This is a genomic window from Erythrobacter insulae, assembly GCF_007004095.1.
In the GTDB taxonomy this organism is placed as follows: Bacteria; Pseudomonadota; Alphaproteobacteria; order Sphingomonadales; family Sphingomonadaceae; genus Erythrobacter; species Erythrobacter insulae.
Genome location: NZ_VHJK01000001.1, coordinates 1362659 through 1420329, shown reverse-complemented (window position 1 = coordinate 1420329; position 57671 = coordinate 1362659). Strand labels below are relative to the sequence as shown.

49 protein-coding genes (2 of these 49 running past the window's edge) are annotated in these 57671 nt (G+C 56.2%); 24 read left to right on the top strand and 25 right to left on the bottom strand.

Going from position 1 to position 57671, the window contains the following annotated elements:
* Positions 1-2199, top strand: the 3' portion of a protein-coding gene (locus tag FGU71_RS06790) for a chemotaxis protein CheB (protein WP_185960222.1). 1830 nt of this gene lie to the left of the window's left edge; the window shows 2199 of its 4029 coding nt (coding positions 1831-4029); the start codon falls outside the window, past its left edge; the stop codon is at positions 2197-2199.
* Positions 2200-2372: 173 nt separating this feature from the next.
* Positions 2373-3362, top strand: a complete 990-nt coding sequence (locus tag FGU71_RS06785) for a complex I NDUFA9 subunit family protein (protein WP_407644398.1) — start codon at positions 2373-2375, stop codon at positions 3360-3362.
* 18 nt (positions 3363-3380) lie between these two features.
* On the opposite strand, the gene FGU71_RS06780 is transcribed toward FGU71_RS06785, so the two are convergent.
* Positions 3381-4262: a dienelactone hydrolase family protein gene (locus FGU71_RS06780; RefSeq protein WP_142787870.1), complete on the bottom strand. Its 882-nt coding sequence runs from the start codon at positions 4260-4262 to the stop codon at positions 3381-3383.
* 191 nt (positions 4263-4453) lie between these two features.
* A complete protein-coding gene (locus tag FGU71_RS14095; RefSeq protein WP_185960221.1) occupies positions 4454-4624 on the bottom strand; it encodes a hypothetical protein in 171 nt (56 codons plus the stop codon).
* Positions 4625-4802: 178 nt separating this feature from the next.
* On the opposite strand from FGU71_RS14095, the gene FGU71_RS06775 reads away from it, so the two are divergent.
* Positions 4803-6968, top strand: a complete 2166-nt coding sequence (locus FGU71_RS06775; RefSeq protein ID WP_142787869.1) for a PQQ-dependent dehydrogenase, methanol/ethanol family — start codon at positions 4803-4805, stop codon at positions 6966-6968.
* 13 nt (positions 6969-6981) lie between these two features.
* Here FGU71_RS06775 and purU read toward each other — a convergent pair whose 3' ends face one another.
* The 6 genes from purU to FGU71_RS06745 all read right to left on the bottom strand — a co-directional run bounded on the left by purU (position 6982) and on the right by FGU71_RS06745 (position 13446).
* Positions 6982-7845: a formyltetrahydrofolate deformylase gene (gene purU / locus FGU71_RS06770; protein WP_142787868.1), complete on the bottom strand. Its 864-nt coding sequence runs from the start codon at positions 7843-7845 to the stop codon at positions 6982-6984.
* Position 7846: 1 nt separating this feature from the next.
* Entirely contained in the window at positions 7847-8857 is a 1011-nt protein-coding gene (locus FGU71_RS06765; RefSeq protein WP_142787867.1) for an NAD(P)H-dependent flavin oxidoreductase, read from the bottom strand.
* A gap of 35 nt (positions 8858-8892) precedes the next feature.
* A complete protein-coding gene (gene purT / locus FGU71_RS06760) occupies positions 8893-10071 on the bottom strand; it encodes a formate-dependent phosphoribosylglycinamide formyltransferase (RefSeq protein WP_142787866.1) in 1179 nt (392 codons plus the stop codon).
* A gap of 11 nt (positions 10072-10082) precedes the next feature.
* Positions 10083-11072 (bottom strand): sensor domain-containing diguanylate cyclase, encoded by a 990-nt coding sequence (locus FGU71_RS06755; protein WP_142787865.1) that lies wholly within the window; start codon positions 11070-11072, stop codon positions 10083-10085.
* Positions 11073-11310: 238 nt separating this feature from the next.
* Positions 11311-12006 carry a helix-turn-helix domain-containing protein gene (locus tag FGU71_RS06750; RefSeq protein WP_142787864.1) on the bottom strand — a complete coding sequence of 232 codons (696 nt, stop codon included), beginning with the start codon at positions 12004-12006 and terminating at the stop codon, positions 11311-11313.
* A gap of 168 nt (positions 12007-12174) precedes the next feature.
* Positions 12175-13446 carry an aspartate kinase gene (locus FGU71_RS06745; RefSeq protein WP_142789017.1) on the bottom strand — a complete coding sequence of 424 codons (1272 nt, stop codon included), beginning with the start codon at positions 13444-13446 and terminating at the stop codon, positions 12175-12177.
* A 77-nt stretch (positions 13447-13523) separates the two neighbouring features.
* Between FGU71_RS06745 and ubiG the strand changes: the two genes are divergently transcribed.
* Entirely contained in the window at positions 13524-14276 is a 753-nt protein-coding gene (gene ubiG / locus FGU71_RS06740; RefSeq protein WP_142787863.1) for a bifunctional 2-polyprenyl-6-hydroxyphenol methylase/3-demethylubiquinol 3-O-methyltransferase UbiG, read from the top strand.
* A gap of 3 nt (positions 14277-14279) precedes the next feature.
* Here ubiG and FGU71_RS06735 read toward each other — a convergent pair whose 3' ends face one another.
* The 4 genes from FGU71_RS06735 to FGU71_RS06720 form a co-directional block, all read right to left on the bottom strand.
* Positions 14280-15317, bottom strand: a complete 1038-nt coding sequence (locus FGU71_RS06735; protein ID WP_142787862.1) for a glycerophosphodiester phosphodiesterase family protein — start codon at positions 15315-15317, stop codon at positions 14280-14282.
* Complete coding sequence (locus tag FGU71_RS06730; RefSeq protein ID WP_142787861.1) at positions 15296-15643, bottom strand: arsenate reductase; 348 nt, start codon at positions 15641-15643, stop codon at positions 15296-15298. The genes FGU71_RS06735 and FGU71_RS06730 overlap by 22 nt, the downstream gene beginning before the upstream one ends.
* A 20-nt stretch (positions 15644-15663) precedes the next feature.
* Entirely contained in the window at positions 15664-16137 is a 474-nt protein-coding gene (gene ruvC / locus FGU71_RS06725; RefSeq protein ID WP_142787860.1) for a crossover junction endodeoxyribonuclease RuvC, read from the bottom strand.
* Positions 16138-16222: 85 nt separating this feature from the next.
* Entirely contained in the window at positions 16223-16969 is a 747-nt protein-coding gene (locus FGU71_RS06720; protein WP_142787859.1) for a YebC/PmpR family DNA-binding transcriptional regulator, read from the bottom strand.
* A 64-nt stretch (positions 16970-17033) separates the two neighbouring features.
* On the opposite strand from FGU71_RS06720, the gene FGU71_RS06715 reads away from it, so the two are divergent.
* The gene (locus FGU71_RS06715) at positions 17034-17837 is read left to right on the top strand and encodes a CPBP family glutamic-type intramembrane protease (protein WP_142787858.1); all 804 of its coding nucleotides are present in this window, start codon (positions 17034-17036) and stop codon (positions 17835-17837) included.
* Here the strand turns inward: FGU71_RS06715 and FGU71_RS06710 are convergent, their stop codons facing one another.
* The 3 genes from FGU71_RS06710 to FGU71_RS06700 all read right to left on the bottom strand — a co-directional run bounded on the left by FGU71_RS06710 (position 17838) and on the right by FGU71_RS06700 (position 18924).
* Positions 17838-18185 carry a heavy metal-binding domain-containing protein gene (locus FGU71_RS06710; RefSeq protein ID WP_142787857.1) on the bottom strand — a complete coding sequence of 116 codons (348 nt, stop codon included), beginning with the start codon at positions 18183-18185 and terminating at the stop codon, positions 17838-17840.
* Positions 18186-18257: 72 nt separating this feature from the next.
* Positions 18258-18494, bottom strand: coding sequence for a DUF2312 domain-containing protein (locus tag FGU71_RS06705; protein ID WP_142787856.1), 237 nt, complete (start codon positions 18492-18494; stop codon positions 18258-18260).
* A 94-nt stretch (positions 18495-18588) separates the two neighbouring features.
* Complete coding sequence (locus FGU71_RS06700; protein WP_142787855.1) at positions 18589-18924, bottom strand: DUF1244 domain-containing protein; 336 nt, start codon at positions 18922-18924, stop codon at positions 18589-18591.
* 65 nt (positions 18925-18989) lie between these two features.
* Here FGU71_RS06700 and pyk point away from each other — a divergent pair, with 65 nt between their 5' ends.
* Entirely contained in the window at positions 18990-20471 is a 1482-nt protein-coding gene (gene pyk, locus FGU71_RS06695) for a pyruvate kinase (protein WP_142787854.1), read from the top strand.
* 22 nt (positions 20472-20493) lie between these two features.
* Here pyk and FGU71_RS06690 read toward each other — a convergent pair whose 3' ends face one another.
* From FGU71_RS06690 to rpoB, 5 genes are all read right to left on the bottom strand, one after another.
* Positions 20494-20874 carry a nuclear transport factor 2 family protein gene (locus FGU71_RS06690; protein WP_142787853.1) on the bottom strand — a complete coding sequence of 127 codons (381 nt, stop codon included), beginning with the start codon at positions 20872-20874 and terminating at the stop codon, positions 20494-20496.
* Positions 20871-22196, bottom strand: a complete 1326-nt coding sequence (gltX, locus tag FGU71_RS06685; RefSeq protein WP_142787852.1) for a glutamate--tRNA ligase — start codon at positions 22194-22196, stop codon at positions 20871-20873. The genes FGU71_RS06690 and gltX overlap by 4 nt, the downstream gene beginning before the upstream one ends.
* A 57-nt stretch (positions 22197-22253) precedes the next feature.
* Positions 22254-22775 carry a hypothetical protein gene (locus FGU71_RS06680; RefSeq protein ID WP_142787851.1) on the bottom strand — a complete coding sequence of 174 codons (522 nt, stop codon included), beginning with the start codon at positions 22773-22775 and terminating at the stop codon, positions 22254-22256.
* Positions 22776-23021: 246 nt separating this feature from the next.
* The gene (gene rpoC, locus FGU71_RS06675) at positions 23022-27311 is read right to left on the bottom strand and encodes a DNA-directed RNA polymerase subunit beta' (RefSeq protein WP_142787850.1); all 4290 of its coding nucleotides are present in this window, start codon (positions 27309-27311) and stop codon (positions 23022-23024) included.
* A gap of 82 nt (positions 27312-27393) precedes the next feature.
* A complete protein-coding gene (gene rpoB / locus FGU71_RS06670) occupies positions 27394-31596 on the bottom strand; it encodes a DNA-directed RNA polymerase subunit beta (protein ID WP_142787849.1) in 4203 nt (1400 codons plus the stop codon).
* A gap of 437 nt (positions 31597-32033) precedes the next feature.
* Between rpoB and FGU71_RS14090 the strand changes: the two genes are divergently transcribed.
* The 10 genes from FGU71_RS14090 to FGU71_RS06625 all read left to right on the top strand — a co-directional run bounded on the left by FGU71_RS14090 (position 32034) and on the right by FGU71_RS06625 (position 41606).
* Positions 32034-32174: a hypothetical protein gene (locus FGU71_RS14090; RefSeq protein WP_185960220.1), complete on the top strand. Its 141-nt coding sequence runs from the start codon at positions 32034-32036 to the stop codon at positions 32172-32174.
* Positions 32175-32199: 25 nt separating this feature from the next.
* A complete protein-coding gene (locus FGU71_RS06665; RefSeq protein ID WP_185960219.1) occupies positions 32200-32745 on the top strand; it encodes a DUF2975 domain-containing protein in 546 nt (181 codons plus the stop codon).
* Positions 32745-32975 (top strand): helix-turn-helix domain-containing protein, encoded by a 231-nt coding sequence (locus FGU71_RS06660; protein ID WP_142787847.1) that lies wholly within the window; start codon positions 32745-32747, stop codon positions 32973-32975. Before FGU71_RS06665 ends, FGU71_RS06660 begins: the two co-directional genes overlap by 1 nt.
* Positions 32976-33269: 294 nt before the next feature.
* Complete coding sequence (gene rplJ, locus FGU71_RS06655) at positions 33270-33785, top strand: 50S ribosomal protein L10 (RefSeq protein ID WP_142787846.1); 516 nt, start codon at positions 33270-33272, stop codon at positions 33783-33785.
* Positions 33786-33875: 90 nt separating this feature from the next.
* Positions 33876-34250 (top strand): 50S ribosomal protein L7/L12, encoded by a 375-nt coding sequence (rplL, locus tag FGU71_RS06650; protein ID WP_142787845.1) that lies wholly within the window; start codon positions 33876-33878, stop codon positions 34248-34250.
* 213 nt (positions 34251-34463) lie between these two features.
* On the top strand, positions 34464-35870 hold the full coding sequence (locus FGU71_RS06645; RefSeq protein ID WP_142787844.1) for an MATE family efflux transporter: 1407 nt from the start codon (positions 34464-34466) through the stop codon (positions 35868-35870).
* 140 nt (positions 35871-36010) lie between these two features.
* A complete protein-coding gene (gene groES, locus FGU71_RS06640) occupies positions 36011-36298 on the top strand; it encodes a co-chaperone GroES (protein ID WP_142787843.1) in 288 nt (95 codons plus the stop codon).
* 51 nt (positions 36299-36349) lie between these two features.
* Positions 36350-38005, top strand: coding sequence for a chaperonin GroEL (gene groL / locus FGU71_RS06635; protein ID WP_142787842.1), 1656 nt, complete (start codon positions 36350-36352; stop codon positions 38003-38005).
* 267 nt (positions 38006-38272) lie between these two features.
* Positions 38273-39628 carry an FAD-binding protein gene (locus tag FGU71_RS06630; protein WP_185960218.1) on the top strand — a complete coding sequence of 452 codons (1356 nt, stop codon included), beginning with the start codon at positions 38273-38275 and terminating at the stop codon, positions 39626-39628.
* 136 nt (positions 39629-39764) lie between these two features.
* The gene (locus tag FGU71_RS06625; RefSeq protein ID WP_142787840.1) at positions 39765-41606 is read left to right on the top strand and encodes a DUF885 domain-containing protein; all 1842 of its coding nucleotides are present in this window, start codon (positions 39765-39767) and stop codon (positions 41604-41606) included.
* 83 nt (positions 41607-41689) lie between these two features.
* Here the strand turns inward: FGU71_RS06625 and FGU71_RS06620 are convergent, their stop codons facing one another.
* A complete protein-coding gene (locus FGU71_RS06620; protein ID WP_142787839.1) occupies positions 41690-43996 on the bottom strand; it encodes a DUF305 domain-containing protein in 2307 nt (768 codons plus the stop codon).
* A gap of 274 nt (positions 43997-44270) precedes the next feature.
* Here FGU71_RS06620 and FGU71_RS06615 point away from each other — a divergent pair, with 274 nt between their 5' ends.
* Positions 44271-45347 carry a serine hydrolase gene (locus FGU71_RS06615; protein WP_142787838.1) on the top strand — a complete coding sequence of 359 codons (1077 nt, stop codon included), beginning with the start codon at positions 44271-44273 and terminating at the stop codon, positions 45345-45347.
* 120 nt (positions 45348-45467) lie between these two features.
* Here FGU71_RS06615 and FGU71_RS06610 read toward each other — a convergent pair whose 3' ends face one another.
* Positions 45468-45704: a hypothetical protein gene (locus tag FGU71_RS06610; RefSeq protein ID WP_185960217.1), complete on the bottom strand. Its 237-nt coding sequence runs from the start codon at positions 45702-45704 to the stop codon at positions 45468-45470.
* Positions 45705-45990: 286 nt separating this feature from the next.
* On the opposite strand from FGU71_RS06610, the gene polA reads away from it, so the two are divergent.
* Together polA and FGU71_RS06600 are read left to right on the top strand one after the other, a co-directional pair.
* A complete protein-coding gene (gene polA / locus FGU71_RS06605; protein WP_142787836.1) occupies positions 45991-48825 on the top strand; it encodes a DNA polymerase I in 2835 nt (944 codons plus the stop codon).
* A gap of 67 nt (positions 48826-48892) precedes the next feature.
* The gene (locus FGU71_RS06600; RefSeq protein ID WP_142787835.1) at positions 48893-49993 is read left to right on the top strand and encodes a mechanosensitive ion channel family protein; all 1101 of its coding nucleotides are present in this window, start codon (positions 48893-48895) and stop codon (positions 49991-49993) included.
* 7 nt (positions 49994-50000) lie between these two features.
* Here FGU71_RS06600 and FGU71_RS06595 read toward each other — a convergent pair whose 3' ends face one another.
* Complete coding sequence (locus FGU71_RS06595) at positions 50001-52307, bottom strand: CDC48 family AAA ATPase (RefSeq protein WP_142787834.1); 2307 nt, start codon at positions 52305-52307, stop codon at positions 50001-50003.
* Between FGU71_RS06595 and FGU71_RS06590 the strand changes: the two genes are divergently transcribed.
* The 5 genes from FGU71_RS06590 (at position 52282) to FGU71_RS06570 (ending at position 56344) form a co-directional block, all read left to right on the top strand.
* On the top strand, positions 52282-52722 hold the full coding sequence (locus FGU71_RS06590; protein WP_142787832.1) for a hypothetical protein: 441 nt from the start codon (positions 52282-52284) through the stop codon (positions 52720-52722). The two genes, FGU71_RS06595 and FGU71_RS06590, sit on opposite strands and share 26 nt — an antisense overlap.
* Before the next feature lie 110 nt (positions 52723-52832).
* A complete protein-coding gene (locus FGU71_RS06585; protein ID WP_142787830.1) occupies positions 52833-53555 on the top strand; it encodes a CoA transferase subunit A in 723 nt (240 codons plus the stop codon).
* Positions 53556-53575: 20 nt separating this feature from the next.
* Positions 53576-54511 (top strand): HAD family hydrolase, encoded by a 936-nt coding sequence (locus FGU71_RS06580; RefSeq protein WP_142787828.1) that lies wholly within the window; start codon positions 53576-53578, stop codon positions 54509-54511.
* The gene (locus tag FGU71_RS06575) at positions 54511-55176 is read left to right on the top strand and encodes a CoA transferase subunit B (RefSeq protein ID WP_142787826.1); all 666 of its coding nucleotides are present in this window, start codon (positions 54511-54513) and stop codon (positions 55174-55176) included. Before FGU71_RS06580 ends, FGU71_RS06575 begins: the two co-directional genes overlap by 1 nt.
* A gap of 4 nt (positions 55177-55180) precedes the next feature.
* Entirely contained in the window at positions 55181-56344 is a 1164-nt protein-coding gene (locus FGU71_RS06570; protein WP_142787824.1) for a CaiB/BaiF CoA transferase family protein, read from the top strand.
* On the opposite strand, the gene FGU71_RS06565 is transcribed toward FGU71_RS06570, so the two are convergent.
* Positions 56341-57543, bottom strand: a complete 1203-nt coding sequence (locus tag FGU71_RS06565; protein WP_142787823.1) for a DUF418 domain-containing protein — start codon at positions 57541-57543, stop codon at positions 56341-56343. The two genes, FGU71_RS06570 and FGU71_RS06565, sit on opposite strands and share 4 nt — an antisense overlap.
* A gap of 20 nt (positions 57544-57563) precedes the next feature.
* Positions 57564-57671 carry the 3' portion of a methionine adenosyltransferase gene (gene metK, locus FGU71_RS06560; RefSeq protein ID WP_142787821.1) on the bottom strand. 1140 nt of this gene lie beyond the right edge of the window, so 108 of the gene's 1248 nt are visible here — the last part of the coding sequence; the start codon falls outside the window, past its right edge; the stop codon is at positions 57564-57566.

Here is a 57671-nt window from a genome sequence, read left to right as displayed (position 1 = left end):
CGGCTTTTCCTGGTGACATTTGAGAAGGTTCCAACACAAAAATCACCGGCCGGAACGCCGATCCCATCATCACCAATCGATCAATCGGCGGTTAGCGATCTGGAAACGAAGCTGCGCGATGCACAGGAAGACCTCCAGATCAGCCTGGAAGAACTGGAATCCACCAACGAGGAATTGCAGGCGTCCAATCAGGAAATGATGTCCCTTAACGAGGAATTGCAGTCCTCAAACGAGGAGCTCGAGACTTCCAAGGAAGAGCTGCAGGCGATGAATGAGGAGCTGTCGACGGTCAACAACCAGCTCAAAAACAAAGTCGAAGAATTGGCGGACGTGAACGACGATCTGACCAATTTCGTATCAAGCACGGGGATTGCGACGCTCTTGCTCGACACCAAGCATCAGGTTGGACGCTTCACGCCTTCAATAAAGCGTCTGTTTAATTTGATCGACGCCGATATCGGCCGCCCAATTGTCGATATCAGGCAAAAGTTCGAAGACGCAAATTTCCTTGCCGATGTGGATGCGGTGTCACGCGCATCCAGCCCGGTAGAGCGGGAAATCATCGGTCAGGACGGGGCGCTGTACCTGATGCGGATCGCGCCGTATCGGGCGGCTGAAATGCGTTCGGGCGGGGTCATTGTTACTTTCGTCGATATCAGCCGAAGGGTCGAGAATGAGCGGCGATTGCAGGCAAGCGAAGCGCGCTTCAGAAGCCTCTTCGAGAATGCGCCCGACCCTTTGCTACTGGTAGATCAGAAAGGCGACATCGCGCTTACGAATTCGCAAGCACAGCAGTTCTTCGGATACGACCGTCAGGCACTGCTTACCAAACGCATAGAAGACCTCATGCCAAAGCGTTTTCGCAAGCGTCATGTCTCGCATCGCAGCAGCTATATGGAGAATATGAGCGTTCGGCCGATGGGTTCGGATCTGGAGCTTTGGGCATTGCTTGCGAGCGGCGAAGAAGTGCCGATTGAGGTCGGCCTGAGCCCGGTCGAAACCGAAAGCGGAGCGATGGTCTGCGTGGCCATCCGCGATGTTCGGGAACATCAAAAGGCAGTGCGCGACGTACGCGATGCCAAGGCGGAAACCGAAGCAGCCCTGGCAGCAAAATCGCGGTTTCTTGCCACCGCCAGCCATGACCTGCGTCAACCACTCCAGTCTCTCGCTATGCTCACCGAAGCTTTAAGATCAAAGGTCGGTGATCCCGACATTTTGGACATCGTCGACGAGCAGCGCGTGTCTCTTGCCAATCTGCGCGATCTGCTGAATTCGCTGCTCGATATTTCAAAGCTGGAAGCCGATGCGGTGACAGTCGAGCTGGAGGACATCGATCTGGACGCCGCTGTAGCCAAGGTGTGCGCAAGCCTCGAGCCAGAGGCGGAAAAGAAGGGTATCAAGCTTTCCCGCAAGATCGATGCCCGGATCGTTCATTCGGACATTCATCTGGTGCAACAGATCCTTCAGAATCTGATCGGCAATGCAATCAAGTTCACCGACAAGGGCCGCGTCGATGTTGTTTCGCAGATTGTCAGCCACGAAGTCTTGATCGAAGTCCGGGATGAAGGGCCCGGTATTCCAGCCGATCAATTGTCGCATATCTTCGACGAATTCTACCAGGTTGGAAGAGACCCGCAGCAAGCCGGAGTCGGGCTCGGACTTGGCTTGGCGATTGCGAATCAGGCCGCTCGAATGATCGGCAGCCAGATTGATGTGCAATCGGAATTTGGCAAAGGCTCAACGTTCTCGTTCACATTGCCATTGAGCAATGTGCTGTTGCCCAAAAACGAGCTGTTGGAAGACGAACGACCTGCGCCATTGACCAGCGATTGCGCAATCCTGTTGGTGGATGATGATCCGTCCGTTCTCAAATCCACAAAATTCCGGCTGGCGGCACGCCCCAATCTAAAAGTTTTCGCCGCGAGCTCTCCCAAAGAGGTCGATGGTCTTCTTGCGGAGATGGAGCCCGATGCATTCGATATCATCGTCACAGATTACCACCTCGGCACGGCACGCAACGGGCTGGACATCATTGAAAATGCGCGAAAACATGCAGGGCAAAAGATTCCAGCCATACTCATATCGGGTGATACCGGGCTGGACCCGGCAAAGATGAAAAATCGCGCCATCAGCGTCATTTTCAAACCCGCTGGCGGCAACGAGCTAATTGACACGATCACACGCCTGCTGTCGCGCTGATCAACGCCGCGATAGGCCCGCTAAGACGCGCCAAACACAAAACCAAGATCAGCCCCAGCAGCGGGCTGCGCGCCTGCCTGTCAACGTCGTTCGTATAGGGCGATACGCATTTCAAGGCCGGGAACGCTTGCCCAATGAACCGCATTGAAGCAATGGCACTCTAATTCGAACCCATGAGCGCACGGGACCATACGATCATGACCAAAACTTCGCCTCTCTCTGACAAGCTCGTCACCGTTTTTGGTGGAAGCGGCTATATTGGCAATTATGTCGCTCAAAGCCTGCTGGAACGCGGGGCCCGGTTGCGCATTGCAAGCCGCAGCCCTGAAAAGGCGCATGCGCTTCAGCCTCTGGCTAACCTTGGACAATTGCAGTTTGCGCGTTGCGATATCACGAATGATGATAGCGTGGCTGCGGCGTTGCAGGGTGCAGATTATGTCGTGAACCTCGTGGGCGCCTTTTCGGGCGACCTCGAAGAGCTGATGGGGGAGGCGCCCGGCACCATGGCGCGGCTCGCCAAATCTTCAGGTGTCAAAGGCTTTGTGCACGTGAGCGCCATCGGGCCTGATGCAGGGTCCAGCGCGGCCTATGCCCGCGGCAAGGCCAAGGGCGAGACAAACGTCTTGGCCGCCTTTCCCAATGCAACAATCATGCGCCCATCCATCGTGTTCGGTAAAGACGACAATTTCCTCAACATGTTCGGACAGATGATCGAAATGATGCCGGTCTTGCCGGTATTCGGTCCTGATGCGAAATTGCAGCTCGTGTTTGCAGATGACATAGCCGAAGCGATTGCTGTCGCGCTCGAAGATCCTGCAACGCATGGCGGCCATATCTACGAACTCGGTGGGCCTGAGCAGCTCTCGATGATGGAGATCAACGAACGCATCGCCGAAGCGCAAGGCCGCAGCCGTCGCTTCATAGCGATGCCCGACGGTGTATCATCACTATTTGCCAGTCTTCCGGGAACTCCGATGAGCAAGGATCAATGGACCTTGCTGAAACCCGGCAGCACCGTTTCTGGCGAGCACCGCACCTTTGCCGAGCTTGGGATAGAGCCCCGCCCGCTCGGATTGTTCCTCGACAAATGGATGACCCGCTATCGCAAGTTTGGCCGGTTTGGCCGCAGCAATGAGCGGGCCAAAGAGCGCGCCGCCGATTAATCGATCAGGCTGGCCTGCTTACAGGTTTTCCGAATAGAGCGTGAGCAGATCAGCATAGGCTTTTTCCGCCGCTGGCTCGGCATAGGCCGGGCTGTCAGGTACGGTCCAACCATGATCGCCGGCGTACACATCAACCTTTGTCGAGCGTCCCGCCGTTTCGGCAGCCTCTGCAAAGGTGGTTTTGACGTCCGGCGCTTCGGCGTCGTCGTCCTGCGCGACCGCGATCAGGAAGCTGGCCTGCGCATCGCCAAGCAGATTGTGCGGGCTCATGGGATCATTTTCCCGCACCAAGCCTCCGCCATGGAAGCTGGCCGCCGCTTTGATGCGATCGGGCACTGCGGCGGCGCTCCACACCGTGAACGGTCCGCCCATGCAATATCCCTGTGTGCCAACACCGCGTGACGTATCGATTTGAGGCTGTGCATCGAGCCAGGCGACAATGGATTTCGCATCGCGCTGGATCGCTTCGGCGGTTAGTTTTTCACGCCATGGGCCGACTTTGGCGAAACCATCGGCCTCGATAAATGCGGCGAAATCCTTGAACTGTTCGCCTGAAACATCGCGGTAATAAGGGTTGACGATCAGAACGGCGTAACCTTCACTGGCCAATCGCATCGCCATTTCCATCTTTGACTGACGGACCCCGGCAATATCCGGCCACAGGATTACGCCGGGATATTGTTCGCCTTTCTCGGGATAAACAAGAAACCCGTCCAACGTGCCATCTTCTGTGTCGAAGGAAACGGCATCGCTCAGCATGGAAAAGCTGCCAGGCAATTCTTCTCCGTCACCGGAGGTAGGGGCGCAGGCAACCACCGCCGCTGCCCCGGCCAGAGCGCCAAACTGTCGGCGACTGATTGTTTCTTTGGCCCAGTTCTTGAGTTTTGCTTCATCGCACATGTCTTGGCTCTCCGTGACCGAAATTGTTGGCCAACGCTAACAATTCAGCGGCCGCATGAACAGCGCGAATGCAAACAGGAGCGCCTCGTTCGCAATTGGAGGGGAGTGACCAATCGCAAAACGAGGCGCAGCTTTCACCGATCAAGAATGGGCCGGGGCAATGCCAGACACCGCCTGCCTGCCGCGATCAATCAGTCTTGGATTACGGGATAATATTGCGGATTGAACAGCTGGTCGATGATCGAACCGGGAACGCCGATGGGATCTTCTGCTGGCGCCGGCAGCGGGGTTGGCTGAGTTGGAGTTGAAATCCATACACCACCGGCAACGGCTTCAATTTCACTGTCAAAAAGTACGGTCATTGTCATGCTCCTAGTCTGTTTCAAGAGCTTGAAATTGCCGCGCTGGATGATCCCCCACAATCGCACGCATTGCCTAGCTCGCTGCGCCTAGTTCACATGTCAGAAGGCTGTCGGTGTCCAGCCGCTGGACAACCCGCTTCACACATTGCAGAGTGCGCACAAGAGGGAGAGATATACTATGCCGATACGGAACTGGGCGCTGCCTGTGCTGGCGCTGGGCGCGTTAACTGTGACCGCTTGCAACGAAATGTTCGAAGCGGAAAACGGCAACGGCATCACCAGCGCAATGTTGATCGGTGCCGATAGCGACACGGCCAACTGGATCACGCATGGCCGGACCTATTCCGAACAACGTTTCTCCCCTTTGGATCAGATCAACGCCGAGAATGTCGGCGAACTGGGTCTGGCGTGGTTTGCCGATATGGACACTGCGCGCGGTCAGGAAGCCACTCCGCTGGTGATGGATGGCAAGCTGTATCTCACGACCGCCTGGAGCAAGGTGAAGGCGTTTGATGCGGCAACCGGTGCACCGCTGTGGGACTATGATCCCGAAGTGCCCGGTGAAACCGCCGTAAAAGCCTGCTGTGACACGGTGAATCGGGGGCTGGCAGCTTATGGTGACAGCTTGTTCCTCGGCACGCTGGACGGGCGTCTGGTGGCGCTTGACCGCGACACTGGCACCGTAAAGTGGGAAACCGTCACCGTCGATCAAACGCAAAGCTACACCGTTACCGGTGCGCCTCGCGTAATCGATGGCAAGGTCATTATCGGTAATGGCGGCGCTGAATTCGGCGTACGCGGATACATCGCGGCCTATGATGTGAACGATGGCAGCGAACTGTGGCGTTTCTACACAGTGCCTGATGGCAATGAAGGCGGCGAGAGCCCGCAATATCTGCAAGACGCGGCTGAAACGTGGAATACCGAAGTGCTGGCTGGCAATGACGCGATTGGCGGCGGCGGCACCGTGTGGGATTCGATGGCCTATGACCCCGATCTCAACCTGCTCTACATCGGGGTTGGCAATGGCTCTCCGTGGAACCGCGCATATCGCTCACCGGGCGAAGACGGCACGGGCGAAGGCGATAACCTTTATTTGTCCAGCATTGTCGCAATCCGGCCCGATACCGGCGAGTATGTGTGGCATTATCAGACCACTCCGGGTGAGACATGGGATTTCACGGCGACACAGCACATCATGCTTGCCGATATGGAGATCGAGGGCAAGGAACGTCAGGTGCTGATGCAAGCGCCAAAGAACGGATTCTTTTATGTAATCGACCGTGCGACCGGCGAATTCATCAGCGGTGATCCATACGTCGCTGTGAACTGGGCGACGGGCATTGACGATAATGGCCGTCCGATCGAAAATCCCGAAACCCGGATCGACAAGACAGGCCAGCCAGCGATGGTCACTCCGGGCGCGCTTGGCGGCCATAACTGGCATCCGATGGCATACCATCCGGGCGAAAATCTGGTCTATATCCCTGCATTCGAAGCGGCGATGATCTATGCCCCGGAGGCCGATTGGAAGCCGGATCGTGCGCGCGGTTTCAATGTTGGATTCAATCTCGGTGCGGGCGATTTGCCGCCCGACCTTGGTATCCGCCGTCAGGTTGGCGACACGCTGCGCGGGATGCTGGTGGCATGGGACCCGGTGGCGCAAGAACCGCGCTGGACCGTCGAACATCCCGGCCCTTGGAATGGCGGATTGCTGGCGACCGGCGGCAACCTTGTTTTCCAGGGAACCGCAGGTAGCGAATTTAACGCCTATGCTGCGAATTCTGGCGAAAAACTGTGGAGCTTCTCTGCTCAAACCGGAGTTGTTGCGCCTCCGATCACATATACCGTTGCGGGCGAGCAATATGTAGCAGTTCTGGCCGGCTGGGGCGGCGCCTATGCGCTGAGCGTTGACGGAGCGCTCATCGCGGACAAGGCTCCGGTGCGCAATGTCTCACGGCTGATGGTGTTCAAATTGGGCGCAGAGGGCGAATTGCCAGCCGAAATGGCGTTGGCCAGTTTGCCGCTTGATCCCCCGCCAAGCCGGGCAAATGCGGAAACCATTGCGCTCGGGTCGGAAAAATATGCGCGCTATTGTGCGGTATGCCATGCTCCCGCGGCGGTCGGTTCAACGGTGCTGCCAGATCTGCGCCGCGCAGGGTCGCTGGGCAATGCCGGCGCGTGGGAGTCCGTAGTGCATGGCGGATTGCTTAAAGATAACGGCATGGCCTCGTTCGCGGATTCGCTGAGCAAGGAAGAGATCGAGGCAATCCGCGAATATGTGATCTTCCGCGCCAATCAGGACAAAGGTATGGAAGGGTCAGGACAAGTCGCGCGGCGATAACGGCGCAGTTTGTCTACCCGCGGAAGACCACAGTCCTGTTGCCGTTCATCAGCACACGATCCGCGGTGAAAAGCCGCACAGCTTCTGCCAGAACACGGCGTTCGATATCGCGGCCTTTGCGGACCAGATCTGCCGCACTGTCCGCATGGGTGATCCGCTCAACATCCTGATGGATGATTGGCCCTTCATCCAGATCAGCGGTCACGAAATGGGCAGTTGCACCGATAATTTTCACCCCGCGCTCATGCGCCTGATGATATGGCCGGGCGCCTTTGAAACCGGGTAAAAAGCTGTGGTGGATGTTAATACAGCGGCATCCGAAATGGGCCGATTGCTCATCGGAAAATATCTGCATGTACCGCGCCAGCACGACCAGCTCTGCACCGGTATCGTGCGCAACTTGGCGGACCTGGCGTTCCTGATCGGCCTTGGACTCTTTTGTGACCGGCAGATAGTGAAACGGAATATCGCCCAGATCGGCATCAGTGGTCGTTTCAAGCGGGTGGTTTGAGATAATCGCGACCGGATCAATATTAATTTCGCCAGTCCGCCAGCGATACAGCAAATCGACGAGACAATGATCGAACTTGCTGACCATGATCATAACCCTGCGCGGCCGATCCTGAGCAGCGATTTTCCAGTCCATGCTGAATTCGCCGGCTAACTTTTTAAAGTCAGACCTCAGGCTGTCGGTACGGGTTCCGGTCGGGTCGAAAGCCACCCGCATAAAGAAACGATCACGATCCTTGTCGCTCCGATCGTTAAACTGCTGCGCATCGAGGATGTTGCATCCGCGCTCGAACAGAAAGCCTGTTACGCGGGCTGTGATACCCGGACGGTCCTCGCAGCTGAGTGTAAGGATCAAGGTATCGGCCATATTACCGCCCGGAAAGCGCCGCTTCGCATTGCTGCATAAGTTCGGTGATGATGGCTGCGGCGGGTTCTTCGGCTTTCACCATGCCCACGCTTTGACCTGCCATCAGCGATCCGTTTTCGACATCGCCATCGATGACCGCGCGGCGCAGGGCACCGGCCCAGTAATGTTCGATCTGCAATTGCGCTTCGCCCATATCGACTTCTTCGCGGTTGAGCAGTTGGGCGACTTCGAGCTGTTTTGCAGTGAATTCCTCGGTCCCTTTGTTTTTAAGGGCGCGCACAGGGATCACGGGCAAACGCGGATCGACCTGAACGCTGGCTTCGGCATCGCGCGCCTTTGCGCGGAAAAACGCTTTCTTGAAATTCGGGTGCGCAATGCTTTCACTGGCACAGGCGAAACGCGTGCCAAGCTGTACGCCGCACGCGCCCATTTCCAGATAGCTGGCAATGGCTTCTCCGCGTCCGATACCGCCGGCAACGAACACGACGTGATCTTCCGCCAGTTCGGGCAAAAATTCCTGGGCCAAAACGCTCGTGGAAACAGGGCCAATATGGCCGCCCGCTTCCATACCTTCAATCACCAGCGCATCGCCGCCAGAACGCAGCAGCTTCTTCGCCAGGGCCAGCGTCGGTGCGAACACGATAACCTTGGCACCGAACGCCTTGATGGCCTCTACGCTGCCTTTAGGCGGAATACCGCCAGCAAGCACAATATGCGTGACGCCATGTTTGTTGCACACCTCGATCAGCTCGAAAAGGTTCGGGTGCATTGTGATCAGGTTCACCCCGAACGGCTTGTCCGTCAGTGTTTTGGTCGCGGTGATTTCTGCGTCGAGCAGATCAGGCGTCATCGCGCCGCAGGCGATTACACCAAACCCGCCGGCATTAGAGATGGCCGAAACAAGATTGCGTTCGGACACCCAGCTCATCGCGCCGCACAGGATTGCCGTCTCACAGCCAAGAAAATCGATGCCGCGCTGCATCAGCGCTTTGCTTTTGGAAAATTCAGTCATGGCGCGCGATTAGGCTGACCGGGACAAAAAGACAATCAATCGTGATAGATGATCGTGATGGCATCGGCTGCCTGCTTCGCCAGCAGGCGAGCATCGTCGGTATCATCGCTCATCGACAGGGCCACTCCCATCCGGCGATACGGGCGCGTTGTTGGCTTGCCGAAAATCCGCACATCGACATTCGGGCCGATCCCCAGCGCATCTGGCACCCCTTCAAATCCAAAGTCGCTGCTGTCTCGGTCTGCAAGAATAACGGCTGATGCCGATGGGATCGCCGCCTCGTCTCCAAACAGGGGAAGACCCAGGACAGCGCGCGCATGCAAATCGAATTCGGAAAGGTCTTGGGAAATCAAGGTGACCATGCCGGTGTCATGCGGCCGCGGTGACAATTCCGAAAAGATAACCTCTTGGCCTTTCACAAAGAACTCGACGCCAAACAGTCCCCAGCCGCGCCCCGCGCCTTGCAACGCTTCCACCACCGTGGTTGCCATTTCGCGGGCCTTGCTCAGCGCCGTATCGCTCATCGCGGCAGGCTGCCAGCTTTCCTGATAATCGCCGCGCTCTTGCCGATGTCCGATCGGAGGGCAGAATAAAATCCCGTGCCTATGCCGGACTGTCAGCAGGGTAATCTCGTAATCAAAGGCGATGAATTCCTCGACAATGACGCGCGCCCTGTCGCCGCGCATATTCGCCACAGCATATTCCCATGCCTGCTCCAGATCATCGGCGCTTTCGACTTTGCTTTGCCCTTTTCCCGATGACGACATTACCGGTTTGATCACGCAGGGAAAGCCAGTGAAGTCAGAGCCTGCCCGTACCTCCTCTAGGCTTTCAGCATAGCGATAGCGCGAAGTAACCAAGCCCAGTTCCTGAGCGGCAAGATCGCGGATAGAATCGCGATTCATGGTCAACTGCGTCGCACGTGCAGACGGCACCACGTTGAACCCTTCGCGTTCCAGATCGGCGAGCACCTCGGTGCGGATCGCCTCTACTTCTGGAACGATATAATCAGGCCGGTGCTTTTCAACTGCCGCACGCAGAGCGTCACCATCAAGCATCGAGAACACTTCGCGCGCATCGGCCAATTGCATGGCAGGAGCATCATCATAGGCATCACATGCGATCACCCGCGCGCCCAATCGCTTTACCGAGATTACAAATTCGCGCCCCAGCTCGCCGGAGCCCAACAGAAGGATTGTCGCTGTATGTGCCATAATCGCGCGGCCTAGCGCGACCGGGCAGGATCTCCAACTGCGGTTTTGATTGCAGCGCGATCATTCACAACTTCAAAGGAGTTGCTGCGCCCGGAATATCCGCATTCACCGACCTGCTTTCCGCCGCCAGCACGGGCCATGACAAGCGCCAGCTCTGCCTGTCGCAAAGTCCAATCGACGGTGCATTCCACGCGCGCCAGTCCTGCACTGGCTGTCAATTTCGGCGACCGCGAAGACGATGGCAAAGCAAGCTGGGAAAACGTGCTGAGCACATCCCCTGCCCAAACCCGTGTCGATGCGAGTGTCATGTCCGGCACGATCACCGCCAGGCGTTCATTATCGATCTGTGCCACTTCGTGGCCCGGTAGCGCCATTGTCTCCAGAAATTTGGCAAAACCCCACATGATTTCATCAGCCGTGCGTTGGCCAAATTGCATGAACAAAGAGCGCATGCCGTCAATCGCGAAGACCGCTATGGTTTCGGTTCCGCCGGCTGCCAATCGGCGCCGCAGGCTCTGGCAAAAGGCATGTCGGTTGGATAGGCCGGTCAATGGATCGGTGATCGCCCGGTTGTGCAGCTCCCCTTCGAGCGCGCGTTTTTGGTGCACCGAGCGGATCAGGGCCAGCGCGCCTTGCGGCTGACCGTCATCGTCATCAATCCGGCGCAGGCTGAGTGCATACCATCGGCGGCAATCCACAGCACCAAAAGTCTCAAGCACATCTGACGCGACAACCGGGAATTCAAACCATCCCCCGGTCGCCTCTCCTGCCAGACCTTTCTCGACAAACGCATTGAGCGCCGCGCTGTGTTCGCCCTCCGCCAAATCGGAGATATGCGGCAATAGCAGCATGGTCGATAGATCGTGCCCCAGTTGGGTTACGTTTTGCGAAGCGAAAACTATGAAGCCGTGCGCATCAAGCCTGACGACAATATCGCCCGACGCCTCTTCAACAAGACCATGCAAAACACGGCCTTCTACATCACTTAATCCCAATTTCATGCCGAATTGCCCCCGGCGTTAGCGACCAAACCCCGTTTTTTCCGTTGTCTAGATATGAAAAATTTAACTAACAAAACATCAAATATTAAATGTTAAAACCCAAAAATCCCCAAATTATTCGGCTTTTGTTAGTTTATGAAATTTATCTGACTAAAAAACGAATCAACATTGATCTTTGTTTACCATATTTTGCGATTCCTTCACAAAGCCTATACGTAAATTCATCTAAACTTACCCGTTAGACTTCAATCATAATACGAATGCTTCTGGGGTCCGTTCCGTAAGCAGTAGCAATACGTAAACGGGCATCTTCAACCACGCTGCGGCCTTTATCCTCGTTCCGGCTTTCCGACAGTTCATCGACCGTCACGCCCAGAGCGGCTGCGATTGCTGCAATCCGTTCGGGCAGAGGTCTCGCCTTGCCTTTCTCCCACGCCCAGACAGTCGGCTTACTGACTTCAAGCGACGCCGCGACATCGGCAAGCGTCAGCCCCCGTTCGCGGCGCAAACGATTAAGCCGAGCGCCAAACGGTTCGGCCAGCGTGGCTGAAAACGCCGGCTTTTGCGCCGGATCATTGTAATCCATCAGGCTTTGCAATTGTGCCGCGGCCAAGGCGCCGTTTGGCAATGCCGCTGTGAAGGCGCAGCCATACAATTGCTCGCTCTGCCAGACGATCGCAGCCTCAACCGCACCGATATCGGGCAGTTCCACCGCCAAAACTTCGCCGGTATCCAGCGGCACGTCCGTTTCCAGCAGCAAGCCCACGGCTGAAAGGTTGTGCAAAGTGACGTTTGCTTCATGCCCGCCGGGCAGAACACCACTGGTTTCAAGTTGAAGCGCGCGGCGCGGATCACGGCGATCATCGAACACGGCGGCGACAGGATCAAGATGCGCTTTAAGAACCAATGTATGCAACTCCCAAAAAGAGCGCATAAAGTCGGGTTAGCAGTCTTAAACAGATCCTACCAAACAAGGTTAAGAGCGACCAAATGCGTGCCGCCAAACGACGAGTTGCCCGGCGTTAACCGATCAAGCTGACATAGGCGTCGCTGCAAGGCTTTGGCGGTTTTGCTTTATCGGGCCGATTCGTAGTGGCCGCAATCAGTCGTCTGCATCCAGCCCATAGGCGGTGTGTAACACGCGCACGGCCAATTCGGTCTCGTCTTCGTCGATCAGGACGCTGACCTTGATTTCAGATGTTGAAATCGCCTGAATGTTGATCCCCCGATCAGACAGTGCGCGGAACATTGTGCTCGCGACACCGGCATGGCTTTTCATACCTACACCGACCACACTGATTTTTGCGATATGACTGTCTGTGATGATGCGATTGAACCCGATCAGGTCCGCCTTGTCTTCCAGCATGGCCTGAGCCCGCGCCAGATCCGCCTGTGGCACCGTAAAGGTGACGTCAGTCTCGCCTTTGTCGCGGCCCACGTTCTGAATGATCATATCGACATTGATGCTGGCCCCGGCGAGCGGTTCAAAAATATGCGCAACCGCGCCTGGTTTATCAGGCACGCGGGTCAGGATAATTTTCGCTTCGTTCTTGTCGTGCGCGATGCCTGTTACAAGCTGACGTTCCATCAGGCCCTTCTCCACCAATTCGTCCATTTCTGCGTCCGAGACGATCATCGTCCCGGGCAATTCATCCGCCGATACAGCATCATCGCCGACAAAGCTGGAGAGCACTTGCAAGCGCACTCCCGCCTTCATTGCGAGGCCGACAGAGCGGGTTTGCAGCACTTTTGCGCCGACGCTCGCAAGCTCCAGCATTTCTTCGTAAGTGACCGCTTTCAATTTTCGGGCTTTTGCTACGATCCGGGGATCCGTGGTGTAGACACCATCGACATCGGTATAGATGTCGCAGCGATCCGCCCCAACCGCTGCGGCAACGGCAACGGCAGACGTGTCGGAGCCGCCGCGGCCCAGCGTTGAAATCCGCCCTTCTTCGCTGATCCCCTGGAAACCGGGCACAACTGCGATTTCTCCGGCTTCCATGCTGGCGATCATATCAGGCGCGTCGATCGTCTCAATGCGCGCTTTGGAATGTGCGCCCACGGTTCTGACCGGGATTTGCCATCCTAACCAGCTGCGCGCCTTGCACCCGAGCGATTGCAACGTCAGCGCAAGCAGCCCGCTGGTCACCTGTTCGCCGCTGGCAACCACCACATCATATTCCGCCGGATCATAAAGCGCATTGGCTTCGCGGCAGAAATTAACCAGCCGATCCGTCTCACCCGCCATCGCGCTTACGACGACGGCGACTTCACTGGAGACGCCATCGGCATTTTCTGCCGTTTGCGCGCGAACGATATTGGCCACGCGCCGGATACGTTCCGACCCGGCCATCGACGTGCCGCCAAATTTCATCACAATTCGTTGTTTGCTTTTGGCCAAAGCCCAAGCTCCCGCTGGTTAGTGCGCTCGCGCGCTGTTAAGGAGCATCAATGGGAAACGCAAACGTATCAAATGTTACTATCCGTCCGGAAGAGGCGGAATTCTTCTCCGGCCTCGCGCGGGATTGGTGGAATCCTAAGGGAAAAATGGCCTCGCTGCATCAGGTCAACCCTGTGCGGATGCAGTTTATTCGCAGTGCAATTGACGCTCATTGGGGTGCCGATGAAGGAATCGATTCGCGCAGCCTCAAACCACTTGCCGGAAAATCCGCGCTCGATATTGGCTGCGGCGCGGGGCTGGTGTGCGAACCTTTATCGCGTCTTGGCGCAGAAGTGACCGGGGTCGATGCCTCGGCCGAGAATGTTTCTGTCGCAGCCACCCATGCAGAGGCGAGCGGTCTGGATATCCGGTATATGGCCGGGGAGGTCGCAAGCCTCGACATTGGACAGTTTGATCTGGTCACGTGTCTTGAGGTTATCGAGCATGTCGCGGACAAGCGTGCTTTCCTAAAGGACGTTGCGGCGCGAATTGCCCCCGGCGGCCTGCTGATCATGTCGACACCCAATCGCACCGCTGCATCGCGCATCCTGCTGGTCGGTGCAGCAGAAGCGATTGGATACGTACCCAAAGGCACGCACCATTGGAGCGATTTCATCACGCCAGACGAATTCGCAGATCTGCTTTCCGAAGTCGGGCTTGAAATCACACAGCAGCGCGGAATTGCCTATGGAATCGGTAAAGGGCTGCACCTGTCGGATAATGACGCGCTCAATTACATCCTGAGCGCGCGGCTTAAGAGTTAAATATCACTCAGCCTTCAATTCGATAAATTCACGGACATTGTCGGTGAAGAACCCGTCTGCGCCGCTAGCCAGCGCCTTGGCCCACAGCAATTTGTATTGTCCATCCGCCGACGGTCCCCCTTCGGCCTGAAGCGCGGCAGGCAAAAATCCGTTTTCTTTGCGTAACGTCCAGAGATGGACTTTCAGCCCAAGCGCATGAGCATCCGCGACAAGAGTGGTTTGCTCCATCGTCACCGGATCAATTACATAACCAAGCCACGGGCCGATGCCGTCTGCATATTCGGCAATTTCGGTCAAACCAGTCGGCGTCACCATTTCGGCATAGCGCATATCCAGTTCATCAGCGGGGCCGCCATCTGGATGGATCAGCTGCACCAGCTTGTAATCGCTGCGCTGATTAAGCCGTTGCAACACACCCACTTCAAAACTTTGTATGTACATTGGATCGTCCGGTTCGATATTCAGATCGCGCAAGGCACGCAGCACCAGATCGACAATATCTATTCCGGCATCTTCCAATAGAAAGGTCGGGTGTTTCAGCTCCGGATAGAGGCCAATCCGGCGGCCGGTTTCGGCCTCTTTCGCGCGGATCAGCTGCACAATCTCCGCCAGCGTGGGCACTTGATAAAGCCCGTTATAGCGGGTGTTATCAGGCCGGGAGCTGGGCACGCGCTCCTTTGCTCGCAACGTGCGCAGCTCTGCCAAGGTGAAATCTTCGGCAAACCAGCCTGCAACGCGCTGGCCATCGATCATCTTGTCGCGGCGGCGATCTTCAAATTCTTCGCGCGATGCGATGTCGGTTGTACCGGACAATTCATTTTCATGCCGCGAAACCAGCTCCAGATCCTTGGTCACAACAAGATCAGGCTCGATATAATCGGCGCCAAGCTCGATCGATAGCTCATAGGCCGCAAGCGTATGTTCGGGCCGTTCCCCGCTCGCACCGCGGTGCGCGATTACCAGAGGATCATTCTGAGCCATGACAGATACCGGAAATGCGAGGGCGAGCGCACAGGCGCTCAGGATAATACTGCGGACCATTCATCTTCCTTGAAACCGACCAGAATGCCATTCGGATGCTCGACCACTGGACGCTTGATCATTGAAGGGTGCTGAACCAGCAAGCTTACGGCTTTGTGACTATCCGCCGCATCCGCCTTTTCAGAATCGGACAGTTTGCGAAATGTGGTGCCGCGTTTGTTGAGCACGACATCGACGCCTTTATCCGCGATCCATTCCTTCACCTTGGCCGGATCGGGGCTTTCTTTCTTGTAGTCGTGAAAGGCGTAATCCCTGCCTTGCGCATCCAGCCATTTGCGCGCTTTTTTGACAGTGTCGCAATTGGGAATTCCATAGAGATGGATCATGCAAGGACTCTTTTCGTTTTTCAAAACTGTTTGCTTAGATGCGCATCTGCGATGGCCACGGCAAGCGCATCTGCGGCATCGGCGCCAGCGATATCGGCACCCGGCAACAACACTTTAAGCATTGCCTGAACCTGCGCCTTGTCTGCCCCGCCGGTACCGACAACGGCCTTTTTGACGAGACGTGCAGCGTGCTCGCTCACGATCAATCCTTTGGCCCCGCATCCGGCCAGCACTGCCCCGCGCGCTTGCGCGAGTTTAAGCGTCGACTGCGGGTTCTTGTTAACGAACACCTCTTCGCAAGCCGCACGGTCTGGCGCATGTGCGGTGATTACCGCGCTTACCGCCTCATGCAGCTGGTGCAGGCGTTCAACCATCGGCGCCTTGGCGACGGTTTTGATCTGACCATTGGCAATATGTGCGATGCGCGATCCTTCGGATCGAATTACGCCCCAGCCGGTGCAGCTTAACGATGGATCAAGGCCAAGGATAATCACAGACCGATCCTAAATCCCAGTCGCCAGACAGCAGCGGTCAGAAACGCCAGGCCGAGAGCAGCCGCGAACAGCCACTCACGCCAGCTCACGCGTCCAGCTTGTCCATCACTTCATCGCTGATTTCGTAATTGCCCCACACGGTTTGAACATCATCATCATCATCAAGAACATCGATCAGCTTAAGCAGGGTGCCAGCGCCTTTCTCATCCATGTCGACGGTGATGTTGGGCTTCCAAGCAAGCTTCACATTCGATGCTTCACCCAGAGATTTCTCAAGATCGCTTGCGACCTGATGCAGATCATCGGCAGCGGTCCAGATCGTGTGACCATCTTCCGAGCTTTCGATATCTTCTGCGCCTGCTTCCATTGCCGCTTCGAGCACAGTGTCTTCGTCGCCCGCATCCGCAGGATATTCGATCAGGCCAAGCCGTTCAAAGCCGTGCTGCACAGACCCTTCGGTACCCAGATTGCCGCCATGTTTGCTGAATGCCGTGCGAACAGCGGTGGCGGTGCGGTTGCGGTTGTCGGTCAGCGTTTCCACGATGATCGCGCTGCCGCCGGGACCATAGCCTTCGTAGCGAACTTCTTCATAATTCTCGTCATCACCGGCGGTCGCTTTATCAATCGCGCGCTGGATGTTGTCCTTCGGCATCGATTGCGCTTTTGCGGTGTTCACCGCCAGTCGCAGACGCGGATTCATATCCGGATCAGGCGTACCCATTTTCGCCGCCACGGTGATTTCGCGCGACAGTTTCGAAAACAGGTTCGAACGCTTTTTGTCCTGCGCACCTTTGCGGTGCATGATGTTTTTGAATTTGGAATGGCCTGCCATGGGAACTCTTTGTAAGCCGTTATGGAATATAGCGGAGCTGAAAATATAGGGGTTCATTAGCCGCATGACAGGTGAAATCACAAGTCCAACTTCGGGCTCTGCATCAGGATCAGGCGTCAATGCCCCGATTGCGCAGCTGAGCACGGTTACCCTACGCGCCGAATGGCGCGCCTTTGCCGAGTTTTTAAAGCGCCCCGTACTGCCAGAGGCGCGCGCCCCTATGCGAGCTGGCGGTGTAGCAGTTGCCCGGCTGCTGGGCCTGGACCTGATCTTTCTGTTCGTATTTCTCGGCGGATTATTGACCCTCGTCGCAGTCGGGGTTGAGCTTCCCGAAAACCTTAACGCCACGCTTGAGCTTAACCTGAGCACGGTCTTTCTCATCGTCATCGGCGCGCCGCTGATCGAAGAGCTGGTTTTCCGCAGCTGGCTATCGGGCAGGCCGCGCTATCTGATTGTTATCCCGATCATGCTGATCGCAGGCGTAATCGCCGCTTTTCTGGGCGTATCGCGCACCGGCGAAGCGGCCGAGATTGGCGTAGGCCTTGCGATACTTGGCGGACTGGCCGTGTCACTGATTGCCATGATCGCGGTTTGGAAAAGCGGCCCGGCGGCCTGGTTCAAAACAATCTTTCCCGGCGCATTCTGGCTTAGCAGTGCCGCCTTCGCGCTGGTGCATTTTGCAAATTACACAGAAGGATCATTCTTTGTCCTGCTGCCGCTCGTGCTGCCGCAATTCGTGCTAGGGTCGATCGCGGCCTATTTGCGCGTGCATTATGGGTTATGGACGGCGATTGCCATTCATGCCCTGCATAATGGCATTGCCATCGGCCTCGCCTCGCTCGCAATGGCTAGCGAGGCCGGAGCATGATCAGACCCTGACAGCTGTCCCGCTGGCCGACACCATCAGCATCGAACCGTTCGCGCCGATCACCTCGTAATCAAGATCAATGGCAACGACCGCATTGCCGCCGCGGCTCGCCGCCTCGGCCTGCAATTCCTCGATCGCCTGATTGCGGGCATCAGCCAGAATGCGTTCGTAGCTACCAGAGCGTCCGCCCACGATATCACGCACACTGGCGAAAAGATCACGGAACACATTGGCGCCAACGATCACTTCGCCCGTGATAACGCCGAGATATTCCTGGATCGGGCGCCCCTCAAGCGTGGGGGTGGTGCTGACGATAACGCTGCGCGCGTCTTTCCATGGTCCTGCCATTGATAATTCCTCTCTAGATTGCTGTCTTATCATCATAAGACACAAAGAGGATGAATCAACGGATGCGCGCGCTTAACCCATGCCGAGAGCGGCTTTATAGGTTTCAAGAATGATCTCTTGCTCGCTGCGATCATCCGGCTTCATTTTGCGCAGACGCACGATCTGGCGCATGATTTTCGCATCATAACCAACGGCTTTCGCCTCGGCATACACATCGCGAATATCGTCTGCGATACCCTTTTTCTCTTCTTCAAGGCGTTCGATGCGCTCGATCAAAAGGCGCAGGCGATCATCGGTGGCTTCAGCCATTTCGTCAGGTCTCCGGTGGATTGAGAATCAGTCGATGCACCGGATACGCGCAGCCTCGCAGCCGCGAAAGGGTGCAATCTCAAAAAGGGGCAAATTAAAGCAGGTCAGCTTTGTTTTTCGCCAAACTCGCTTCCATTGCTGCGATTTGTTCATCGGTAGCCGGTTTCTGACGGGTCGATTTCCATTCTTCAGCGGACATGCCGTGAATCACTTCGCGCGCTGCCGACTTGTCGCCTTCAAAACCGGCATCGCGGATCCAGTCCGCCAGACAATTGCGGCAAAACCCCGCAAGACCCATCAGCTGGATGTTCTGGGCATCGTGACGGTGGCGCAAATGGCGCACCGTGCGGCGAAAAGCCGCCGCAGCGACCGCATCATCGAGCATATCGAGGGGATCGGTTGAATTCGTATCCGCAGAATGATTTTGCATGTGACTATTCCTTGAGTTGCAATACTTCCATGCCATAGCAGTCCTTCACAATGGATAGGGAATTGATGGCAAAACGCGATCACACTCGGATCGACCCGCGCGGTCGCAAGGTCAAGATTCTGGCGACGATTGGCCCAGCCAGCCGTTCGCCCGAAATGCTGCGAAGGCTTTTCAAGGCGGGGGCAGACGCGTTCCGCGTTAATATGAGCCACGGTGACCACGCCGATCATGCGCAGGCAATCACGGCGATACGTGCGCTGGAAAAAGAGTTTCACCGACCAATCGCGATCCTCGCCGATCTACAGGGTCCAAAATTGCGCGTCGGCACTTTCCAAGGCGGCAAGGCTATTATCAAACATTCGGCGCATTTCACGCTAGACCGTGATCCAGCGCCCGGCGATGATAACCGCGTCTGCCTGCCCCACCCTGAATTATTCGGCATCATGGAACGCGGACAGCGCCTGTTGATCAATGATGGCAAAATTCGGCTGCGGGTAAAGGAAGCGGATGAGAACCGCATCTTCTGCACCGCCGAGGTTGGCGGGGTCATTTCGGATCGCAAAGGGGTGAACGTGCCCGATGCCGAAGTGCCGATCCCCGCGCTGACCGAAAAAGACCGCCGAGATCTGGCCTTTGCGGTCGAGCACGGGGCCGACTGGATCGCTCTTTCGTTTGTCCAACGCCCCGATGATATGGCCGAAGCCCGTAAATTGGTAACCGCACACGGGGGCAAATCGGTCGCATTGTGCGCAAAAATTGAAAAGCCAATGGCAGTCAATCGGCTCGCGGATATTATTGATTTGTCCGACGGGATCATGGTTGCACGCGGCGATCTGGGTGTCGAGTTGGAACCGCAAGAGGTTCCGCCTTTGCAGAAGAAGATCGTCAATGCATCGCGCCGCGCTGGCAAACCGGTAATTGTCGCAACGCAAATGCTGGAATCGATGATTGAAAGCCCGATCCCGACCCGCGCCGAAGTGTCCGACGTTGCCAATGCCGTCTATGACGGCGCCGATGCTGTCATGCTTTCCGCAGAGAGCGCAGCGGGCGAATGGCCTGAGGAATCGGTGGCCATGATGCACAGCATCGCGCGTCAGGTCGAAAGTGATGAGGATTACCTGAAACGGGTACGGTTCCTTGAGACGCCGCCCGATGCGACAACATCCGATGCACTGGCGCATAGCTGTATGACGATTGCCGACACCGTTTCGATCAGCGCCATCACCGTTTTCACAGATTCAGGCTCCACTGCGCGCCGCGTTGCCCGCGAACGGCCCGATACGCCGGTGCTGGTGCTTACTCCATCCATTCGCACTGCAAGGCGGGTCGCGCTGCTTTGGGGGACACACGCCGTCACAACAAAGGACATCGGCAGCTTTGAAGAGATGATCGCCAAGGGCAAACGCATGGCTCTGCGGCATGGTTTTGGTAAAGCGGGATCAAAGCAGATTGTGCTCGCTGGCGTACCCTTTGGAACACCGGGTTCAACCAACCTACTGCATGTCGTAACCCTGACCGGGGCGGAACTGGACAAGCACGAAGAATAAAGGGAGAGGGTCGGTGCCTGGATCAGGCCCGGCCCAGCGCCTTTCCCAAGGCAGCGGCTGCTGCTGTATCGAAGTATTCGCGCAGTGCCGAGATTTTACCGTGCTGCACATCGGCGACGATACACACCAGCAGATCAAGCTCGCTACCATCGCCAAACGTCGCCCGAACGCGGTGTTCTTCAACAAAGCCCGTTTCTGTCGCGGAGCAGACGATATCCTCATAGCGGAAATCAGGGGCCGCATTTTTGACTGCGACTGCAAAGTGTAAAATGGTTTCCAGACCCATGGCCGGACCGCCATTCTGGCTGCCCGTCATATCCGGCGAACAGACCGCGCGGGCAGCATCGGCATCGCCTGCGGCGAAAGCTGTGAAGAGCTGCCGGGCTAAACCGGTATTGCTCATGATGCGGCGCGGTCCAGCCGCGCTTTGGCCTCGGCTTCACCAATTAATGGCAGCAATTCGCCCATGTCAGGACCGTGATTCATACCCGTAAGAGCCTGGCGCAGCGGCAAGAACAATGCCTTGCCTTTCCGGCCAGTGCTTTCTTTCAACGCTGAAGTCAGGCCGGACCATGGATCATCACTCCATGAAAGCGCCTGCACTGCTTCTGCCAGATAGGCTTTATCTTCCGCTTCGAATTCCGGTTGCTCAATCGGGCCTGTAACCAGCCGCCACCATTCGGATACTTCATCGACAATTGCGATGTTTGGCTGCACCGCATGCCAACCGGCTTCGTCCATGCCTTCGGGCAGGCGATGTTTGACCGCATCGTAGGGCAAACCGTGGACAATCGCCGTGTTGATCCGGTCCAAATCGGCGTCGTCAAACTTGGCCGGAGCACGCCCGAACGTTGTCAGATCAAAGGTGTCGAGCAACACATCGCGGTCGGTGATCGGTTCGACAGGCAGTGATGTGCCAAGCCGCGACAGCAAGGCCAGAATGGCTTCGGGTTCGATCCCCTTTTCACGGAACGTGTCGCAGCCCAAAGACCCCAGGCGCTTCGACAGCTTACCCTCTTTGCCGACCAGCAAGGCTTCATGGGCAAATGCGGGAACCGCCGCACCCATGGCGGTGAACATTTGAATCTGAACAGCCGTGTTGGATACGTGATCTTCGCCGCGCAAAACCTGTGTGATGCCCATGTCGATATCATCGACGGTGCTCGGCAGCATATACAACCACGACCCATCGGCGCGCCGGATCACCGGATCAGAAAGCAGCTTTGGATCGAATTTGGCGATGCCGCGCACGCCGTCTTCCCATTGGATCGGCTCATCATGATCGAGCTTAAAACGCCAGTGCGGCTGAACACCGTCTGCCTCTTTCTGGGCGCGTTCGGTATCGCTGAGTTCCAGCGCGCCGCGATCATAAATCGGCGGGAGACCCCGGCCCAGCAACACTTTGCGCTTCAGCTCAAGTTCTTGCTGGGTTTCATAGGCCGGATAAATACGGCCCGCTTCGCGCAATGAATTGAAAGCCGCCTCGTACCGGTCGAGGCGTTCCGATTGGCGCTCTTCACGGTCAGCCTCGATGCCAAGCCATTCAAGGTCCGCGCGGATTGCCTCGACATATTCCTCCTTGCTTCGTGCAGCATCAGTGTCGTCGATGCGCAAGATAAACTGACCGCCCGCTTTTTGAGCGAGCATCCAGTTGTGAAGTGCGGTGCGGATATTGCCGACATGCAGCCGGCCCGTGGGTGACGGGGCAAAACGGGTTATGGTCATGCGCGCCGATATACGCCGATTGGCGCGCAGTTAAAGCATTCCGTGCGTCTGACGCGCCTATTTCGGCTTAATCACGAAATTGTGTTCGATATACAGGAACACCTCGGTCTGGCTCGCTTGTTTGAAATAGAGCTCTGAATCGAGACCGCGGATTTCGATCCCGTAATCGCTACCGAACATGGCCGCATAACGCTTTGATTCGTCGGCAATCGCTTTCACCACGGCACCTCGATATTGATCAGGATTATCGATCGCGAGATCGGTCGGGCCGCTTTCGATGTATGATCGACCGGTCGCAGGCACAGATTTCTGGAACGCCGTGATTGCTTCATCGACCTGATCCACACTTGTGAATTTACCACCCACCGGAAGCCGTGCGTAAATCTTCACTCTGGTCGTATCTGGACGGTTTCCCCTGCCAAATGTCAGATCGTCCATGGCCGCGAGCGTTAGCGGCGCAAGCTTGTAATCACCTGCCACCAAAGCAATTGCCTGGGATTGAGCCCGCGCGATCGCAGCCTGCAGCATCGCGGTGACTTCTGCCGAACGAACGGATGCATCGCGCGAGTCAGAATTCACATATATGGGTTTGACGAAGTAATCCGCGAACCGGTAACAACCACCGTCTCCTGCGCCCACAATTGAACCGGAAGTATCAGGCTGATCGCGGCGATCGCCAAGGCAAACTTCTTCATATCGCATCCCCTCGTTTCTCGACCGGGAGCCTATCACGATGCGCGAAATGCACAATGTGAAGGCCCGGGATGCAAAAAGCCCCGCCACAGCAATGCTGCAGCGGGGCTTTTTCGTCTTTGTTAGCCTGTCTTATTCAGCGGCCGGTGTTTCGTCGGTGCTTGCACCGCCGCCCATGGCTGCTTTCATGGCTTCTTCGCTGGAAACCGGATCGGCAGCAGGCTCGGGCGCAACAGCATTAGCCGCTGCAAGTTTGTCCTGCTGCTTCTTCCAAGCAGCTTTCAGCGCAGCGTCACGGCTGGATGCGGTCACACGCATACGGTTCATGCCTGCACCAGTACCAGCCGGGATAAGACGACCAACGATCACGTTCTCCTTGAGACCGATCAGCGTGTCCTTCTTACCTTCCACCGAAGCCTGCGTAAGCACGCGAGTGGTTTCCTGGAACGACGCAGCAGAGATGAAGCTGCGAGTTTGCAGCGACGCCTTGGTAATGCCGAGCAGGATCGGAGTGCCCTGTGCAGGCTGTTTTGACTTGGTCAGCTTGGCGTTGATTTCCTGCATTTCTGCAAGATCAACCTGTTCGCCCGGAAGCAGCGTTGTGTCACCGCCATGGGTGATTTCAACCTTCTGCAACATCTGGCGAACGATCACCTCGATGTGCTTGTCGTTGATTTTCACGCCCTGCAGTCGGTAAACTTCCTGGATCTCGTTGACGAGATATTCGGACAGCGCCTCAACGCCCATGACTTCAAGGATGTCGTGCGGGTTCGGCGAACCTGAGATCAGGGTATCACCCTTCTTCACAAAGTCGCCCTCTTGCACGTCGATCACCTTGGTCTTGGGGATCAGGTACTCGACTGCATCACCTTCCTCGGGAACGATCGCAATCTTACGCTTGGCTTTGTATTCGCGAACGAATTCGATCTTGCCCGAAATCTTGGCGATAACCGACATGTCTTTTGGAAGACGCGCTTCGAACAGTTCCGCAACGCGGGGAAGACCACCGGTAATATCACGGGTTTTCGCAGCTTCACGCGATGCACGCGCAAGGATGTCACCCGCTTCAACAGTCTGGCCGTCTTCCACCGAAAGCGTCGTACCCGGAGCGAGCATATAACGCTGCGCTTCGGTTTCATCTTCGCTTTGACCTTCGCTGAGAAGAGTCATGCGCGGACGCAGCTCTTCCTTTTTCTTGCGACCGGTTGCCCGGTTTTCGGTCACAACGCGCTGGGCAATGCCCGTCGCGTCATCGGTTTGCTCTTCAAGCGTGGTGCCTTCGACGAGGTCCTGATACTTCACAACACCAGATTGCTCGGTGATGATCGGCAGGGTGAACGGATCCCATTCAGCCAGACGGTCGCCTTCTTTGACCTTGTCGCCATCCTTGAACATGAGCACGGTGCCGTAAGGAACCTTGTGCATCTCGCGTTCGCGGCCTTCGGCATCGATAACAGCGATTTCACCGCTACGAGCGAGCGACAGAATGCGGCCTTTTTTATCGGTGATGGTCGGCATGCCGCGCAATTCAACCTTACCGGTTGAGATCGATTCAAGGTGCGAAGTTTCGTTGAGCTGGGCCGCGCCGCCGATGTGGAACGTCCGCATCGTAAGCTGGGTACCGGGCTCACCGATTGACTGGGCAGCGATAACGCCGACAGCTTCCCCGATATTCACCGGAGTACCGCGGGCAAGGTCACGGCCATAACATGTTCCGCAAACACCCTGATCGGCTTCACAAACCAGCGGCGAACGAATCTTGGCAGACTGTGTTTCGGCTGCTTCGATTTCTTTCACCATTGGCTCGTCAATCAACGTGCCAGCCTTGACGATCACTTCGCCCGTCGCTGCGTTGACGATATCCTCAGCCACGGTGCGGCCCAGAATACGCTCACCCAAAGATGCGATCACCGAACCACCTTGAACGATGGCGCGCATTTCCAGCGCGTTTTCGGTCTTACAGTCGTTTTCTACGATCGTGCAGTCTTGCGATACGTCAACCAGACGGCGGGTCAGGTAGCCTGAGTTTGCCGTCTTAAGCGCGGTATCAGCAAGGCCTTTACGTGCGCCGTGGGTGGAGTTGAAGTATTCAAGGACGGACAGACCTTCCTTAAAGTTCGAGATAATCGGGGTTTCGATAATCTCGCCCGAAGGCTTGGCCATCAGACCGCGCATACCGGCAAGCTGCTTCATCTGCGCGGGCGAACCACGCGCACCGGAATGGCTCATCATGTAGATCGAGTTGATCTGCGCTTCTTTGCCGTCTTCGCCGATTGGCGTGGCTTTGATTTCGGCCATCATCGCATCAGCAACCAGATCACCACACTTGCTCCAAGCGTCGATAACCTTGTTGTATTTTTCCTGCTGCGTGATCAGACCGTCCTGATATTGCTGTTCGTAACCGGCAACCAGATCTTTGGTATCCTGAACCATTTTGATTTTGGAATCAGGGATGATCATGTCGTCCTTACCGAACGAGATACCGGCTTTAAACGCGTGGCGGAAACCGAGAACCATGATGGCATCGGCAAACAGCACAGTGTCTTTCTGACCGGTGTGGCGATAGACTTCGTCGATCACGTCGCCGATGTCTTTCTTCGTCAGCAGACGGTTGATGATGTCGAACGGAACCTTGTGGTTCGTCGGCAGACATTCACCGATCAGCATCCGGCCTGGCGTGGTTTCAAAGCGCTTCATCGTCACTTTGCCTTTTTCATCGGCCTGCGGAACGCGGGCGAGAATTTTGGTGTGAAGCGTGACTGCTTTGGTTTCCAGCGCCTGGTGCACTTCGGCCATGTCAGAAAAACGTGGGAGTTTTTCAACTTTGGTGCCGTCTTCATTCTCGAGGAACTCAGGGGTTTTTTCCTGACGCTCCATCGAGAGATAATAGAGGCCCAAGACCATATCCTGCGAAGGCACGATGATCGGTTTACCGTTGGCCGGGGACAGGATGTTGTTGGTGGACATCATGAGCACACGCGCTTCCAGCTGCGCTTCAAGCGACAGCGGGACGTGAACAGCCATTTGGTCACCGTCAAAGTCGGCGTTGAAAGCCGAGCAGACCAGCGGGTGAAGCTGAATCGCCTTACCTTCGATCAGAACCGGTTCAAACGCCTGGATGCCAAGACGGTGAAGCGTTGGCGCGCGGTTCAGCAGAACCGGGTGCTCGCGGATCACTTCGTCGAGGATGTCCCAGACTTCCTTGCGCTCTTTCTCGACCCATTTTTTCGCCTGCTTGAGAGTCATCGAAAGACCCTTTGCATCGAGACGGGCGTAGATGAACGGCTTGAACAGCTCGAGCGCCATTTTCTTTGGTAGACCGCACTGATGCAGCTTCAATTCCGGGCCGGTCACGATGACCGAACGACCGGAATAATCCACGCGCTTACCAAGCAAGTTCTGACGGAAACGGCCCTGCTTACCCTTGAGCATGTCGCTCAAAGATTTCAGTGGACGCTTGTTCGCACCGGTGATCACACGGCCGCGGCGGCCATTGTCAAACAGCGCATCAACAGCTTCCTGAAGCATACGCTTTTCGTTGCGGACAATGATGTCCGGCGCGCGCAGTTCAATCAGGCGTTTCAAACGGTTGTTACGGTTGATCACGCGGCGATACAGATCGTTGAGATCGGACGTTGCGAAACGGCCACCATCCAGCGGCACCAGCGGGCGCAGCTCTGGCGGGATTACAGGGATGACTTCGAGGATCATCCACTCGGGACGGTTGCCTGAATCGATGAAGCTTTCAACGACCTTGAGGCGCTTGATGATTTTCTTTGGCTTGAGCGTCGACTTGGTAACCGCCAGCTCTTCCATCAGATCATCGCGCTCTTGCTCGAGATCAAGATCCATCAGCATGATCTTAACGGCCTCTGCACCGATATCGGCGGAGAACGCGTCTTCGCCATATTCGTCCTGCGCTTCGAGCAGTTCGTCTTCGGTCAGCAGCTGGAATTTCTCAAGCGGGGTCAGGCCCGGCTCGATCACCACATAGCTTTCGAAATAGAGAATGCGCTCAAGCTGTTTTAGCTGAATATCAAGCAGCAGGCCGATGCGCGATGGCAGCGATTTGAGGTACCAGATATGCGCTACCGGCGCGGCCAGCTCGATGTGACCCATGCGCTCGCGGCGCACTTTCGTAACGGTAACTTCAACGCCGCACTTTTCGCAGACGACGCCTTTGTACTTCATCCGCTTGTACTTGCCGCACAGGCATTCGTAGTCCTTTACCGGACCGAAGATGCGGGCACAGAACAATCCATCACGCTCAGGTTTGAACGTACGATAGTTGATGGTTTCCGGCTTTTTGATCTCGCCGAACGACCACGAACGGATGCGCTCTGGTGATGCGATCCCGATCTGGATCTGGTCGAAAGTTTCCGGCTTAGCCAGTTGGTTGGTGAATTTGGTCAGTTCATTCATGACTTGTTTCCCTCAGGGGGTGAAATCTCTTGGGTAGCGAAGGTGGAAGGGGCCCAAAGGTTAGTATTTGGGCCCGCCCCCTCTATTCCGCTGCCTCCGGCCACTCATCGCCGCCTTCGCCATCGCCAAGCGATGTGAGTTCGACGTTCATGCCCAGCGAGCGCATTTCCTTCACGAGAACGTTAAAGCTCTCCGGAATGCCCGCTTCGAAGGTGTCATCGCCTTTGACGATCGCTTCGTAGACCTTGGTCCGGCCAACGACGTCATCCGATTTGACGGTGAGCATTTCCTGCAAGGTGTAGGCGGCGCCATACGCCTGCAGTGCCCAGACTTCCATCTCACCAAAGCGCTGACCACCGAACTGCGCCTTACCACCCAGCGGCTGCTGCGTGACGAGCGAGTACGGACCGATCGAACGGGCGTGGATTTTGTCATCCACAAGGTGATGCAGTTTAAGCATGTAGATGATGCCTACTGTGACCTTGCGATCAAATGCTTCACCGGTCCGGCCATCGAACAGAGTCGACTGGCCAGAGCTGTCGATGCCGGCCTTGACCAGCATGTCCGAAACATCCGGCTCACGCGCACCATCGAACACAGGCGTACCCATCGGAACACCGGCTGCGAGGTTCCCTGCAAGCTCAACGATCTGCTCTGCCGAACGGCTTTCGAGATCTTCGAAATACTGTTCGCCATAGATATCCTTGAGACGTTCTACGACCGCTTCGGGTGGCTTCACGTTCTTGTAGTCTTCTGCAGCGTTAGGATTGGCGCGCTTCCACTCTTCGAGCTTGTCCGCGATATCCATGCCGAGCCCGCGTGCGGCGAAGCCCAGATGCGTTTCAAAGATCTGACCCACGTTCATACGCGATGGAACACCAAGCGGGTTGAGCACGAGGTCAACTGCGGTGCCATCTTCAAGGAATGGCATGTCCTCGACCGGCAGAATGCGTGAAATCACACCCTTGTTTCCGTGACGGCCGGCCATCTTGTCGCCCGGCTGCAGCTTGCGCTTAACAGCAACGAAGACCTTGACCATTTTCAGAACGCCCGGTGCGAGTTCATCACCGCGCTCCAGCTTTTCCTTACGGTCTGCGAATTTGGCATCGATCCCGCCGACAGCTTCGTCGTACTGCGTCTTGATCGCTTCGATTTGTGCCTGCCGGCCATCATCCGCCACAGCGAATTTGAACCATTCATGGCGCTCGACTTCGTCGAGCAATTCGGCAGTGATCTCTACGCCTTTCTTAAGACCCTTTGGCGTTGCCGAAGCAGTCTGGCCGATCAACATGTCACGCAGACGGTTGTAGGTCGCACGGTTAAGAATTGCGCGTTCGTCAGCGGCATCTTTCCGCAGACGCTCGATTTCCTCGTTCTGGATCGCCCGCGTACGGTCATCAATCTCGATACCGTGACGGTTGAAGACACGAACTTCAACGATGGTTCCGGCAACACCAGGCGGCAAGCGCAGCGAGGTATCACGAACATCAGAAGCTTTCTCGCCAAAGATGGCGCGCAGAAGTTTTTCTTCCGGCGTCATCGGGCTTTCGCCCTTTGGCGTGATCTTGCCGACCAGAATATCGCCCGGATGCACCTCTGCACCGATATAGACGATACCCGCCTCATCGAGGTTGCGGAGCGCTTCTTCACCGACGTTTGGAATGTCGCGCGTGATGTCTTCCGGACCCAATTTGGTATCGCGAGCCATGACCTCGAATTCTTCGATATGGATCGAAGTGAACACGTCGTCTTTCACGATGCGCTCTGAGATCAGGATCGAATCTTCGTAGTTGTAACCATTCCACGGCATAAACGCGACGAGGCTGTTTTTGCCCAGCGCAAGTTCACCGATGTCGGTCGATGGACCGTCAGCAATGATATCGCCCGCTTCGATCGTTTCACCAACTTTGACCAGCGGACGCTGATTGATGCAGGTGTTCTGGTTCGAACGCTGGAATTTTTGCAAGGTGTAGATATCGACGCCCGACTGGCCAGCTTCGACATCACCGATGGCGCGGATCACGATCCGGGTCGCATCGACCTGGTCGACAATTCCGCCACGTCGCGCAGCAATCGCAGCGCCCGAATCGCGCGCCACGGTCTCTTCCATGCCGGTACCGACCCAAGGTGCCTCTGCTTTCACAAGCGGCACAGCCTGACGCTGCATGTTGGAGCCCATCAATGCGCGGTTTGCGTCATCGTTTTCAAGGAACGGGATGAGCGATGCCGCGACCGAAACGAGCTGTTTCGGAGAAACATCCATCAATGTGATCTGCTCATTCGGAGCCATCAGGTTATCGCCCGATTGACGAGCCGAGATCAGCTCTTCGGCGAAAGAGCCATCAGGGTTCAACTCAGCCGATGCCTGCGCAACGGTGTGCTTCTGCTCTTCCATGGCCGACAGATAGACAACATCGCCAGTGACTTTGTTGTCTTCTACGCGGCGATATGGAGTTTCGATGAAGCCATATTTGTTGACCCGGCTGAATGATGCCAGCGAGTTGATGAGTCCGATATTCGGGCCTTCCGGCGTTTCAATCGGACAAATCCGGCCATAGTGGGTCGGGTGAACGTCGCGAACTTCAAAGCCAGCGCGCTCACGGGTCAAACCACCTGGGCCAAGCGCTGAGACGCGGCGTTTGTGGGTGACTTCGGAAAGCGGGTTGGTCTGATCCATAAACTGCGACAGCTGCGAAGAGCCGAAGAATTCACGAACCGCAGCCACGGCGGGTTTCGCATTGATCAGATCGTTTGGCATCACAGTCGATACATCGACACTGCTCATACGCTCTTTAACGGCGCGCTCCATGCGGAGCAGACCGACGCGGTACTGGTTTTCGAGCAGTTCACCTACCGAACGGACGCGGCGGTTGCCAAGGTTGTCGATATCATCAACTTCGCCCTTGCCGTCTTTCAGACCGACGAGTTCCTTGACCACGGCAAGGATGTCTTCCTTGCGCAGCGTTGTCACGGTGTCTTCGGCATCAAGCTCGAGACGCATGTTGAGCTTCACACGGCCAACGGCGGAAAGGTCATAGCGTTCGCCATCGAAGAACAGGCCTTCGAACAGGGCGTCTGCGGTTTCCTTGGTCGGCGGCTCACCCGGACGCATCACCTTGTAGATGGCTTCCAGACCCTCATCACGGTTTTCAGCCTTATCGACCGCCAGCGTGTTGCGAATCCATGGGCCGGTGTTGATTTCATCAATGTCGAGCAACTCGAGGCTGTCGATGCCCGCATTGTCGAAAGTTTCGACATGCTCAAGCGTCAGTTCCTCACCCGCTTCGACGTAAATGCGGCCCGTGCTTTCATCGATCATATCGCGAGCGGCATAACGGCTGACAACTTCTTCGGTTGGCAGCAGGAGCTCGGTCAGACCATCTTTGGCAGCTTTATTGGCAGCACGCGGGCTGATCTTTTGGCCAGCAGCGAAGATTTCTTCGCCAGTCTTGGCATCCACCAACGCGAAAGATGGTTTCTGGCCGCGCCAGTTTTCGGCGTTGAAAGGAATCTTCCAACCGTCTTTGGCACGCTCCCACGTCACCGTGTCGTAGAAGTGATGGAGAATTTCTTCGCTATCGAGACCAAGCGCATAAAGCAGCGCAGTGACCGGCAGCTTACGCTTACGGTCGATGCGGACGTTCACGATGTCTTTGGCGTCGAATTCGAAATCAAGCCATGAGCCGCGATATGGGATCACGCGCGCAGCAAACAGGAGTTTGCCCGAGGAGTGCGTTTTGCCGCGATCGTGATCGAACAATACGCCCGGCGAACGGTGCATCTGGGATACGATAACGCGCTCGGTGCCGTTGATAATAAAGGTGCCGTTATCGGTCATGAGCGGCATATCGCCCATGTAAACGTCCTGCTCTTTGATATCGAGAACGGAACGGGTTTCGGTTTCCTGATCGACTTCGAAAACGATCAGGCGCAGCGTCACCTTCATGGGCGCGGCATAGGTGATCCCGCGCTGGCGGCACTCGGTCGTGTCATATTTGGGCGGTTCGAGTTCGTAATTAACGAAATCGAGCTCAGCGGTGCCAGCAAAATCCCGGATCGGGAAAACGCTGCGCAGCGTTTTTTCAAGACCGGATACATAATCGATCGACGGATCAGAGCGCAGGAACTGTTCGTAGCTCTCGCGCTGAACCTCGATCAGGTTTGGCATGTCCACGACTTCGTGAATGTCACCAAAAATTTTGCGGATCCGCTTTTTCGCGGTGCCCTGCGCCTTGCGGCTGCGGAGCTTGTTCGAGGTTTTAAGGGCCTTTGCCTTGGTCGCCATGGAAGAGATATGCCTCTTTGTTGGTCGCACGCGAGACGAATGCCCGCGCGCTCAATTGGGATTTCACGTCACGCGAGACATGATTGCTATTACAACGCAAAACAAGCCACATGCCTCGATCCCACTCTCTCGAATGGTCGGGATGCAGCTGCATTCTTCGTCGCGATTATAGCAAATCGCCGCTTCTATTCTGGAACCGATCCCCGCGTATGAATCGGTCTTTCTCGAAGCTGGCGTGTCCTGACCATGTAGGATTTGATGCTCCGGGCGTCAACAGGGGGATGCGGAGGAGCGCAAAACCCGCAGCCCTCATCAATGCAGAAATTCGAAAAACGATAAGGGACATATTGTTTATCAATATTATTGATTGACAATAAATCGGATCGCCTCTAGATCGTAATTATTGATAAACAATATCACACATCAAGGAGAACGATATGTCCCGGCTTTTCAATCAATCACTCGCCATCTGCGCTGCACTTTTTCTCACGCTCGGTTCAATCGGCACGATCATAAGCGTCCCCGCTGCGCAAGCGCACACTTCGCCGACCATCGCGCCGATGATCGCGCTTGCCTGATTCGAGGGCAGAAAGGGGAAAGACAATGCAGACCCAATTCAATGATCCATTGCTGCTGGCGGGTAAGGTGCTGACATTCCTGATGCAGGGGGCCTTGGCCTTGGGCGGAGCGCTCGTCGCCATCATGATCCCGGTCGTGATTTTCTTTCAGGACGAAATCAACTCCGAGATAACTGCAGAACAGGCTGACATCGTCACTAAGCTGCCGATTATGCCGCTGATCGGGCTGTTCGCGCTGATACTTGTCGCGGTTGCGCTTGCGTTTCTGTTTTTCGGAAAACTGCGCGCGATCATCGGCACTGTGGGCGAGCGAGACCCGTTCGTTCCCGAGAATGCAGATCGGCTAAGTTTCATGGCATGGACCATGCTTTCAATTCAGGTTTTGATGATCCCGCTGGCTGGCCTTGCCTTAATCGTGGCAACATGGGCAGATGCTGCCGGACACGAAAAAGTGACCGTCGATGCAGGCCTTAATCTTACCGGTCTATTGCTGGTGGTTGTTCTGTTCATCCTTGCCAGAGTCTTCAAACACGGCGCAGCGATGCGCGAAGATCTCGAAGGGACCGTGTGATGCCAGCCGACGACGAAGGAGCAACAATCATGGTCAAGCTCGACGATCTTTTGCACGAACGCCGGATGACCTTGACCGAACTGGCGGAGCGGGTTGGCCTTACACTCGCCAATCTATCGATCCTTAAAACCGGTAAAGCCAAGGCCATCCGGTTTTCAACGCTCGCCGCGATCTGCCGCGAATTGGACTGCCAGCCAGGCGACCTGTTGAGTTACGAAGACACAAAGTAACCACGCAAGAAACTTGACTCTTGGGGCGCGCACGATAAATGCGCGCCTCGACTGGTTTGATTTTATCGAAACAGTCATCCGTCCAAGACCGTTGGTGAAGGCAATTGGGCCTTCTTAATTTCCAGCCTAGACGGGGAATAGAGATTTTCGCGCCGTATTCATTACGGTTGCAATCGTGCTAAACGGCACACCCTCCTTCCCCATCGTCGGACTTTGCCTTGTCGGTTAGCGGCAAGGTGAAACGTGAGCCGGTCGCACGGTCTTTCCGCGCGGCCATTAGTGAAGGAGTAAGGCATGGATCGTTCGCAAAAAGCCGACGCGGTCGCTCAGCTCAACGCTGTTTTCAACGAGGTAGGCGTGGTTGTTGTAACCCGCAATCTCGGCCTGACGGTGGATCAGTCCACCGAACTGCGCGGAAAAATGCGTGAAGCAGGGGCTTCCTATAAGGTTGCGAAGAACCGTCTCGCCAAGCTCGCCCTGAAAGACACCGATTACGTCGGCATCGAAGAGTATCTCTCCGGTCCGACCGCGCTGGCATGGTCAGAAGACCCTGTCGCGGCTGCTAAAGCCGCTGTCGAATTCGCAAAGTCGAATGACAAGCTGGAAATCGTTGGTGGCTCGATGGGCACGCAGGTGCTCGACGAAGCTGGAGTCAAGGCGCTTGCCTCGATGCCAAGCCTCGATGAGCTGCGCGCCAAAATCGTTGGTCTCGTCAACGCACCGGCAACCAAGGTTGCTCAGGTCGTCAACGCACCGGCGAACAAGTTGGCTCGTGTATTTGGCGCATATGCCGCCAAAGACGCTGCATAAAGCTGCTTAAGAGACGCTCTCGCAAGAGACGAAACATACTTTGGGGTTGGACCAACTTAAATCCGCCCCGTATTTATTGGAGTGAACATCATGGCTGATATTGCCAAGCTTGTTGAAGAACTTTCGAAGCTGACTGTCCTTGAGGCAGCTGAACTCGCAACCGCACTCGAAGAAGAGTGGGGCGTAAGCGCCGCAGCTGCAGTTGCAGTTGCTGGTCCAGCCGCTGGCGGCGGCGAAGCTGCAGCTGAAGAGAAAGACGAATTCGACGTCATTCTCACCGGCGATGGCGGCAAGAAAATCCAGGTCATCAAAGAAGTCCGCGCCATCACCGGCCTGGGCCTCACCGAAGCCAAGGGTCTTGTTGAAGGCGCACCAAAGGCTGTTAAAGAAGGCGTTAACAAAGCCGAAGCCGAAGAAATCAAAGGCAAGATCGAAGCAGCCGGCGGTACCGTCGAGCTCAAGTAATCTTGATCTGAATTTTGTGGGTGTCTTGAAGCGCCCGCAGAAGGGGGCGGTGTCAGCAATGGCACCGCCCTTTTTCATTTTGCATCGCATCAAAAACGAACCGCGCGAGCGGAGACAAGCTGTGTTGTAAGGGACGCAGCGGACGCAAAACGATCACGCCGATGCATTCTGCTCTTTGTCACCCGTTCATACGATCCTATTCGGGGCGTCCTCATGCGCGACACTACGCCTCTTGAAACGCCCGGATGGGGATCGGAATTGCGGGCAACGCTGTTGCTGGCAACGCCGCTTGCGCTGGCGAACCTGCTGCAAATGCTGACCTATGCCGTGGATGTGATTTTCATCGCCCGGCTTGGGGATGAACCGCTGGCGGCCTCTGCACTGGCTGTGTCGCTTTTCGGCCTTGTTCTGTGGGCGATGACAGCGCTTACCGGTGCGGTTGCCCCTTTGATTGCCGAAGCGATTGGCTCGCGATCACCATCGTTCAGGCCGGTTCGCCGCTCGACCAGAATGGCTTTGTGGTTGGCCGTGATCACCGGTGTTCTTGGGATGGGCATATGCCTTTTGCTTGAACCATTGATGCAGGTGACGGGTCAACAGCCTGCGATCATCACGCTCGCCCGTGAATACAATCTGGTCATTATCTATTCGATGGTGCCCATGCTCCTTGCTGGGGTGCTGCGAAGTTATGTGTCAGCGTTGGGTCGCCCGATCTTTGCGACGGCGATCACCGGCCTTGGCATCTTTGTGAATGCTGCTGCGAATTATGCTTTTATTTTCGGCAATTTCGGCGCTCCGGAATTGGGTTTGACGGGCGCAGCCGTGGCTACAATCATCACGTCATTGTTTACACTGGCTGTCTATGTGATCGTTATTCTCGGTGATCCGGCGCTCGCGAGGTTCCGCATATTCTACCGGTTCTGGAGACCGGACTGGCAGCGTTTTTGGCAAATCACCCGGGTCGGGACGCCCATTGCGCTGACTGTCAGCGCCGAAGCCGGAATTTTCGGCGCCGCCGCGTTTCTTATGGGGCGTTTCGGCGCAGCAGAACTGGCCGGGCACACGGTTGCCCTCCAATTGGCGGCGCTCGCTTTTCAAATTCCATTCGGTGTTGGTCAGGCTGCCACGATCCGCGTCGGCTATTTTTTCGGAGCGCGCGACCCGATCGGCGTTCAACGTGCAGGCTGGGTCGCGATGGCGATTGGCACGGGCTTTATGGCCATCACCGCTAGCGCGATGGTGCTCGCCCCGTTCGCTCTGCTGTCCATTTACGTTGACCCTTACGATGCCAAGAACGCGGCGCTGGTCGGCTTTGCACTGCAATACCTTGTTCTTGCGGCTGCTTTTCAACTGGTGGACGGCGTGCAGGCCGTTGCGGCCGGCGCACTGCGCGGGTTGCAGGATACGCGCGTGCCGATGTGGATCGCGATTTTCAGCTATTGGGTGCCGGGGATCGGCCTTTCGATCTCGCTCGGGTTTTTCACTCCGCTGGAAGGCGTCGGGGTGTGGATCGGGCTCGCGGTTGGACTTGCTTCTGCAGCCATCCTGCTGACGTGGCGATGGGTGCGGCGAGAGAAGCTCGCTTTGACCCGTCACCCGGCGATCCATCATCCGGTCTGACCCAGCTGCGAACTTTCTAAAAAAAATTCACGAGGCACCTGTTGACTCAGGCTTCCCTCACAACCACATCCGGCCTGCTGGCACTCTCAAGCGGAGAGTGCCAATAGACACTCATCAACTCATTTGAAAGGTCATCGATTATGGCATTTCGTCCGTTGCACGACCGCGTAGTGGTCCGCCGCATCGAAGCCGACCAGAAAACCGCTGGCGGCATCATCATCCCAGACTCAGCCCAGGAAAAGCCAAGCGAAGGCGAAGTCGTCTCTGTTGGCGAAGGCGCCCGCGACGACAGCGGTAACCGCATCGCACTCGACGTGAGCGCGGGCGACCGCGTTCTGTTCGGCAAATGGTCCGGCACCGAAGTAAAGATCGACGGTGAAGACCTGTTGATCATGAAGGAAAGCGACATCATGGGCGTAATCGGCTGAGCCGAACGCTAACGCTTTTCCCACTTTTAAGATTTTTCAGGAGAAACAATCATGGCTGCTAAGGACGTAAAGTTCGGCCGCGATGCCCGCGAAGGCATCCTCAAGGGCGTAGATACGCTCGCAAACGCTGTTAAAGTGACGCTCGGCCCGAAAGGCCGCAACGTCGTTATCGACAAAAGCTTTGGCGCGCCGCGCATCACCAAGGACGGCGTTACCGTCGCCAAGGAAATCGAACTCTCCGACAAGTTCGAAAATATGGGCGCACAAATGCTCAAGGAAGTTGCGTCGAAAACCAACGACCTCGCCGGTGACGGCACCACCACTGCAACCGTTCTGGGCCAGGCGATCATTCGCGAAGGCATGACCGCCGTTGCAGCTGGCATGAACCCGATGGATCTGAAACGCGGCATCGACGCTGCAGTAACCAAGGTTGTTGCTGACCTCGTCGGTCGTTCAAAAGAAGTATCCGGCTCCTCTGAAGTTGCTCAGGTTGGCGTTATCTCTGCCAATGGCGACCGTGAAGTTGGCGAGAAAATCGCTGAAGCCATGGAAAAAGTCGGCAAAGAAGGCGTCATCACCGTTGAGGAAGCCAAGGGCCTCGAATTTGAACTCGACGTTGTCGAAGGCATGCAGTTCGACCGTGGTTATCTGTCCCCATATTTCATCACCAACCCTGACAAGATGACGGTGGAGCTGGAAAACCCATACATCCTCATCAACGAAGGCAAACTGTCCAGCCTGCAAGCCATGCTGCCGGTACTCGAAGCAGCCATGCAGAGCGGCCGTCCGCTGCTCATCATCGCTGAAGACATCGAAGGCGAAGCGCTCGCGACCCTCGTGGTCAACAAGCTGCGCGGTGGCCTTAAGGTTGCAGCGGTTAAGGCACCGGGTTTCGGCGATCGTCGCAAGGCGATGCTGCAGGACATCTCGATCCTTACCAAAGGCGAAATGGTCAGCGAAGATCTCGGCATCAAGCTGGAAAACGTCACTCTCGGCATGCTCGGCGAAGCCAAGCGCGTCACCATCGACAAGGACAACACAACCATCGTCGACGGTGCCGGTTCGGCAGACGACATCAAAGCCCGCGTTGGCGAAATCAAGGCCCAGATGGAAGCAACCACCAGCGACTATGACCGTGAGAAGCTGCAAGAGCGTCTCGCGAAACTGGCTGGCGGCGTTGCCGTGATCAAGGTCGGCGGCGCTTCGGAAGTCGAAGTGAAAGAACGCAAGGACCGCGTTGATGACGCTCTCCACGCTACCCGCGCTGCTGTTGAAGAAGGCATCGTCCCTGGCGGCGGTACTGCGCTTCTTTATGCATCGAAGGTGCTCGAAGGCCTCAAAGGTGACAATGACGACCAGACCCGCGGTATCGACATCGTTCGCCGTGCAATCCTGGCACCTGTCCGTCAAATCGCTGCAAACGCAGGTCATGATGGCGCTGTTGTTTCTGGCAACCTGCTGCGCGAAGGCGACGAGACGCAAGGCTTCAACGCTGCGACCGACACTTACGAAAACCTGGTGGAAGCCGGCGTGATCGACCCGACGAAGGTCGTTCGCACTGCTCTGCAGGATGCAGCTTCGGTTGCCGGCCTGCTGATCACCACCGAAGCGGCGATCACCGACGCTCCGGAAAAAGACGGCGCAGGCGGCTCGGCAATGCCCGATATGGGCGGCATGGGCGGCATGGGCGGCGGCATGGGTTTCTAAACCAGCTGCCAGCTTGAACGCTTATATAAAGCTCCGTCGGATTTCGGTCCGGCGGGGCTTTATTGATTCTACGGCTGCGGTATCGGCAAAATCAGCAGAGCATTTCGCGAATATCTCAATAAAACGATTGCCTTATTGCTTTAAGCGCTTGAATATTACCCCAAATGCAATTGGGGGATTGTGATGGCGGCACTGGATGACAAGGCACGTGAACCAAACGCGCATCAGATAGATGCCAAAAAATCCACAATCCGAGTGTACTCTTGGATGAAGGTATTTTTCGGCGATATAACGCCGCACCGCTTCACTTCTGAAGAGACGTTGGCAGATTTCGTTCGCGACAACGAATATTGCTGTATCGGCCAATCTCACAGCTATAATGGGGTGCAGGTCGCGCCCAGCCTGAATGCTGTGCTGATGGGAAAATCGACGCTGGATTTCTGCGACGTTGATCCCCTTGCGAAGACTGTAACATGCGGGCCTTCGACAACTATCGAGCAACTTAAACGTGAATTGCTCGAATATGATCTCAAGATGTTTAACAGCGGCAATTACATGGCCCAAACTGTGATAGGCGCCCTCGTCACCGGCACGCACGGCTATGGTGCGAAAGCGACGATGGCCGACGCCGTCACACAACTGACGTTCCTTGATGGCCAAGGCAAGATCGTCGCACTGAACCGCAGCGATCCGAGTTTCCGCTATGCGATCCTGTCTTTCGGTACCATCGGCCCAATCATCAGCGTGACCCTGGAGGCCGCCTCGCTTGAAAGCTTTCAGTCAGACGCATGGATTACCCGTCTTTCAAAGAAGAACGCTCTGCAAAAAGGATCCATCGCGACTTCTTGGGCCGTGGTCCCGTATAGCGATCCTGATGATCCGCTTATCATGCTGCACACATTGCGGCAGGCAAAAACAGGCAAAGCCAAGAAACGGCATCGCCCCAACATCCTGTCCTGGGCCGGGATTGCGACCTTCATTATCGAGAGATATTGGGCCATTGACCGGCTGTTGCCGGCGTTGCGAAGGCCGCTGCAGCGCCTCGCAGACAGGCTCAATATCCGTAGTCATCGCCGGACAATTACCGATCCGCGCGATCTCGATTACCTCTATGACCCCGAGCCGTTTCTGAAAAGCCAGCGTTCTCCGGATATCCTGACCGGCCTTTTTTCGACCACGCACACAGCCTACAATCTTGCTTTCCACGTTCCACTTGATCGCGCCGAAGAGGTGGTGAAGTTCATCCTGCTCGAAGTCGACAAATGGCGCTCGCTGCGCTTTTTTTTAAAGAGCCTGATCGGTGTGCGCGAGCTCAGCGACAAGTCACCTCTGCCTTTTGCTGGTAATTTCGAAGGGCCAACAGCAGCAATCGATCTGTTCGCCGACACCCGCGATTACGCATGGCTTGAACGGCTTCAGCGCGAGGTGTTGACCCAATTCGATCAGGTCAGACCGCATTGGGGCAAGAGCGCGATCGTCCACGAGTTCGAAGCAAGTCTTGGAACGGAAGAAATCAGCCGCCTGCGCGACTTGCACCGTCATCACTATCCGTTGGGCAATCTAAAGCCGAATGACCGTGTGCAGCGCTTGCTCGATTTGAACCGGCCGATGCCATCCACTTAACCGCGCCCAATGACCGTGGCCGATCGGATCGATCACTCGAGACATCCCGCCATTGTTCGACCGGGGTGGCTTTTCATTTTCTGCGATTTGCCCCAATGTCACGGCAAACGATAACAAATTGGGGAACTCCTGAGCCATGAGAACGAAATTCGCCGCATTGTTACTGGCCTCTGTCGCCGTAACAGGATGCGACCTTCTGAACCCGACGGTCGAAACGCTTGAATGCGCGACGACTCAAACGGAATGCCTCAACAGCTGGTTTGACCAGAAATTTCAGGAAGAGCTCGCATTTAGCCCGATCCGCCAGACATCGCTTGGCATCAAGACCGATTATGACAAGATCGACGATTTCAGCCTCGAAGCGCAACAAGAGCAGGTGCAATGGTGGCAAGCGGCCACGGCCGAAATGGAAGCGAACTTCGACTACGATGAGCTGTCAGACGAAGCCAAGCTGTCTTGGGATATGTGGCAATTCCGCAAGAATCAGGTGGAGCAAGCGCTGAAATATGCGGATCACGAATACATCCTGACCCAGATGAATGGCACCCATACTGCGCTCCCTAGCTTCCTTTTAAGCCAGCATACCGTGGCCTCCGAAAGCGACATGGCGGCATTTATTGCGCGTATCGGAGGTGTTGGCAGGGCATTGGATCAATTGCTGGTCCGCGCGCAAAGCAACGCAGAGGCCGGCACGCGGCCTCCTCGTTTTGCCTATGATGCGGTGATTGCGGAATCGCAGAAACTTATCAGCGGAGCGCCCTTTGACAAAAGCGGCGAAGATTCAGCGCTTTGGAAAGGCGGCGAGGAGCATCTTGCAACGCTGGTCGCCGACGGCACAATTACTGAAGAGCGCGCCGCCGAGCTACGCGAAGAAATGCGCACCGCGTTGATCGAACAGATGGCTCCTTTCTATGGCCGGGTGATTGAATGGTTCACGCAAGATCGGCCCAACACCGACGAAGAAGCGCAAGGCGTCAGCGAGCTCGCCAAAGGCAGTGATTTTTATGATTACAGCCTCGGGGTGATGACAACCACAAAGTTGACGGCTGGTGAAATCCACGAAATTGGGCTCAACGAGGTTGCGCGGATCCGCTCGGAAATGGAAGCGATCAAAGATCAGACCGGTTTTGACGGCACCTTGCAGGAGTTTTTCGTCTTCACACGCGAAGATGACCAGTTTTTCTTTTCTGACGATGAAGCGGGCGCGCAGGAATACATTGATCGTGCGACGATGCACATCGATGAGCTGACGAAACGGTTGCCGGAATTCTTTGGCACCTTACCCAAAGCCCCGCTTGAGGTTCGGCGTGTCGAACCATTCCGTGAGCAGGATGGCGCGGCGCAGCATTACCGCCCCGGTACGCCTGACGGCTCGCGGCCTGGCATTTATTTCGCGCACCTATCAGACATGCGAGCGATGCCGATCCCACCATTGGAGGCGATCGCGTATCACGAAGGCAATCCCGGGCATCATATGCAGGTTTCGATTGCCCAAGAGCTGGAGGGGATCCCCAAGTTCCGTTCGCAGGGCGGTTTTATTTCCGTATTCGGAGAAGGATGGGGCCTGTATTCAGAGGCGCTTGCCAAGGAGATGGGCGGATACAAGGATCCCTATTCGGAGTTTGGGCGACTACAGAGCGAAATGTGGCGCGCAATCCGGTTGGTGGTGGATACTGGCATCCACGCCAAAGGATGGACGGAAGATCAGGCGGTGGCATATTGTCTTGAAAACTCGCCCAATCCCGAAACAGTCGCGCGCTCGGAAGTGCAGCGTTATTTCGTGCTGCCGGGCCAGGCGACTTCTTACAAAATCGGTATGATCCGAATTCAGGAACTGCGCGGGAAAGCCGAAAAGGCGCTTGGCGACGATTTCGACATTCGCGGATTTCACGATACGGTTCTGGGTGCTGGCTCGCTGCCACTGTCGATCCTAGAACAGCGGGTCGATCAATGGATCGCAAGCGTAAATCCCGCCTAACGGCATAAGCGGCATGCGCAAAAAAGGGGGCCGGATAGCGTAACGCTTTCCGGCCCCCTTTTGTATCTGGCTAGATGCCGGTGTTAGCCGCCTTTGCGGCTTGATGCTGCGGCTTCGATTGCTTCGGCATCCCACGTTACCTGTGTCTGTGTCTGCGGGTTAAAGCGCGTATTGGCATAGGATGCCTGCTCTGCAGCCGCGATTTCCGCAGCCGTCAGAAACTGGCTGGGCTGGAGCGCAAAGACATCAATGCCGCGTGTGATTTCTGTCCCGTAGATACGGCCATTGTACCAGTATGAAGACCAGTAACCACCGACGACCAATTGTTCATCATTGATTGCGCCGCGATCAAAATATGCGATCTCTTGCGGGTTGGCGCTATCGGTGAAATCCATCACACTGATGCCGCCCTGATACCATGATTGAACAAACAGATCGCGTCCCGGTACCGGAATGATCGAACCATTATGGGCGACACAATTTTCCATCTCCCCCTGTGGTCCGGGCATCTTGTAATGGCTGCGGAATTGGAGCTTGCCATCCTTGATATCGTAGATTGCGTTCGCGCCCCATGTCATCGGATCAGAAGCCTTACACCGTGGCCGTCCACCGCCGCCCCATTCGTCGGTGAAAATCACCTTGGTGCCATCATTGTTGAATGTCGCGGAATGCCAATAGGCAAAACCTTTATCGAATACTGCGTCGATACGCACAGGGTTCATCGGGTCCGTGATATCCATCAGGATGCCGTTGCCTGAACATGCACCAGCCGCGAGATTCAGGCTCGGGAACACCGTGATGTCATGGCACTGATTGGTCTGAGAGGTGCGCTGCGTACCCTCACCACTGTCACCGCCAAGCCATAGGCCGGCAATTTCTCCGGTTTCCTGATCCGCAAAAACGCGCGGACTGCTGATGATGCGTGCCGCACCGGGATTTGCAACCGGGATTTCGATAACATCAATGCTGAACAAGGCCGTCCGGCTGTCGGAAGGGTTATCGATACAGCGCGCCAGTTCGTCTTGCTCGCGAACGCGCGAAGTACCCGAATTGTAGACGATGATCTTTTCATCATCGGCGCTGACGATCGAGTGCGTGTGGCTTCCGCGGCAGGTCTGTACTCCGCCGACCTGACGCGGACGCGCAAGATCGGAAATGTCGAAAATACGCAGACCCCGGAAGCGTTCATCGCTGACGTCGCCTTCGACACCCTGAAGCCCGCAATCGACGCGGCCGCGTGTCTGCTCGACGCTCATTACGAGCAGATCGCCGACGACAGAGACGTCGCCTTGCCCGCCTGGACAAACAACCGAACTCAGCAGGTTCGGCGCGCCATCTTCGCCCAAGCGATAGAGGTTGAAGCCGTGATAATTGCCAGCGACCATGATATCGCCAAAGAACGCCATGTCCGTATTGGCAAAGTCGAGCAGCGGAGTGCGCTCTGCGAACTGGGTCAGGCTTTCTTCGCCCTCGCCATCGCGTTGCGGAGTGGCCTCCTCTTCATCCGAACCGCCACTCAACGCGCCAAGAACAGCGCCAACCACTGCATCGACTGCGTCGGCCGTAGGGTCCGATGCCTCTTCCTTTTCACGTGGCGGGACAACCGCACGCAGATCGGATGGATTGTCTGGATCGAAGAAACCGGCAGGTTTACGCAGGCTCGCGACCTTGCGAAGGTTCATGATCGCTTCGCCCGCATCGTCGAATCCCGAAGCCAGAGAGGCGCGCGGATCCGCCGAAAGGCTGGCCAGCATGCTGTCCATACGCTCAATCTCGGCGCTTTGGTCGTTTTCGATGTCGCCAATGAAACGGAACAGAATCGGATCCGATGCACTGCCGGGCTGGCGCAGCAAATCTTCGACCATATCGACAGCGCCTTCGTGATGCGCGATCATCAGGGTAAGAAACTGGCGGTCAAAGTCGGCGCCTTTTGAAGCTGAAAGTGCAGCCATCTGTTCAGGCGACGCCATCCCGGCCATCATGTGATGCATGTGGTCTTTGTGACCGGCCATCCCTGGCATGGCAGCGGGCTCCCCGCGGGAGGCAAGCCATTCCGTCATAAATTCGATTTCATCGGCTTGGCCGGACAGGATGCGCCCTGCAATGGCCACTACATCTTCTGTGTTCGTGCGATCACCGACCAGTTCGGACATTGCCACCGCTTGTTGGTGATGGACGATCATGCCTTGCATGAACTTCACGTCCGCCTGGGTGTATTTTGACGCTGCAAGCTTGGTTGCTTCATCTGCGCTGAGCGTCTTGCTCGCTTGGCCTGGTGCGCCAGGCTGCACAATTGGCGCGCTCTGTGCAAAGGCGAGCCCGGTGCTGCCGAGCAGCATTGCGGTGAATAACGCACGCGATGTGCGAAAGGCGGTTTTTGTGGTTGTCATGAAAGCCCCGTAATTAATCGTAGTGCTGGGTAAACAGCGGTGCGACGCGGGTCAGTCAAGCCTTGATATGCAAGGATCGACCAACACCAATTAGGAACCGATAACATACTTTACGGTTCCTAAAACATACAGTCGGCACACTGTGCGCGGCCCCAACCGCTTACTGCGCACTATTCGTCGCAAGCGGTGAAACGAAAGCTTGCCGCGACGAGTCAACGCGATCACAGTCGTGAAATTAAGTTACTGGCAACCATATTTCGGGTAATCACTGTCTATGTTTACACAGCCACGCATACCCTTCGTTTCCGCGATTCTCGCCGGGCTAAGTCTGTTTGCCGCACCTGTTATGGCTCATGCCGATGATCGGCAGGCCGATGAATTGCAGGCGAGTTTCGACAATGCATTCGGCACTGATGTCCGCAACCCTCAGACTTTTGAAGCGGTTTATTCCGACGCCTTCGAAAGACAAATCGTTCAGCTCGCCGATGGAGATCAAGGTCGGATTGGCGTGTATGCAATCGATCTGGAAACCGGTAAAGAGATCTCGGTCTTGGGCGATCAGCGGTTCCCTATGGCATCAACCAGCAAGGTCGCGGTAGCTGCGGCTTTTCTTGATGGTGTTGACCAGGGAAAATGGAAATTGTCAGATGAATTTCCGTTGATGATACCGGTTAAATCGGCCAAATTTTCCACCAGTCGAGCGCCCGTGCGCACCGGCAATTATGTCGCCGCGTGGGAGCTGATCAGTCTGATGATTAGCAAAAGCTGCAACAGCTGCACCGATGCCTTGCTTCGGGTTGTTGGCGGGCCAAAGGCTGTTAATGCCTGGATGCGCGATGCGGGATTTGATGATTTTGAGCTGTCTCGCGACATCGCCACACTGGTTCGGGACGACGGTGAATATGATCCGGTTGAATGGATTGACCCCCGTGATTCCGCCTCTCCTCGGACAATGGGGCTTTTGATCGCAGGGATTTATCAGGGCCGCTGGCTCAGCCAACAAAGCCGCGGACTGCTTATGGCCGCGCTCGAAGAGACGACAACCGGCCGGCGCCGGATGACAGCAGCACTGCCGGAAAGCGCGCGGCTTGCGCACAAGACCGGCACCCTCAGCAGGACAGCGAGTGATATCGGCATCTTCCGCCTTCCCGATGGTCGCGCGGTTGCAGCGGCGATTTATGTCACCGGTCAAAGCGCCAATCTGCTGGACGAGGCCCGCAACAAAGGCACTGCGCGAAAGAAACGTGACGAGCGCATCGCCGCTATCACGCGCGCTTTGTACAACGGCTTTGCTTCTACCCGGCAAGACGAACGACAAAATTGGACCAGCGCGCCTCGCAGCGGCGGCTAACAGCTTATTCGGCTTTGAAAAGAGCTCAAAGAAAAAGGCGGCGCCTCGCGGCACCGCCTTTTCTTTGTCTGACACTCCGCAGCAGCGGAGCGTGCAAACCGCGAGTGAATTACTCAGCGGTCATTGCATCTTCAGCAGCGGCAGCAGCGTCTTCAGCAGCGCCTTCAACAGCAGCAGCGCCTTCGCCAGCAGCTTCAGCAGTCGCATCGGCAGCGCCTTCAGCGGCTTCAGTGGTTGCATCGGCAGCGTCGCCAGCAGCGGCAGTCGCATCGTCAGCAACTGACTGTGCGTCTGCAGCCATCGCGTCACCCATTTCGCCAGCTTTTTCAGCGGTTTCGCCGCAAGCAGCGAGGCCAAGGGCAGAGGTAGCAATTGCAGCAGCGAGAACGATCTTACGCATAATAATAATCCTTATTCAGCAAGTGATTTAGGTACGGGCGAATGATCCCTCCCACACCAAAGTCGGCGTCTGACCCCCGACTCTGCGTATCCAAATAATGGCCGGATTGTGGCAATGCAAGTAAAATGAGGCAAAGTCGCCATATTTCGGCCTTATTATGGTCACATTTCTAACCGTGGGATTGGAAGCATCCAGCTCTCAAACCGGCTTACACAAGGGGGCACGCGGTGCTAATGCGGCGGGATGTCCGAACAGCAACAGCACCTTTATCTCGTCGATGGCTCCTCATACATTTTCCGCGCCTATCACCGACTGCCGCCGCTAACCAATCCCGAAGGCACCCCTGTGGGAGCGGTTTATGGTTACACCACGATGTTGTGGAAACTTGCCGATGATCTGGATGCTGCCGATGGACCCACGCATCTGGCGGTGATCCTCGATAAAAGTTCGCATTCATTCCGCAACGATATTTATCCCGAATACAAAGCCAACCGGCCCGATCCGCCCGAAGATCTTCGCCCGCAATTTCCGCTAATTCGCGATGCGACACGGGCGTTCAGCCTTCCTTGTATCGAAGAAGAAGGATTGGAAGCAGACGATCTGATTGCCTCCTATGCGCGCGCTGCGCAGCGGCAGGGCTGGCATGTTACCATCGTTTCTTCGGACAAGGATCTGATGCAGCTGATCGGAGAGGTTGGCGGTGCCCGCATCGATATGCTCGATACAATGAAAAGCGCGCGGATATACATTCCAGAAGTCGAAGAAAAATTTGGCGTCGCGCCGGAATTGGTCGGCGACGTTCTGGCCCTTATGGGCGACAGCGTCGATAACATTCCGGGCATTTACGGCGTTGGGCCCAAGACCGCGAGCAAACTGATTGCGGAGCACGGGTCGCTGACTGCGGCGCTCGATTCTGCGCCCGAGATGAAAAAGTCGAAGCTCAAAGAGCGCTTGCTCGAAGGGCGCAAAGATGCGGAAATGAGCCGCGTACTTGTGACACTGAAGGAAGATTGCGACCTTCCCCAACCTCTCGACGAAATGCGGATCGAGAAAATCCCCGAAGAGCCGCTGGCGGATTTTCTGGAGCAGCATGGCTTTACATCGCTCCTGCGCCGCTTGGGCTCTGGCAATGGCAGCCCGGAGCGCGCCAACAATCTCCACCCGGCAAAAGCCGACACACAAGGCGATGCTGGAGATGTCGAAGGCAATCGCCAGCCCTTGCCTGAAATGCCTGCAATCGATCGCGGCGCTTATGAAACCGTGCAGACGATGGACCGGCTCGAAGATTGGGTTCGCCGCGCGGTTGCGGCGCGGCTGGTGGCAGTTGATACCGAAACCTCCTCGCTGGATTCGATGCAAGCGGACCTGGTCGGCGTAAGCCTTGCCATTGGGCCGAATGATGCGTGCTACATTCCGTTCGGCCATGGCGGCACAGACTTGCTTTCCGAGAAGCCCGAACAACTGGATCGCAGCGCCGCTCTAAAGACACTGCAACCGATGCTGGCCGACCCTAGCGTGACCAAAGTGTTCCAGAATGGAAAATACGATCTGAACGTGCTTGCACGCTATGATCTTCAGGTGTCGCCAATCGAGGATACGATGGTCATCAGCTTTGATCTCGATGCTGGCCGCGGCGAGGGAATGGGCGGCGGTCATGGTATGGACGAGCTTTCGCAGCGTCATCTTGGTCACACCGCTCTGACTTTCAAAGAAGTCTGCGGCACGGGCAAGAAACAGATACCGTTTGGCGAAGTGCCGCTGGACCGCGCGACCGAATATGCAGCGGAAGATGCGGACATAACCTTGCGTTTGTACCACCACATGAAATCACGCCTCGCCATAGAAGGCGGCACAAGAGTTTATGAACGTGTTGACCGCCCTTTAATCCCCGTCGTCGCACAGATGGAGCGTGAGGGGATCAAAGTTGATCGCGCACAATTGGCGCGGCTTTCAGAAGAGTTTGCCAAGGAAATCGGGCGTCTCGAAGGGGAGATTCATAACCTTGCCGGGCAGGAGTTTTCTGTCGGCAGCCCCAAACAATTGGGCGAGATCCTGTTCGACAAACTGGGTCACAAAGGCGGCAAAAAAGGCAAGAGTGGCCAATATTCTACCGATCAGAGTGTGCTGGAGCGTTTGGCTGGCGACGGCGCGCCCATTGCGAATAAAGTGCTCGAATGGCGTCAGCTTTCAAAGCTCAAATCGACTTACACCGATGCTCTGCAAGAGGCGATTAATCCGGACACGCAGCGGGTGCATACCAGTTACAGTCTGGTCGGCGCACAAACCGGGCGACTGTCCTCGACCGATCCGAACCTGCAGAACATTCCGATCCGGACCGCCCTGGGCCGGCAAATCCGCGAGGCGTTTGTCCCTGAAAACGGCAACATTCTGCTGGCCGCCGACTATTCGCAGATCGAATTGAGGCTTGCTGCGCATATGGCCGACGTGGACACGCTCAAGGATGCGTTTGCCAAGGGCGAAGACATCCATTCGCGTACAGCCACAGAAATGTTTGGCGAAGTCACACGCGACACGCGCGCTCAGGCAAAAACGATCAATTTTGCGATCCTTTACGGGATTTCGCGCTGGGGCCTCGCGGGGCGGCTTGAGGTCGAGCCTGACGAAGCGCAGGAGATGATCGACACATACTTTAAACGCTTTCCCGGAATTCAGCGGTACATTGCCGAAACCTTGGAGACTGTGGGCGAGCGCGGCTATTCCGAAACCTTGTTTGGCCGCAAGACATGGTTCCCGCGCATAAAATCAAAGAACCAGGCAGAACGCCAAGGCAGCGAGCGCGCTGCCATCAATGCGCCGATCCAGGGGACCAGTGCCGATATTATCAAGCGCGCGATGGTTCGCATGTTGCCCGCACTGAAAGATGCCGGTCTGGCAGACGTGCGGATGCTGTTGCAGGTGCATGATGAACTGGTATTTGAAATGCCGGAAAGCGATGTTTCTGCCGCGTCCAATGTGATCGAGCGCGTGATGGCAGAAGCAGCCCTGCCCGCCGTAAAGCTCGACGTGCCGCTGGCAATTGATATCGGGACGGGCACATCCTGGGATGCCGCGCATTGATTGGGTAACACCCGCCGCAAACCTAAACTGCGGCATCACTCACATCCAAGAGGCACATTCCCCTTTCATGTTTAATGATATCAATCCCGCAAACTGGGATATCGATTGGAACCTTTTTCTTTATGACGCTGCGATTTCAGCGCTCGTCATGCTGGTTTCCGTAATCCTTGCCTATATCGCGTATCGCATCGTCTTCAGCGTGGTGAACCGCATCACGCATATGTCCGATAATGATATTGATGACCTTCTCATCGACCGCATCCGCGCGCCGATCAAATGGTCTTTTATCGCAATTGGCGTAACAATCGCGGCGCAAGCTGATGAACAGCTTGGGCTTTTGTGGGAACCGTTTGCACAGTTCTTGCGCCCCGCCTTGCTCGGCTGGATTGCTTACAATGTCGTTCGGGCCTTTACCGCCGGATTTGAAGCACGGATGGAAGTGCATCAGGATCCGGTCGCCATGCGCAGCCGCAAAACCCGGATTGCGGTGCTTTCGCGAGTTGCGACCATTGCAATCATCGTCATCACAATTGGCCTGATGTTGTTTTCGATCCCATCGGTTCAATCAATCGGCACAACGATGCTGGCCTCTGCCGGTCTGGCGGCTTTGGCCATTGGTGCAGCGGCGCAACCGGCGCTCAAGTCGCTGATTTCCGGTCTTCAGATCGCTATGACCGAACCGATGCGTCTGGGTGATCTGGTTAAGGTTGACGGCGAAGTTGGACGGGTGGAGCAGATGAAAATGTCGTTTGTGACCGTCAGAACGTGGGACGAGCGCGTAATCATCGTCCCGACATCACGGTTCCTCGACGAAAGTTTCGAAAATTGGTCGCGCAGTAATGAGCAACTGACCGGCCCCGTTATGCTTCACCTTGATCCAGCAACACAAATTGCACCGATCCGCGCCGAATTTGAACGCTTCGTCGATGCGCACGAACTTTTCGACGGCCGTAACCGCGCCATGTTGATGACGGAAGCTTATCCCGAAAGCATCGAGATGCGACTTTCCATGAGCGCCAACACAATTGCCGAACTGTTTGCCCTGCGCTGCGCCACGCGTGAGCATATGCTGGACTGGCTTCGTGAAAACATGCCCGATGCGCTGATCCGGCACAGGCTCGAAGTACCCGGCGGCCACCCCAAAGCAGGTGAAGCCGCCGCGCCTTAAACCGGGTTCAATCGTGCTTCTTTGCCCGGGTAGGCTCCAGCGTATCCGGAGCAAAGAACCCGATCGGATTGGCTTCTGCGGCCCGTTTCTTCAGTTCGCCGCGCATCTTGCGATACTCCGCTTCCATGCGAGAGGTGACGGTGGCGCGCGAATCCTTCAGCGCATCCTCAAAATCGCGGGCTGCCACCTCGCTAACATCTCCGCCAAGTCGCCGCAGTGCACCAAGACCGGCGCGCCGCACGACATCTTCGAGATCCGCACCGGTAAAGCGCTCCGTTTGCTTGGCCACTTTGCCCAGATCAACATCGCCTGCCAATGGCATGGCCGACGTGTGAATGCGCAAGATATGCTCGCGCCCTTCAAGATCGGGCGTGCCGACATAGACCAATTCATCAAAACGGCCCGGTCTGAGCAAGGCGGGATCGACCAGTGTAGGCCGATTGGTAGCGCCCACGACGATAACCGATTGCAGTTCTTCCAGCCCGTCCATTTCTGCCAAAATTGTATTCACCACGCGGCCTGTGACCTGAGGCTCGCCCTGGCCGCTCCCGCGAGCGGGAACTAGGCTATCAATCTCGTCGATAAAAACCACACATGGAGCAACGGACCGGGCGCGGGCAAAGAGCCGTGCGATCTGCTGTTCGCTTTCGCCGTACCATTTCGACAAAAGATCAGAGCTTTTGATCGAAATGAAGTTAGCCTCCGCCTCTTTGGCGGTGGCTTTTGCAAGCAGCGTTTTGCCCGTTCCCGGTGGCCCATAAAGCAAAAAGCCCTTTGCAGGACGAATGCCAAGGCGGCGGAATGCTTCCGGATTCTTGAGCGGGAGTTCAATCCCCTCCTTCAATTTATCGATTGCATCACCGACACCGCCGATATCGTCCCAGCCGACATTCGGCATTTGCACCATAACTTCGCGCATCGCCGAGGGCTGAACCCGCTTAAGCGCGGAGAGAAAATCCTCGCGCGTAACGCATAGGTCTTCGAGAACGTCCTGCGGGATTGTCCGCTCATCCAGGTCAAGCCGCGGCATAATCCGGCGAACGGCATCAATCGCGGCCTCTCTTGCAAGTGCAGCAATATCGGCACCAACGAAACCATGCGTAACCCGAGCAAGCTCATCAAGATTGACGGCGCTTTCGAGCGGCATACCGCGGGTATGAATTGCAAGAATTTCACGGCGCCCGCCCTGATCGGGGACGCCAATTATAATTTCTCGGTCAAACCGGCCGGGCCGGCGCAGGGCCTCGTCAATGGCATCGGGACGGTTGGTCGCGGCGATAACAACCAGATTGGCCCGCGCCTCAAGACCATCCATCAGCGTGAGCAATTGAGCGACCAATCGCTTTTCCGCTTCGCCGGGCACTTGCGTACGTTTGGGTGCAATCGAGTCAATTTCGTCAATAAAGACAATTGCTGGCGCAGCGCGGCTTGCCTCTTCAAACACTTCACGCAGGCGCTTTTCACTTTCCCCATATCCGGAACCCATGATTTCCGGGCCATTGATGGTGAAAAATTCTGCATCGCTTTCATTGGCGACCGCCTGCGCAAGCCGCGTCTTGCCGGTTCCCGGCGGGCCATGCAACAACACGCCTTTGGGCGGGTCCACACCCAGTCGCGTAAACAATTCCGGATAGCGCAGAGGCAGTTCGACCATTTCGCGCAATTGCTGAATGGTATCTTCCATCCCGCCTACATCGTCATAGTTCACTGCCGCACGGGCATCGCGCGGCTCTTCGAAATCGGCGCGCAGCTCAACTTCAGTGTTTTCGTCAATATGGACGATGCCCTTAGGACTGGTCGAAGCAACCGAAAGGCGAATTTGAGTAAGCGCATAGGCTGGCGCACGCAGCAATTGGCGTACATCCGGTGGCATATTTTGAACCGGTTGCTGCCCGGTTGTCGCGACCAGATCACCAGCGACAATCGGCTTGCGAAAGAAATTGCGTTTAAGTGCCTGCGTCGGGCCCTGCAGCCGCATTTCACGCTGTGCCGGAGCGAATACGACGCGCGTGGCCGGGCGCGATTCGGCAGCGACGATTTCAACATGCTCACCTGAGCCCGCTTCGGCGTTGCCGCGTTGCAATCCATCCAGCCGGACAACGTCCAGAGTATCGTCCTCGGTATAGGCCGCCATCGCAATTGCTGCAGTGGTGCGTTTGCCCCTTATCTCGACCACATCGCCTTCGGTGATCCCGAGGGTTTGAAATGCGGAGCGCGGCATTCGGGCGATACCTTGGCCCGATTCTTCCTGCCTTGCCGGGGCGACCTGAAGACGCGCAGTACGACTGGTGTTGGCGGCATCAGCATCGGCCATTGATTATATTCCTCTCGAACTCATCGATTCGTTTCTCACGCTGACACCCGTAGCAAGATACGAGTCGGAGAAAAAAGCCTGCTGCGCGCAAAAGTTGAACGCGCGGCAAACAAAAACCCAAGTGAAGACGCCAAGCACCAGGATCAAGACCAAAAAAAAGCCCGGCACAAAGGCCGGGCTAAAAAAGTTTGGGAGAGGATGCCTAAAAGGCACGAAGAGATATGTTGCACTTGCTCACTTTTCGCAAGTGCGAAAGGCGCATGGTTTATTGCAAAAATTGCAATCTTTGGTTCTATTGGTTGACTTTTGTAGCATTTTTCGCAAATTATCTGCCTGCAAATTAGGCATCCGGGCATTTTCTGGCTATTTTTTTGGCAGAGACCCTGGGGAAAGGCCCGTTTGGTCTGCAACATGACGCCGTTGGTACCGCAATGCGTGACACAGCGCTTTTGACACTTTAATCACGCAAACCAGATCGGGTTCCAAAAACCCGCACTTTCTCGTTTGAATGAACAGGTGTTTTTTATGAGCAAGCTCTTTCCCGATGCGGCCAGCGCACTCGAAGGTGTGATTAAAAATGATATTTTGATCGCAGCCGGAGGGTTTGGCCTTTGCGGCATTCCCGAACGTCTGCTCGATGCGATCCGCGACAGCGGGGCCACCGGCCTGACCTTTGCCAGCAACAATGCGGGGATAGACAATGAAGGTATCGGGAAATTGCTGCGCACACGGCAGGTCAAGAAGATGATCTCTTCCTATGTCGGCGAAAACAAAGAGTTTGAACGCCAGTTTCTGGCGGGGGAGTTGGAAGTTGAATTCTGCCCGCAGGGCACATTGGCGGAGAGAATGCGGGCTGGCGGTGCGGGTATCCCGGGATTCTACACCAAAACCGGCGTCGGCACACAGGTAGCAGAGGGCAAGGAGCACAAGGTCTTTGCCGATCGCGACGGGATCGATTCCACTTACATAATGGAACGCGGCATCTTTGCCGATTTGGCGATTGTCAAAGCATGGAAAGCCGATGAGACGGGCAATCTCATGTTCCGCAAGACCGCTCGCAACTTCAACCAACCTGCGGCCACCTGCGGCAAAATCTGCGTTGTCGAAGTTGAGGAAATCGTGCCTGCAGGATCGCTTGATCCCGATGCAATTCACCTTCCGGGCGTGTTTGTGAACCGCATGATTGTGGGCGCACCTTACGACAAGCAAATTGAATTCCGCACGACACGGGAGCGGGAGACAGCCTAATTCGCCTGACCGCCCCCACCTTGATTGTTCTGATAGTGGCGGGCCTGTCACTTTCGGGCTGTGTCGCTGCGGTCATCCCGATTGTCGCGGGAGGGGCGCTAGCTCGTTCAGAAACGCGCGGCAACGTCATGGTCGAGGCGGAGCAACAATCATTGCCAGGTCTGCCCGACAACAAGGCCGCGCTCGCTAATGGCGAACCGAGCTTAGACGGCCCGCAACGCGCCGCACCTTTCGCTGTTCAGCCAGCGGCCACCGAATTTGCTGATCGGTCGCGCCAATCCCCGCGTCTTGATGAATTCATCCGCTATTCGACACAGCAGGCATATCTGTTCTCGGAAAATGAACAGCCTTTGCCTTCCGCGGTGCTCAGCGATTCTGCATCTCTCGATGGACGGCGCATTGATTGCAAACCGGCCAGCGATCGCAACCCTGCCGTGCTTATTGATCTTGATCCCGGCCAAGAAACTTTCACGGCTCGGTCAGCTCTGCCGACATCAACCTCGATCGCGCTGAGCCTTAAGGTGCTGCGAAGCGAGGGGGTTGAGATTGCGTGGATCTCCGCCAACTCTGCGGCCGATGCGGACGTGGTTCGCGCCGCTTTGACGCGTTCCGGGCTAGACCCCGACGCTCAAGACACCCTTTTGTTGATGCGCTATCCCGGTGATCGCAAGCAAACGCGGCGTAAAGAATTCGCGAGCGAAACCTGCTTGATCGCGATCGCAGGGGACAACCGGCGCGATTTTGACGAACTGTATGATTATCTTTCAAACCGTGAAGCCGCATTCAGGCTCGAAAAACTGATCAACAATGGCTGGTTTCTGATCGGTTCCGACACGCTGGATGACGCGCAAGAAACCCAATCCGGTCAACCAGTTAACGATGCAACCGACACAGCCCCGGCGGAGATGCCGGGCTCACCAAATGCCATGCAAACTCCAGACGGAAAGCCCAAATAATGACTCAAGAAGTGAATGGATGGACCCGCGATCAGATGGCCGCGCGCGCCGCGCAGGAATTGCAGGATGGCTATTATGTCAATCTTGGCATTGGTATCCCGACCTTGGTAGCGAACCACATTCCCGAAGGTATGCTGGTGACGCTGCAAAGTGAAAACGGGATGCTGGGTATTGGCCCCTTCCCCTATGATGACGAAGTTGACCCCGATCTGATCAATGCTGGCAAGCAGACCATTAGCGAGCTGCCCCACAGCGCCTATTTCGACAGCGCGACCAGCTTTGCCATGATTCGCGGTGGCCACATTGACCTGACCGTTCTGGGCGCGATGGAAGTCGCGGAGAACGGCGACATCGCGAATTGGATGATCCCTGGCAAGATGATCAAAGGCATGGGCGGCGCAATGGATCTGGTCGCAGGCGTGAAGAAGATTATCGTCGTGATGGATCACAACGCTAAAGACGGTAGTCCCAAGTTCATTCCTGAATGCACCTTGCCCCTTACCGGAGCGGGTGTGGTCGATATGATCATTACCAATCTCGGCGTCTTTCAGCGTCCCTCAAAGGGGGAACCCTTCCGTCTGATAGAGCTTGCCCCGGGCATCACCACAGAGGAAATCAAGGCAAAGACAACCGGCGCATTTGAAATCGCTTTGGAGAGCGTCTGATCCCATGTGGCTGGACCAGCCCCGCAATCAAAATTCGCCGCTGGCGGGGTTGAAAGTCGTTGAGCTTGCCCGCGTGCTTGCCGGGCCGTGGGCTGGACAAATCCTTGCCGACCTTGGCGCCGATGTGATCAAAGTTGAAAGCCCCGAAGGCGACGGCACCCGGCTGTGGGGCCCGCCTTGGGTTGAAAGGACAGACGCAGGCGGGACGGTCCACCGCGAGGCCGCCTATTATCACGCTTGTAACCGCGGAAAGCGATCAATAATCGCAGATTTTCGCGAAGAAGCCGACCTTGTGCGGGTCCGTGATCTCTGCCGGGATGCCGATGTCGTAATCGAGAATTTCAAGACGGGTAGCCTCACGAAGTTCGGCCTTGATTACGCGAGCCTTTCGGCCCCGAACCCGGGACTCGTCTATTGTTCGATCACAGGTTTTGGTCAAACGGGACCGCGCGCTCATGAAGCGGGCTATGACTTTGTAATTCAAGGAATGAGCGGTTTCATGTCGGTCACCGGTGAGCCTGACGGAGAGCCTATGAAAATGGGCATTTCAATCTCCGATCTGACCACAGGCACGTGGGCGGCAAACGGCATTCAGGCGGCCTTGCTCCAGCGCGAGCGCGCTGGCCCGTTTCAGGGGCGCGGGCAGCACCTCGACATGTCATTGATGGATTGCTCTGTCGCGCTTCTGGCCAATCAGGCGAGCTATTTTCTGAACACCGGAAAAAACCCGCCGCGCATGGGCAACGCGCATGCTCAGGTCGCTCCGTATGGAGTGTTTCCTGTCAGCGATGGTCACGTCATTCTGGCTCCTGCCAATGATGGCTTGTTTGTGAAACTGGCTGATTTGTTCGGGCGGCAGGACTGGATCGACAATCCCGATTTTTCAAGCAATGCGGGCCGCGTCGCAAATGCCGCATTGCTGGATGCAGAGATCGCTGCCGAGACATCCAAACGGACAAAGGCGGACTTGCTGGCTTTGTGCAAAGAGCATGGAGTGCCAGCAGGCCCGATCAATGATCTCGACGAAGTGTTCGGCGACCCGCAGGTGATCGCGCGCGGTCTGCGCGTCGATCTTGGCGGTATGCCCGGAGTGCGATCGCCCTTCACTTTCTCACACGCTGAACTCGCGCTTGATCGCCCTTCCCCGATTTTGGGCGAGGACAATTAGGCGATAAGCCGCGCCAATTGACGCCATAACCGCTCGAGCGGGCCGTTTCCCAATCGCCGGGTCCACGCTGGCGACCAGATCAGCATGCCGGCAATCGGAACAAAGCCGAGCATGAAGGCCTGCGTCCGGCTAACCTGTCCAAACAGACCAAGCCCCCAGCTTGCAAATATCCCGGCGAGGATCACGCTGGTCATAACATAATTGGTAAGAGATAGCCGTCCTACATTGGCCAGTATCCCTGTTATAGGGCCGCTTTTCGTAAAGAATGCCATCGCCAATGCAGCATAGGTCAAGCCAAGCAATGTATCGAACGGCGCAGATACGATCAGAGCAACGGGGCCGACAATCGAACCGGGAAATCCTTCATAGGAAATCCACCACGCCAGCGCGAGCAAGGCAGGGATCGCAATAATCGCACAGAACGCCGCCAGCCGCTGCAACCGAAACGTCCGCCATTCGCGCGCCAACATCCGGTCCTTCCATAGCGCCATGCCAAGCGCCATCGCTGCCAAATTTATCGGCAGCGATGCAGAGATCGCCCAGAGCTGTGACGGGATGCCAGCGGCGCGCCGCGCAACCCGCTCTGCAAAGCCTTCCCGGCCAAGCTCAAGCGCATTTCGGACAGCCGGTGCATCATCACCAAAGTTTCTTAACGCGAAAAGCGACGCATCGCTGCCAAGGCGGCCAGCATAATAATCAACCACTACACTGCCAAAAGCGACCATTCCGCCACCAACATGGACTGCAACAAAACCAATCGCGACCGCATAAAGCGCGCGGTGGGACAATTGCGCCAGAAATGGCAACACCGCTCCCGCCATGGCGTATGCGCGCAGCACATCGTTGTTTGCCAACAGTGTTGAATGGGCAATCCCGATCGCAAGCAAAACAGCCATGCGGGCAAAGTGCCTTTGCCATGGTCGCTCCTTCTCGCGCTCGAGAAGAATCAGGCATCCTGCACCGAAAAGCATGGCGAACAATGTTCGAAACTTGTCTTCGATGAAAACGAAACTGGTCGCCCAAATGATCCGATCAACTGCACCCTCCCCGCCCCAGACAGCAGGATTATAATAGGCCTGCGAGGGGAGCGCGAAGATGTAGACGTTCATCCAGACAATGCCGATCACAGCAAGCCCGCGTAGCGCGTCTAGCTCGGTAATTCGTTCGGGCCTGCCCGGTTCAGTTGCAATCGCCACCATAATCAGCGGCGCTTAGCAGATTAGGCGAGAGCTGCCTTCAAATCATCGACAAGGTCAGTCTTTTCCCAAGGGAAGAAATCACCATCTGCAACCCGGCCGAAGTGGCCATAAGCCGCCGTTTTGCGATA

Coding starts and splice junctions, on each gene's coding strand:
- rpoB (WP_142787849.1), bottom strand. CDS start 31,596: ATGGCGACCAAGGCAAAGGCCCTTAAAACCTCGAACAAGCTCCGCAGC.
- FGU71_RS06630 (WP_185960218.1), top strand. CDS start 38,273: ATGAAGGTATTTTTCGGCGATATAACGCCGCACCGCTTCACTTCTGAA.
- rpoC (WP_142787850.1), bottom strand. CDS start 27,311: ATGAATGAACTGACCAAATTCACCAACCAACTGGCTAAGCCGGAAACT.
- FGU71_RS14095 (WP_185960221.1), bottom strand. CDS start 4,624: ATGACCGTACTTTTTGACAGTGAAATTGAAGCCGTTGCCGGTGGTGTA.
- pyk (WP_142787854.1), top strand. CDS start 18,990: ATGGCAAAACGCGATCACACTCGGATCGACCCGCGCGGTCGCAAGGTC.
- gltX (WP_142787852.1), bottom strand. CDS start 22,196: ATGACCATAACCCGTTTTGCCCCGTCACCCACGGGCCGGCTGCATGTC.
- ubiG (WP_142787863.1), top strand. CDS start 13,524: ATGGGAAACGCAAACGTATCAAATGTTACTATCCGTCCGGAAGAGGCG.
- FGU71_RS06565 (WP_142787823.1), bottom strand. CDS start 57,543: ATGGTGGCGATTGCAACTGAACCGGGCAGGCCCGAACGAATTACCGAG.
- FGU71_RS06600 (WP_142787835.1), top strand. CDS start 48,893: ATGTTTAATGATATCAATCCCGCAAACTGGGATATCGATTGGAACCTT.
- FGU71_RS06645 (WP_142787844.1), top strand. CDS start 34,464: ATGCGCGACACTACGCCTCTTGAAACGCCCGGATGGGGATCGGAATTG.
- FGU71_RS06765 (WP_142787867.1), bottom strand. CDS start 8,857: ATGACTGAATTTTCCAAAAGCAAAGCGCTGATGCAGCGCGGCATCGAT.
- FGU71_RS06775 (WP_142787869.1), top strand. CDS start 4,803: ATGCCGATACGGAACTGGGCGCTGCCTGTGCTGGCGCTGGGCGCGTTA.
- polA (WP_142787836.1), top strand. CDS start 45,991: ATGTCCGAACAGCAACAGCACCTTTATCTCGTCGATGGCTCCTCATAC.
- FGU71_RS06755 (WP_142787865.1), bottom strand. CDS start 11,072: ATGAAATTGGGATTAAGTGATGTAGAAGGCCGTGTTTTGCATGGTCTT.
- rplL (WP_142787845.1), top strand. CDS start 33,876: ATGGCTGATATTGCCAAGCTTGTTGAAGAACTTTCGAAGCTGACTGTC.
- rplJ (WP_142787846.1), top strand. CDS start 33,270: ATGGATCGTTCGCAAAAAGCCGACGCGGTCGCTCAGCTCAACGCTGTT.
- FGU71_RS06730 (WP_142787861.1), bottom strand. CDS start 15,643: ATGATCCATCTCTATGGAATTCCCAATTGCGACACTGTCAAAAAAGCG.
- FGU71_RS06705 (WP_142787856.1), bottom strand. CDS start 18,494: ATGGCTGAAGCCACCGATGATCGCCTGCGCCTTTTGATCGAGCGCATC.
- FGU71_RS06690 (WP_142787853.1), bottom strand. CDS start 20,874: ATGAGCAATACCGGTTTAGCCCGGCAGCTCTTCACAGCTTTCGCCGCA.
- FGU71_RS06710 (WP_142787857.1), bottom strand. CDS start 18,185: ATGGCAGGACCATGGAAAGACGCGCGCAGCGTTATCGTCAGCACCACC.
- FGU71_RS06780 (WP_142787870.1), bottom strand. CDS start 4,262: ATGTGCGATGAAGCAAAACTCAAGAACTGGGCCAAAGAAACAATCAGT.
- FGU71_RS06595 (WP_142787834.1), bottom strand. CDS start 52,307: ATGGCCGATGCTGATGCCGCCAACACCAGTCGTACTGCGCGTCTTCAG.
- FGU71_RS06735 (WP_142787862.1), bottom strand. CDS start 15,317: ATGGTCCGCAGTATTATCCTGAGCGCCTGTGCGCTCGCCCTCGCATTT.
- FGU71_RS06585 (WP_142787830.1), top strand. CDS start 52,833: ATGAGCAAGCTCTTTCCCGATGCGGCCAGCGCACTCGAAGGTGTGATT.
- groL (WP_142787842.1), top strand. CDS start 36,350: ATGGCTGCTAAGGACGTAAAGTTCGGCCGCGATGCCCGCGAAGGCATC.
- FGU71_RS06570 (WP_142787824.1), top strand. CDS start 55,181: ATGTGGCTGGACCAGCCCCGCAATCAAAATTCGCCGCTGGCGGGGTTG.
- FGU71_RS06575 (WP_142787826.1), top strand. CDS start 54,511: ATGACTCAAGAAGTGAATGGATGGACCCGCGATCAGATGGCCGCGCGC.
- purT (WP_142787866.1), bottom strand. CDS start 10,071: ATGGCACATACAGCGACAATCCTTCTGTTGGGCTCCGGCGAGCTGGGG.
- FGU71_RS06625 (WP_142787840.1), top strand. CDS start 39,765: ATGAGAACGAAATTCGCCGCATTGTTACTGGCCTCTGTCGCCGTAACA.
- groES (WP_142787843.1), top strand. CDS start 36,011: ATGGCATTTCGTCCGTTGCACGACCGCGTAGTGGTCCGCCGCATCGAA.
- FGU71_RS06660 (WP_142787847.1), top strand. CDS start 32,745: ATGCCAGCCGACGACGAAGGAGCAACAATCATGGTCAAGCTCGACGAT.
- FGU71_RS06785 (WP_407644398.1), top strand. CDS start 2,373: ATGAGCGCACGGGACCATACGATCATGACCAAAACTTCGCCTCTCTCT.
- FGU71_RS06615 (WP_142787838.1), top strand. CDS start 44,271: ATGTTTACACAGCCACGCATACCCTTCGTTTCCGCGATTCTCGCCGGG.
- purU (WP_142787868.1), bottom strand. CDS start 7,845: ATGGCCGATACCTTGATCCTTACACTCAGCTGCGAGGACCGTCCGGGT.
- FGU71_RS06745 (WP_142789017.1), bottom strand. CDS start 13,446: ATGAAATTTGGCGGCACGTCGATGGCCGGGTCGGAACGTATCCGGCGC.
- FGU71_RS14090 (WP_185960220.1), top strand. CDS start 32,034: ATGTCCCGGCTTTTCAATCAATCACTCGCCATCTGCGCTGCACTTTTT.
- FGU71_RS06715 (WP_142787858.1), top strand. CDS start 17,034: ATGACAGGTGAAATCACAAGTCCAACTTCGGGCTCTGCATCAGGATCA.
- FGU71_RS06665 (WP_185960219.1), top strand. CDS start 32,200: ATGCAGACCCAATTCAATGATCCATTGCTGCTGGCGGGTAAGGTGCTG.
- FGU71_RS06700 (WP_142787855.1), bottom strand. CDS start 18,924: ATGCAAAATCATTCTGCGGATACGAATTCAACCGATCCCCTCGATATG.
- FGU71_RS06720 (WP_142787859.1), bottom strand. CDS start 16,969: ATGGCAGGCCATTCCAAATTCAAAAACATCATGCACCGCAAAGGTGCG.
- FGU71_RS06750 (WP_142787864.1), bottom strand. CDS start 12,006: ATGCGCTCTTTTTGGGAGTTGCATACATTGGTTCTTAAAGCGCATCTT.
- FGU71_RS06620 (WP_142787839.1), bottom strand. CDS start 43,996: ATGACAACCACAAAAACCGCCTTTCGCACATCGCGTGCGTTATTCACC.